At 42.9% G+C, this 57,671-nt stretch carries 40 protein-coding genes, 3 tRNA genes and 1 pseudogene (1 of these 44 running past the window's edge); 14 read left to right on the top strand and 30 right to left on the bottom strand.

What is annotated here, in order from left to right:
• Both murU and RCH20_RS05910 read right to left on the bottom strand, forming a co-directional pair.
• Positions 1 to 413 carry the 5' portion of an N-acetylmuramate alpha-1-phosphate uridylyltransferase MurU gene (gene murU / locus RCH20_RS05915; protein ID WP_327192931.1) on the bottom strand. Its footprint begins 316 nt before the window's first position, so only the first 413 of its 729 coding nucleotides appear in the window; the start codon lies at positions 411 to 413; its stop codon lies beyond the left edge, outside the window.
• Positions 414 to 495: 82 nt separating this feature from the next.
• Positions 496 to 1,599, bottom strand: a complete 1,104-nt coding sequence (locus RCH20_RS05910) for an aminoglycoside phosphotransferase family protein (RefSeq protein WP_327192930.1) — start codon at positions 1,597 to 1,599, stop codon at positions 496 to 498.
• Between the two features lie 499 nt (positions 1,600 to 2,098).
• On the opposite strand from RCH20_RS05910, the gene RCH20_RS05905 reads away from it, so the two are divergent.
• Both RCH20_RS05905 and RCH20_RS05900 read left to right on the top strand, forming a co-directional pair.
• The gene (locus tag RCH20_RS05905) at positions 2,099 to 5,011 is read left to right on the top strand and encodes an LPS-assembly protein LptD (protein ID WP_442793102.1); all 2,913 of its coding nucleotides are present in this window, start codon (positions 2,099 to 2,101) and stop codon (positions 5,009 to 5,011) included.
• A 231-nt stretch (positions 5,012 to 5,242) separates the two neighbouring features.
• Complete coding sequence (locus RCH20_RS05900; protein WP_327192928.1) at positions 5,243 to 6,646, top strand: peptidylprolyl isomerase; 1,404 nt, start codon at positions 5,243 to 5,245, stop codon at positions 6,644 to 6,646.
• Between the two features lie 704 nt (positions 6,647 to 7,350).
• Here the strand turns inward: RCH20_RS05900 and RCH20_RS05895 are convergent.
• A complete protein-coding gene (locus RCH20_RS05895) occupies positions 7,351 to 8,469 on the bottom strand; it encodes an endonuclease/exonuclease/phosphatase family protein (protein WP_209958065.1) in 1,119 nt (372 codons plus the stop codon).
• A 103-nt stretch (positions 8,470 to 8,572) separates the two neighbouring features.
• Positions 8,573 to 8,794 (bottom strand): hypothetical protein, encoded by a 222-nt coding sequence (locus RCH20_RS05890; RefSeq protein WP_327192927.1) that lies wholly within the window; start codon positions 8,792 to 8,794, stop codon positions 8,573 to 8,575.
• A 63-nt stretch (positions 8,795 to 8,857) separates the two neighbouring features.
• Here RCH20_RS05890 and asd point away from each other — a divergent pair, with 63 nt between their 5' ends.
• Positions 8,858 to 9,982, top strand: coding sequence for an aspartate-semialdehyde dehydrogenase (gene asd / locus RCH20_RS05885; RefSeq protein ID WP_209959190.1), 1,125 nt, complete (start codon positions 8,858 to 8,860; stop codon positions 9,980 to 9,982).
• A 96-nt stretch (positions 9,983 to 10,078) separates the two neighbouring features.
• Here the strand turns inward: asd and RCH20_RS05880 are convergent, their stop codons facing one another.
• Positions 10,079 to 10,699, bottom strand: a complete 621-nt coding sequence (locus RCH20_RS05880; RefSeq protein WP_327192926.1) for an SOUL family heme-binding protein — start codon at positions 10,697 to 10,699, stop codon at positions 10,079 to 10,081.
• A gap of 552 nt (positions 10,700 to 11,251) precedes the next feature.
• On the opposite strand from RCH20_RS05880, the gene tgt reads away from it, so the two are divergent.
• Positions 11,252 to 12,403: a tRNA guanosine(34) transglycosylase Tgt gene (gene tgt, locus RCH20_RS05875; RefSeq protein WP_327192925.1), complete on the top strand. Its 1,152-nt coding sequence runs from the start codon at positions 11,252 to 11,254 to the stop codon at positions 12,401 to 12,403.
• A gap of 115 nt (positions 12,404 to 12,518) precedes the next feature.
• Here the strand turns inward: tgt and RCH20_RS05870 are convergent, their stop codons facing one another.
• From RCH20_RS05870 to rimO, 12 genes are all read right to left on the bottom strand, one after another.
• Positions 12,519 to 13,871, bottom strand: a complete 1,353-nt coding sequence (locus RCH20_RS05870; protein ID WP_209958072.1) for a sodium-dependent transporter — start codon at positions 13,869 to 13,871, stop codon at positions 12,519 to 12,521.
• 266 nt (positions 13,872 to 14,137) lie between these two features.
• The gene (gene lpxA, locus RCH20_RS05865) at positions 14,138 to 14,917 is read right to left on the bottom strand and encodes an acyl-ACP--UDP-N-acetylglucosamine O-acyltransferase (protein WP_209958075.1); all 780 of its coding nucleotides are present in this window, start codon (positions 14,915 to 14,917) and stop codon (positions 14,138 to 14,140) included.
• Between the two features lie 180 nt (positions 14,918 to 15,097).
• A complete protein-coding gene (gene fabZ / locus RCH20_RS05860) occupies positions 15,098 to 15,625 on the bottom strand; it encodes a 3-hydroxyacyl-ACP dehydratase FabZ (RefSeq protein ID WP_209958077.1) in 528 nt (175 codons plus the stop codon).
• A 160-nt stretch (positions 15,626 to 15,785) separates the two neighbouring features.
• Entirely contained in the window at positions 15,786 to 16,802 is a 1,017-nt protein-coding gene (lpxD, locus tag RCH20_RS05855) for a UDP-3-O-(3-hydroxymyristoyl)glucosamine N-acyltransferase (RefSeq protein WP_327192924.1), read from the bottom strand.
• Between the two features lie 124 nt (positions 16,803 to 16,926).
• Positions 16,927 to 19,341: an outer membrane protein assembly factor BamA gene (gene bamA, locus RCH20_RS05850; protein ID WP_327192923.1), complete on the bottom strand. Its 2,415-nt coding sequence runs from the start codon at positions 19,339 to 19,341 to the stop codon at positions 16,927 to 16,929.
• A gap of 263 nt (positions 19,342 to 19,604) precedes the next feature.
• Positions 19,605 to 20,981, bottom strand: a complete 1,377-nt coding sequence (gene rseP, locus RCH20_RS05845) for an RIP metalloprotease RseP (protein WP_327192922.1) — start codon at positions 20,979 to 20,981, stop codon at positions 19,605 to 19,607.
• Between the two features lie 119 nt (positions 20,982 to 21,100).
• The gene (gene dxr / locus RCH20_RS05840; protein ID WP_327192921.1) at positions 21,101 to 22,303 is read right to left on the bottom strand and encodes a 1-deoxy-D-xylulose-5-phosphate reductoisomerase; all 1,203 of its coding nucleotides are present in this window, start codon (positions 22,301 to 22,303) and stop codon (positions 21,101 to 21,103) included.
• A 250-nt stretch (positions 22,304 to 22,553) separates the two neighbouring features.
• Positions 22,554 to 23,363, bottom strand: a complete 810-nt coding sequence (locus RCH20_RS05835) for a phosphatidate cytidylyltransferase (RefSeq protein ID WP_209958086.1) — start codon at positions 23,361 to 23,363, stop codon at positions 22,554 to 22,556.
• 182 nt (positions 23,364 to 23,545) lie between these two features.
• Complete coding sequence (gene uppS, locus RCH20_RS05830; protein WP_327192920.1) at positions 23,546 to 24,301, bottom strand: polyprenyl diphosphate synthase; 756 nt, start codon at positions 24,299 to 24,301, stop codon at positions 23,546 to 23,548.
• A gap of 295 nt (positions 24,302 to 24,596) precedes the next feature.
• On the bottom strand, positions 24,597 to 25,151 hold the full coding sequence (frr, locus tag RCH20_RS05825) for a ribosome recycling factor (protein ID WP_209958090.1): 555 nt from the start codon (positions 25,149 to 25,151) through the stop codon (positions 24,597 to 24,599).
• Between the two features lie 124 nt (positions 25,152 to 25,275).
• Complete coding sequence (pyrH, locus tag RCH20_RS05820) at positions 25,276 to 26,001, bottom strand: UMP kinase (RefSeq protein ID WP_209958093.1); 726 nt, start codon at positions 25,999 to 26,001, stop codon at positions 25,276 to 25,278.
• Between the two features lie 168 nt (positions 26,002 to 26,169).
• Positions 26,170 to 27,807, bottom strand: a complete 1,638-nt coding sequence (gene rimO / locus RCH20_RS05815) for a 30S ribosomal protein S12 methylthiotransferase RimO (protein ID WP_327192919.1) — start codon at positions 27,805 to 27,807, stop codon at positions 26,170 to 26,172.
• Positions 27,808 to 27,946: 139 nt separating this feature from the next.
• On the opposite strand from rimO, the gene RCH20_RS05810 reads away from it, so the two are divergent.
• The 4 genes from RCH20_RS05810 to RCH20_RS05795 all read left to right on the top strand — a co-directional run bounded on the left by RCH20_RS05810 (position 27,947) and on the right by RCH20_RS05795 (position 32,466).
• Positions 27,947 to 29,350 (top strand): two-component system sensor histidine kinase NtrB, encoded by a 1,404-nt coding sequence (locus RCH20_RS05810; RefSeq protein WP_327192918.1) that lies wholly within the window; start codon positions 27,947 to 27,949, stop codon positions 29,348 to 29,350.
• 53 nt (positions 29,351 to 29,403) lie between these two features.
• Positions 29,404 to 31,245, top strand: coding sequence for a sigma 54-interacting transcriptional regulator (locus RCH20_RS05805; RefSeq protein WP_327192917.1), 1,842 nt, complete (start codon positions 29,404 to 29,406; stop codon positions 31,243 to 31,245).
• Between the two features lie 197 nt (positions 31,246 to 31,442).
• Positions 31,443 to 31,527 (top strand) — tRNA-Leu (locus RCH20_RS05800).
• Positions 31,528 to 31,938: 411 nt separating this feature from the next.
• On the top strand, positions 31,939 to 32,466 hold the full coding sequence (locus RCH20_RS05795) for a hypothetical protein (RefSeq protein ID WP_327192916.1): 528 nt from the start codon (positions 31,939 to 31,941) through the stop codon (positions 32,464 to 32,466).
• A gap of 10 nt (positions 32,467 to 32,476) precedes the next feature.
• On the opposite strand, the gene RCH20_RS05790 is transcribed toward RCH20_RS05795, so the two are convergent.
• Positions 32,477 to 33,556: a protein kinase domain-containing protein gene (locus RCH20_RS05790; protein ID WP_327192915.1), complete on the bottom strand. Its 1,080-nt coding sequence runs from the start codon at positions 33,554 to 33,556 to the stop codon at positions 32,477 to 32,479.
• Positions 33,557 to 33,673: 117 nt separating this feature from the next.
• Between RCH20_RS05790 and RCH20_RS05785 the strand changes: the two genes are divergently transcribed.
• Positions 33,674 to 34,645 carry an ATP-binding protein gene (locus tag RCH20_RS05785; RefSeq protein WP_327192913.1) on the top strand — a complete coding sequence of 324 codons (972 nt, stop codon included), beginning with the start codon at positions 33,674 to 33,676 and terminating at the stop codon, positions 34,643 to 34,645.
• 190 nt (positions 34,646 to 34,835) lie between these two features.
• Here RCH20_RS05785 and RCH20_RS05780 read toward each other — a convergent pair whose 3' ends face one another.
• The 4 genes from RCH20_RS05780 to gyrA form a co-directional block, all read right to left on the bottom strand.
• On the bottom strand, positions 34,836 to 35,084 hold the full coding sequence (locus tag RCH20_RS05780) for a hypothetical protein (RefSeq protein WP_327192912.1): 249 nt from the start codon (positions 35,082 to 35,084) through the stop codon (positions 34,836 to 34,838).
• A gap of 108 nt (positions 35,085 to 35,192) precedes the next feature.
• Complete coding sequence (locus RCH20_RS05775) at positions 35,193 to 35,861, bottom strand: glutathione S-transferase (RefSeq protein WP_209958109.1); 669 nt, start codon at positions 35,859 to 35,861, stop codon at positions 35,193 to 35,195.
• Between the two features lie 277 nt (positions 35,862 to 36,138).
• Positions 36,139 to 37,209 carry an EamA family transporter RarD gene (gene rarD, locus RCH20_RS05770; RefSeq protein ID WP_209958112.1) on the bottom strand — a complete coding sequence of 357 codons (1,071 nt, stop codon included), beginning with the start codon at positions 37,207 to 37,209 and terminating at the stop codon, positions 36,139 to 36,141.
• A 261-nt stretch (positions 37,210 to 37,470) separates the two neighbouring features.
• A complete protein-coding gene (gene gyrA, locus RCH20_RS05765; protein WP_327192911.1) occupies positions 37,471 to 40,293 on the bottom strand; it encodes a DNA gyrase subunit A in 2,823 nt (940 codons plus the stop codon).
• Between the two features lie 1,282 nt (positions 40,294 to 41,575).
• Here gyrA and RCH20_RS05760 point away from each other — a divergent pair.
• Positions 41,576 to 41,851: a hypothetical protein gene (locus RCH20_RS05760; protein ID WP_209958115.1), complete on the top strand. Its 276-nt coding sequence runs from the start codon at positions 41,576 to 41,578 to the stop codon at positions 41,849 to 41,851.
• 59 nt (positions 41,852 to 41,910) lie between these two features.
• On the top strand, positions 41,911 to 42,903 hold the full coding sequence (locus RCH20_RS05755) for a methyltransferase (RefSeq protein WP_327192910.1): 993 nt from the start codon (positions 41,911 to 41,913) through the stop codon (positions 42,901 to 42,903).
• Between the two features lie 45 nt (positions 42,904 to 42,948).
• On the opposite strand, the gene RCH20_RS05750 is transcribed toward RCH20_RS05755, so the two are convergent.
• The 7 genes from RCH20_RS05750 to RCH20_RS05720 form a co-directional block, all read right to left on the bottom strand.
• Positions 42,949 to 44,130 (bottom strand): ABC transporter ATP-binding protein, encoded by a 1,182-nt coding sequence (locus RCH20_RS05750; RefSeq protein WP_442793106.1) that lies wholly within the window; start codon positions 44,128 to 44,130, stop codon positions 42,949 to 42,951.
• 292 nt (positions 44,131 to 44,422) lie between these two features.
• Positions 44,423 to 46,111 carry an ABC transporter permease gene (locus tag RCH20_RS05745; RefSeq protein ID WP_209958122.1) on the bottom strand — a complete coding sequence of 563 codons (1,689 nt, stop codon included), beginning with the start codon at positions 46,109 to 46,111 and terminating at the stop codon, positions 44,423 to 44,425.
• A 71-nt stretch (positions 46,112 to 46,182) separates the two neighbouring features.
• Entirely contained in the window at positions 46,183 to 47,307 is a 1,125-nt protein-coding gene (locus RCH20_RS05740; protein ID WP_209958125.1) for an extracellular solute-binding protein, read from the bottom strand.
• Between the two features lie 217 nt (positions 47,308 to 47,524).
• Entirely contained in the window at positions 47,525 to 48,271 is a 747-nt protein-coding gene (locus RCH20_RS05735; RefSeq protein ID WP_327192908.1) for a 16S rRNA (uracil(1498)-N(3))-methyltransferase, read from the bottom strand.
• A gap of 288 nt (positions 48,272 to 48,559) precedes the next feature.
• Positions 48,560 to 50,215 carry a 3-deoxy-D-manno-octulosonic acid transferase gene (locus tag RCH20_RS05730; protein ID WP_442793105.1) on the bottom strand — a complete coding sequence of 552 codons (1,656 nt, stop codon included), beginning with the start codon at positions 50,213 to 50,215 and terminating at the stop codon, positions 48,560 to 48,562.
• Positions 50,216 to 50,502: 287 nt separating this feature from the next.
• Positions 50,503 to 52,131: a tetratricopeptide repeat protein gene (locus RCH20_RS05725; RefSeq protein ID WP_327192906.1), complete on the bottom strand. Its 1,629-nt coding sequence runs from the start codon at positions 52,129 to 52,131 to the stop codon at positions 50,503 to 50,505.
• 135 nt (positions 52,132 to 52,266) lie between these two features.
• Complete coding sequence (locus RCH20_RS05720; protein ID WP_327192905.1) at positions 52,267 to 53,904, bottom strand: cardiolipin synthase; 1,638 nt, start codon at positions 53,902 to 53,904, stop codon at positions 52,267 to 52,269.
• A gap of 524 nt (positions 53,905 to 54,428) precedes the next feature.
• Here RCH20_RS05720 and RCH20_RS05715 point away from each other — a divergent pair.
• Both RCH20_RS05715 and RCH20_RS05710 read left to right on the top strand, forming a co-directional pair.
• A tRNA-Val gene (locus RCH20_RS05715) sits at positions 54,429 to 54,504 on the top strand.
• Between the two features lie 53 nt (positions 54,505 to 54,557).
• A tRNA-Asp gene (locus RCH20_RS05710) sits at positions 54,558 to 54,634 on the top strand.
• Between the two features lie 422 nt (positions 54,635 to 55,056).
• On the opposite strand, the pseudogene RCH20_RS12485 reads toward RCH20_RS05710, so the two are convergent.
• A pseudogene (locus RCH20_RS12485) lies at positions 55,057 to 55,638 on the bottom strand (5-methylcytosine restriction system specificity protein McrC).
• 267 nt (positions 55,639 to 55,905) lie between these two features.
• Between RCH20_RS12485 and RCH20_RS05705 the strand changes: the two are divergent.
• Complete coding sequence (locus tag RCH20_RS05705; RefSeq protein ID WP_327192904.1) at positions 55,906 to 57,564, top strand: VPA1262 family N-terminal domain-containing protein; 1,659 nt, start codon at positions 55,906 to 55,908, stop codon at positions 57,562 to 57,564.
• Positions 57,565 to 57,671 lie beyond the last annotated feature (107 nt).

Genomic DNA, 57,671 nt, shown 5'->3' with positions numbered 1-57,671 from the left:
AATAAATGGGCGCGCTGATCTGCCCCTAAGGTATAATCCTGTAATTGTGCAAAGTCAAACGTTGTCCACACATCAGAATTAACTAGGATAAATGGTGCATCTTGTAGCTTGCCTGTTTGTAGCGCCTGAAAAATACCACCTGCAGTCTCTAACGGCTCATCATTTTCTGACGACCAATGCAGCGTCACGCCATATTGCGAACCATCACCTAAAGTGTCCATTAACTTGTTGGCAAGCCATGAGGCATTAATAGTGATATCAGTAATACCTACCGCTTGTAGCGCCTTAATGTGCCAGACAATCAGTGGCTGTCCGCCCACTTCGACTAGAGGTTTGGGGGTTTCAAGGGTTAGCGGACGCAGGCGCGTTCCCTTGCCAGCAGCCAAAATCATTGCTTGCGTTAGTGCGGACATACTCATTCCTTTCTAAAGAGGGGTTGTAGCTATTGATGTTTTATAACCACTTATTCAGTCAATATAACTTCAACAAAAATAGCTAAATATATTGCTGCGCAAACTTAAGCTGATAGGCTGGCAGAATCCTATCTTGTATCCATACATTAAATGGCAATGCCGCCTGCTGCATATTATCACTGCCATGAGCAGCGAGCCACTCCAGCTCAAACATCAAATCGCGCATAACTTTGGGAATATCAGCCAGATAACGACTCTTGCCATCACGCTCATATAAGCGGACAAAAATACCCAAAACTTTTAGATGCCGCTGTACGCCCATGACATTGACGTCATTTTCCAGCTGTGCTGCGCTACTCACTGTTTGCAGTTCAGACTGCTGCTGTAATTGCCAAAAATCATAGATCCAATGTGTTACCTGTCGCTCGGGCCATTCCACATAGGCATCACGCACCAGTGATACTAAATCATAACTGTACGCACCAATCACCGCATCTTGAAAGTCAATCACGCCTAAACGTGAGTGCGCTGCCTGATCTTGCATCAGATTGCGACTGTGGTAATCACGATGGACGATCACTTGTGGCTGCGTTAGAATTTCTGCTATTAACGCTTCTTTTAGGTTTTCCCACAGTATTTTATCAATATTTACGCCAATATACGGTATAAACCAATCGCTAAATAAGTCCATCTCGCGAGTTAACAGCGCCGTATCATAATCTGGTAATTGATGCTGGGTCTTGGCTGTCGCTACTGGTAACTTCTGTAATGCGAGTAGCGTGTGCATTGCCAATTGATAATAGTTATTCACTTGCGTCGGAGTCGCGTCGATCAGTAGATGAGCAAATTCTATCGTGCCGAAATCTTGTAGCACCAAAAACCCTTGTTCTAAATCTTGGGCGATAAAATCCGGCACATTGATTGCGGGTGACATTAATTTACCAACATTGATAAATTGCTGCAACGCTTCTTGTTCATCAGCAGAATCCATGACAATATAGCGCTCAATGCTGTCATTATTACTGTTTGACAACTGAATACGGTGATATTGACGGGCACTGGCATCACCGGGCAGGCTATCAAGTGTAAAATCTTGATTGACAAATATTTGCTGTAGCCATTTCTCTAACTGCTGCTTACGGGTGTTGGCAGTCAAGTGAGTTGTTGAAGGTGTTTTATCTGTCATATTATTATTTATCATATAAGAGTATCGCAGGTTAAATATCAGTGGTAAACAACTAAAGTAGTGATAATTCAGGCCAATACTTGCTAAAATGGTGAGCGATTTTATTCATACTGGCTGTTGTATTATATGGTTTAATGCTTGGCACTGAGCATGGATTTAAAAAAACGCCTTGCTACACCATAAAATTTGATGAATAGTGTAGCTGATTTGGTTTTTTTTGACTATGATAAGTCGTTGATAGTTGTGATATGAGCGAATATCTAAAGCCATATTATCGTATAGTGATCGCAGAATTGTCTATTAATAGACCAGTATATGATGGACTAAACCCGTTTACGGTGCTGCTCCAGTATTTTACGCTCCTTTGCGACACTGACAATCTTATTTGTCACTAACGATTACTGGATTAAATAGCATGACTGATCAAAAATTACTGGCTAAATAGTACTAACAAACTAAATACCGCGACCCCCTAGGCTCTGCAATCATAGGTGTGCCCTTGTTATATTCTCCGCTCTACCAAAGCATACGTCTAATTTTATTTGGTGCATTAGGATTGACTGTGAGTGCGGCTGTTGCAGCAAATGCTGACATACAGACGACCGAGCCGTTTCTAGATGATAGTACCAGCATCAGCAGTAACATGACTGAAATCACTGAGAATACTACCATACGGTTGCTAAACAGCGATGATGTTGGTAGTGAAAATAACGCTACTGATACTAACTCTACTAATAGCGGCACTATACAAGTACAGGCGCGCAATGAGGCGATAACTGAGGCAATCACTAAGCCGGCGCTGGATAGCAGTCGCCTGAATGTCAATGATGAAAGCATTCAAGACAGTCTCATGCGCTTGGCAGAATTTTATGAGCTTACCCCCGATTCTGACGCTTCTAAACCAAATACTGCCGATAACACTATAGATAGCAGTACTAATAACACGCCATCCGGATCAAACAATGCTCTACAGCCTACCATGGCCAGTCAGCCTGTGCGCCCGCTTGGAAAAGATCTGGATTTATTACCGCGTATGGCAGACAGCAGTCTGCGCTGTGAAGGTCAATGGGTATCTCCAAAGAGCAACCCTAATTATCAGCGCGCTGTCAATGAAGCCAATGCGAACAACGGACAAGCCCCTAATGATTTAAGCGCTACTCCCAATAGCCAAGCAGCACTGTTTGCCGAGTCCGATTATGGCTATTATGATAACGTCGACTATGCCGAATTATCAGGTAACGTCATCATTGACCAAGGCACCCAGCATATTGAAGCAGAGAAAATTCTCTTAGATTTAAGCACTGGCGTAGCTAGCGCAGAGGGTAAAGTACTGTTTACTGACCAAGCCACTGGCAAAGGCAAGACCCCAAATAATGATCAAGCGTCCATTACCGAAAAAGCCTCGCAAGGCGGTCTAATTGGGGTAGCGGATAGCCTGGCTTATAGTACTGAAACGGGTCAGTCGACTGCCTATAACGTGGCCTTTGCCAGTGTGCCATTGCAAGCGCATGGCTACGCCAAACGCCTTAATCGTCCTAATGACAGTCAAGTTGAGCTTGATCAGGTAATGTTTAGCACCTGTCCACCCACCGATCGCAAGTGGCAACTTGAGGCTTCAAGTATTGATTTAGACACTGATAGTGGCCGTGGTAAGGCTTATAATACTACCTTCCGTATCGCTGATATTCCCATACTGTATTTGCCTTATTTTAACTTCCCGATAGACAGTCGACGCAGTAGCGGATTTTTGTTACCTAGCGCTAGCATTGGTAGTGAAAGTGGTCTTGAGATCGATGTTCCTTATTATTTGAATATAGCGCCCAACTACGATGCTACAATCAACACGCATGTTTATACCAGTCGCAACCCAATGCTTTCAGGCGAGTTTCGCTATTTAACAGAACAATACGGTAAAGGCATTGTTAGTGGCTCATATTTACCCAACGACAAGGAGTTTGATGGCGAAGACCGCAGCAGCCTTTTTTATGATTACTCATGGGCATCAAAAAGCATTCCGCGCCTAAGCGCTGACGCCAAATACAGCTATGTATCAGACTCCGACTATCTCAATGACTTTGACACGCTAGGTCTGTCAGACAACACCTTAAATCTGCCACGGCGCGCCCGTCTCAACTACTATAATGATTATGTCGATGGGGAGCTAAAAGTTGAAACGTTCCAGACCCTTGATGCCTTTAATAGCATCGGTCAGCCGTTACAAGATAAGGATAAGCCCTACTCGCGTTTGCCACAATTAGAGTTGAACTACCGCCTACCCTGGTTGAAAAGCATAGACATTACCGGTACCAGTGATTCTGCTTATTTTAAAAAGTCTATCGATGATGGCTCAGAAGCTGAAAAAAGTGGCGCACGCCTTTATAACAAAATCAGCGCCGCTTACCCAGTGGAAAAAGCCTGGGGTTATGTAAAACCTCAGCTTAGCCTACAACACTTATATACCTCATTTGACCAAGACAGCTTGGCAGCTCTTTCGCTAAGTGAAGAAGACGGCAGTCGATCAGTATTTGTACCGCAAGCCAGCATCGATGCAGGACTGAATCTATACCAATCTGGTTCACCATTCGGAGCATTCGACGATACTATGGGTGGCTATCAGCTACTCAGCCCACGCCTCAAATATATTTACTCACCATTTGAAGATCAAAAGGGTATTCCTAACTTTAACTCCCGTATTGCCTCTATTAACTACGAGCAGCTATTCTCAGACAGTTGGTTTTTAGGGCATGACCGCTTGCAAGACTTGCACTCGCTTACCCCTGGTATTAACTATCGTTACATCGACGCAACGGGTGTGACACGTTTTGATGGTAGCATTGCGGAGCAGTTCTATCTTGGTGAGAGTCGCGTTACTCTAGAAGGCCAAACCCCAGTATTTAACACCTCATCCTCTGGGATGGTATGGGATGTCAGTACCCAACCTTATAACAATGTATGGGTCGATGTCAGTGGCGCGCTTACTAACAGCTACGATTTAAATTTCATCACTACTGAACTGCGTTACCAGCCAACAGACAACAGCTTATTTAACGTTGGATTTGTTAAACGTCAACGCGATGACAATACCAATCAACTTGCGTTATCGGCATTTACCGCATCAGCTGTTTTCCCTGTAAATAATAACTGGCGGGTACTCGCACAAGGTCAATATGATTATCAAAATAATAGAATGCTCGACTCCCTAGTCGGTATTGATTATGAAGATTGCTGCTTCGGTTTTGCGGTTTATGGCCGCCGTTACTTCAATGACTTAAATGTTAAAGACAAGCCTACTCAAGCCATTATGGCAGAGATTAGACTCAATGGTCTGGGCAGTGGTAGTAGCCGATTGACACGCTTACTCTCTGATAAAGTGCTTGGCTTTGAGCCAGTTCAAACTGCATGGAAAGACTAGTAAAGTATTTATAGATAGGATTATAAAGCCAGCTATTTGTTAGGTGTAAACCATCCAATAACATAAGCTGGCAAAGCAAGTTAGCTCGAACTATTACTCGTTTAGCTGTTTACGTGGCACTATTTGTTGTAATACCATTGCGGACACAACTATCTAGTATATGATCATTAAAATATAGTGGATATGGTTGACCAACTACCATCCAATGCAATGTCATTGATGAGGAACCTCATGAGATTTTTTTCTTTACGTCAAACCAGCCGTGCTGTACTGTTTTCTATGGGTATGGGCGCAGGCCTTGTACTTAGCTTCAGTACTCAAGCAGCGACAGTCAAACCTGCAAACGTGTCGGCCAATACGGCTACCGACCAAGTTAGCAGTACTCGTCTAACCCCTGCTAATAGTACAGATGGCATCATTGCACTAGTCAATGATAATGCCATTCTCAAAAGCGATTTGATCGATGCCGTTAATCAAACTCAAGCCCGTGCGCAGGCGGCTGGCGAGCCTATTGCTAATTCAGCGCAGCTACAGTCTGAAGTATTGAATGCGCTGATTTTACGTGAGCTACAGCTGTCATTGGTTAATCGTGTCGGACTCAAGCCTGACGAAGCTGCTATCAATCAGCGCCTGGCTCAAATTGCTCAGTCTGAAGGTCTTGATAGTATTGCCGCCTTACAACAGCGCCTAGATGCGAGCCAAGTCGGTAGGTATGCCAGCCTGCGCGCGCAGTTAATTGAAGATGCGGCCATTCAATCTTTGCAACAACGCCAGATTACCAATCGTGTGCGCATTAGCGAACAAGATATTGATGCGTTTTTGGCCTCTCCTGAAGCCAAACGCTTAAACCAAAGCGAGTACCAGACCATTCATGTGCGAGTGCCTTATATAGATGATTATAGCCGTCTATCACCCGCCCAACGCGATGAAGCACTCAAAGTCGCCCTAACACTACGTACTCGCTTGCAAGTACCGAATGTGGATGTCGCTGAGGCGGTAGCCGCTGCTCAGGGTAATTACCCGATTCCGTTGCAAGGTGGTGATATGGGTTTTAATAAAGCCGCCGCCCTACCTACCGAGTTATCAAGCGAAATTACCAAGCTAGAAGTGGGCGCTGTCAGTGCACCGTTAGTAACGCCTGAAGGCATCGATATTATTAAACTGGCTAATAAAAAGTCTAGCGATACCATGCTTATACCGCAGTGGAACACTCGCCATATTTTGATCAAGGTTGATGAGTTGCAAACTGACGCCTTGGCGGAGCAAAAGATCAATGACTTGTATGATCAGCTACGTAAGGGAGCAGATTTTGCCGGTCTAGCAGCCACTTATTCAGACGATCCGGGCTCTGCTGGACGCGGTGGTGATCTTGACTGGGTCAGCGAAGATGATATGATCGGTCCCTTTGAAGCAGTAATGAAAGCCACCACAGTCGGTGACTATTCTGCGCCATTTAAAACTCAGTTTGGTTGGCACATCCTTAAACTAGAAGGCGAGCGTCAGTTTGATGTGAGCGATCAGTATCGCCGTAATATGGCGCGCCAAGCGCTATATCAACGCTTGGCACCACAGGCCAAAGAAGATTGGTTACAAGAGCTGCGTACTAGCGCTTATATTCAAGTGCTGGCGTCGTAAGTTACATAGCTATCGCTGCGTTAACCTAGTTTGATAGCAATGAGTTGATAAGGGCATATGTGAACGCGTATGCCCTTTTTATGGGGTAAAAAATGAGTCAGAATTGCAGCTGATTTATTTGAGTGCCTTAACTGAGTCTGACAATATTGCTATAGTTAAAATACCTTAAAAACGCGACAGTACTGCTGGTATAAGCTTTTTGCAGCCTCTGTCTGCCTAGGCACAGCAAGCAAGAAAAACGTATGCCAGCAGTAGGTTATGTATCGATATTACTTTTCATTGACTATATTCTCTAGAGCCACACAAAAATTATTAATGATCAAGCTATGTACCAAAATGTGTACCAAAATATGTACCAAATATTATGACTCATGACCTCAGACCTTTAAAATCAGCAATTTACACACAAAGAAAAGCCCCGAACCTAGGGCAATGGGCTCGGGGCTTTAGCGTTTCATATTGTTATTATTATCTTGTCTTCCATGGCGACTTATCCTAAGTCATAAACAGTAACCTATAAGACAGTGGGCTGACCTGTGCTTGTATTGCTACTGCCTCAACACTGCATCCTTGCCTATCCTTGTGTTGATGAGGGTATTGTATGGCAATCGCTGTGGCGCTACTAGACGCTAAAGACTCTATTTTATGTACGCATTTGCTTACAGACACTACCTTATCACCTATATTGACCACTTTTACTAAAACTACTGATTTTCCGCACGATCTTTTGAGACTTTAGATCCTTCTTTTTTACCTTCTTTAATTTTATTTTCGGTCTCTTCGATATCTTCAGCTTGTGCCGTCGGGGCGTTTTCTTGCTGTTTGCTGGTTTGTTCTGGCTCATATTGTAAGGTAGTCAATACCGGAAAATGATCAGAACCAACAGAGGGTAAGCGTTCAATAGCAACTACCGTAAAGCAAGCACTATGAAAGATATGGTCTAACGCCCAGCGTAGCAACGGGTAATTGACATGAAAAGTATTGACAAAATACCGACCAATACGTGGATCTAACAAGCCTGAAATACGTTGAAAGCGACGGGTGGTCTTTGACCAAGCCACATCGTTAAGATCTCCGGCTAATATCGCAGTCTGACTTTGCTCTTTAATGTGACGTCCAACCATCAGCAGTTCAGCATCACGCGTGGTAGATTTATCCGCTTCTGTTGGACTTGGGGGCATCGGGTGTAGACAATATAGCCAAATGATACGGCCACTTTGCAGCCGTAACTGAGTATGGATAGAGGGGATATCATCAATAATTAAGTACTTGACTTCCGGATCTATCAACTCAAGTTTAGAGTACAGATGCATACCATATAGATTGTCTAGCGGTACTTTGACCGTATAGGGGTAATCGGGCTCAATTTGGGTAAGCGCATCCTGCCATTTCTGGTCACTCTCGAGGGTAATTAATATGTCAGGTTGTTTTTGTTCGACCAGATCAACCAAGTCTTGCATTTTATTATTAGGGGTAAGGACATTAGAGACCATAATTTTGAGGTGATTTGCCTCCCCTTTTGGTTTTTTTTTGGCGTGCTGTACTTCCTTTTTCCATAGCTTGGTGTAAGGCAATACCATTCTGAGCTGAAAGGCCAATGCCATGCTTAAGATAATAAATAACGCCCACTGCCCAAGCTGCCACTGCGACCAAAATAGCAGCATTGCGAACCACGCAATAATACCAAGCACCAAGAGTTGGATACGCGGAAAATCAACGCTACGTACCCACCAGTTATCCAATGGTAGCCAGCCCCAAATTGTTATAAAGGCAATCAGCCCTGCCAGCAGCTGTACGCCATAATATAGTAGGGAAGAATCCATAAAATCTATAAACCTATTGTCAAGTTAATTACCGAATCTATAGCCAATCGTAAGCATTACAATCAAAACTATAATAACTCTATTTTAGCAGCTGATGCTTACTTTAGCATTTCACGCGCCAATCACCTACTGCTAGCCCTTGATTAGTATGAGCTGTCATCAAAACATTACAATAACCACCTAGGTAGTCCAATCCTTCAACAACCATTTTAACCAGATCAAAACCCTTGTGGTTTGATAACCTAAAGTTATGGTAAACATAGTTAATATTGATTAAAAACGGGCTAAAATTATTCAAAACGCCTTGCTTTTTATGGTTATTCACGGCATTGTCATTGGTTGGTAAAGCAATAAACAACTGTAAATAGGATAACGTTTCATGAGTAATTTGACAGTAGGCTTGGTAGGCTGGCGCGGGATGGTAGGATCGGTACTGATACAACGTATGCGTGAAGAAAATGACTTTGACAAAATGACACCGGTGTTTTTTTCGACCAGCAATACAGGTGGCGATGCCCCAAGTTTTGATGGCATTAACGCAAGCCAACTAAAAGATGCTCATGATATTAAGGCACTAGCCGCTTGTGATGTGGTTATCACTTGTCAAGGTGGCGATTATACCCAAAAAGTACATCAACCATTAAGAGCCAGTGGCTGGCATGGCTATTGGATTGATGCGGCGAGCACGCTACGGATGGAAGAGGATAGTATTATCATTCTTGATCCTGTCAATCGTAAGGTTATCGATAGCGCGCTTGCTAATGGCAAAAAAGACTTTATCGGTGGTAACTGTACGGTATCACTTATGCTGATGGCAATTGGTGAGCTGTTTAACAGAGGCTGGGTAGAATGGGTCAGTGCCATGACTTATCAAGCGGCAAGCGGCTCAGGTGCGAATAATATGCGCGAGCTAATTAATGGTATGGGCATACTACACGATGCTGTAAAAGATGAACTGGCTGATCCTGCCAGCGCGATACTAGAAATTGATAAAAAAATTGCGCAAACTCAACGTTCAGCTGATTTTCCTAAGCAATATTTTGGTGTGCCATTAGCAGGTAGCTTAATTCCATATATCGACTCACAACTAGAAAACAAACAATCACGCGAAGAATGGAAAGGTGGTGTTGAAACCAATAAAATTCTTGGTAATAACCAAGAAAATAACATCGCCATTGATGGGATGTGCGTACGTGTTGGTGCCATGCGCTGTCATGCCCAAGGCTTAACTATTAAGCTGAAGCAAGATATCCCATTAGAAGAAATCGAAGCGGCGCTAAAAAACAGCAGTAACCAGTGGTTAGATGTGGTCGAAGATGACAAAGAAGCGACTATGAACCGTTTAACGCCAGTAGCCGTTACCGGCACGTTAACCGTTGCTATTGGCCGGCTACGCAAGCTTAATATGGGCGGTGAATACTTAGGTGCATTTACGGTTGGTGATCAGCTGTTATGGGGCGCCGCTGAACCCTTACGCCGGATGCTAAACATCATTCGCGAGCAAAACAGCTAGGCCATTTTATTCTTGAGAACATTTCTGTTTTAAAGACCAATAAAAAAGACAGCATTTGCTGTCTTTTTTATTGATCATATAAGTGAGTAAGAACAATCACTTTTTCTGATAGGCAATCATAATCTCATTACGACGCATGAATGGTAGAGTCCACGGTGGATTGTAACGTGCCAGCTCGGGTGTGCCTGTAATCGTTAAGTCTTGCTTTTGTACCCATGACTGCAATTTTTTGGTTTTGTCTGCGACTTTTTTAGCACCTGCTAATCCTGAGAACTTAATTACTGCATAAGTTTTTACCGGCAACTCAGTAATCGTAATATCTGGGTTATTTGGCTTGGGCAGCGTTTGCATGGTGTAGTTACTAGGCATGATAAATTGTACTCGCCACTGGTCATTACCCTGCTGTGCTTTTTGCGTCATTACTGGTGCCGTCATAGCAATTTTTTGCGAGTTACCCTTGTCATCGCCACTTTTATCGGTAGTCTTCTGTTGCGGTTGCATCATCACCGGAGCAGTCATGCTAATTTTACTGCTGTTGCCATTTTCAGCCGTATTGTTACCAAAAATGTAGCCCGCTAGCGTTTTAAACCCTTGACGACTGGCAGCATCTTGATCGCCTGTGACCCAAGTTTGTGCGACGATTTGTGCATCGTAACGGCGCAGTTCAAAGTCTTCGCTTTGGGTCAAAATTGTATAACTGGGTTCTTCAGTGGCCATAGCAACTCCTGGTATCCATAATAAACTACTGATTAACATGGGCAGCACAATCTTCATAATTTGTCTCCGCAGACGAATAACGATGTTATTGTCAGGTTGATCTAAATTCGGGTTGATCTTAATAACGTTTTGTCTAATGCAGTCCTTTAATAAGGCTGTCCATTAAAATAATGACTTATTAATCTACTTCACACTTTATCAGGCATTAGGCACTACTGTCTGTGCTTTTTCAGTATAAATTAAAGCATAGTGTTTGCTATAGCTAGTTCAAAATAAAATAGCTACATTTGTATCAACGTGCTACTGGTATAAATTTTTCTTGCTCGCTGTTCGCACGCGTGACAGAGGCTGCGAAAAAGCCATAACAGCAGCCCTGTGTCGTTTTTAAATTGGATTGACTATATGAGTACGGTTGATCCGCTGCCTTTGAATTTAAATGCAATACGAGATACACACTCAACATAGTCAGCAGACTTTAAACATCCGCACCCAAAAAATACCTAGCAATGCTATAATTAGCGCCATTTTCATAGCTTAGATAGTGACTATCATATGCAATTTACTCTACATAGAACAGCCAGCGGTGAAACGCGAGCACGCCGCGGCACGGTTCACCTTAATCATGGTGAGGTACAAACCCCTGCCTTTATGCCCGTTGGTACTTACGGCACGGTCAAAGGCATGCTACCCCGAGATATCGAAGCTATCGGTGCTGACATTATTTTGGGTAATACCTTTCATTTATGGTTGCGTCCGGGTACCGATATTATTGATAAGTTTGGCGGTCTGCACAAATTCATGCATTGGGATAAACCAATCTTGACGGATTCAGGCGGATTTCAGGTATTTAGTTTAGGTGCCATGCGTAAAATTACTGAAGAGGGCGTACATTTCAAATCACCCATTGATGGCGCTAAGGTGTTCTTGTCACCTGAAAAATCCATGCAAATTCAGTACAGCCTGAATTCTGATATCGTGATGCAGTTTGATGAGTGTACGCCCTACCCAGCCACTCATGATGAGGCAAAGACATCTTTAGAGCTATCACTACGTTGGGGGCAGCGTTGCCTGGATGAACATCAAAATCTTGGCAGTACCAATGCCTTATTTGGCATTATCCAAGGCGGTATGTATGAAGACCTGCGTCGACAGTCACTTGAAGGTTTACTCAATATTGGCTTTGATGGCTATGCGATAGGTGGCCTATCAGTTGGTGAGCCTAAAGATGAGATGATGGAAGTCTTAGACTATATCCCAGATGCCATGCCTGCAGATAAGCCACGCTACCTGATGGGGGTCGGTAAGCCTGAAGATATTGTTGAAGCTGTTCGCCGCGGGGTAGACATGTTCGACTGTGTTATGCCGACTCGTAACGCTCGTAATGGTCATTACTTTGTCACTGGTAATGCGGATAACGTGGGTATAGTACGTATTCGTAATAGCCAATATCGTAATGATGAAGGTTCGTTAGATCCTGAATGCGATTGCTATACCTGTCAAAATTTTAGCCGTGCTTACTTGTATCATCTTAATAAATGTAAAGAGATGCTGGCTGCACAGTTAGGAACCATTCATAATTTGCGCTACTACCAGCGTTTAATGATAGGTATCAGAGATGCTATTGAGCAAGATTGCTTCGATCAGTTCGTCACTGAGTTTTATACTAAACGTGGACAAGAAGTTCCCGAGTTAACGTTGCGCTAATCGCTTTTTATTGCTAATTTTACTAAATATAGATATGAAAAAAGGGCTTAAGATATATCTTAAGCCCTTTTTTATTCCACATATCTATTGAAGTTAATCAATGAGGTTAGCAGTTTTAACCAATTAAGGTCGCGACAAAAACCACGATCACAGCGATTGGCGCTACAAACTTAGCGACAACCTGCCATACCTTCCAAGCACCATTAGACAAGCCAAGCTCTTGCTGGATACTATTTTGATCCATTTTCCAAGCAAAGAAGATGATTCCTGCAAGACCAGTCAATGGCAACAAGAATTTGCTGGTAAGTTTATCTAGAGCGTCAAATATACCGTTGCCCATGATCGTAAAGTCAGCCCATAGGTTGAACGACAATAGTGCGGCAATACCTAATAACCAAATTACCGTACTAGCAGCAATAGTCGACATGGTACGACCCATCGATGTGCGCTCTTCTAAAAACTCTACTGTAGGCTCAAGTAATGATATCGATGAAGTTACTGCAGCAAAAGTAATTAACAAGAAGAATAAAGTACCAATAATAACGCCGCCTGCCATGCTACCAAAGGCAATCGGCAAGCTGACAAAGATAAGCCCAGGACCTGAAGCAGGATCGAGACCATTGCTAAAGATAATCGGGAAAATAGCTAGGCCAGCAGCTAAAGCAATGACTGTATCTAAAATCACAACTGTTCGTGCTGTTTTGAGTAAGTTTACTTCACGGCCTAAATATGAACCGTAAGCAACCATGATACCCATACCAATAGAGAGCGTGAAGAAGGCATGACCTAACGCCGCCAACATAACATCACCTGTTAATTTGCTCAGATCAGGAGCAAACAAATAATTAACTGCCTCACCAAAACCACCATTTACTACGTTATAACCAACGATAATAAATAGAATAATACCTAATAATGGCATTAAAATCTTAGCAGTAGTCTCAATTCCGCGAGTCACACCAATGCCCACAATTAATGCGGTAACGATCATAAATATAGTATGCCAGATAGTCAACGTACCAGCTGATGCTAGCATAGCATCAAAGGTAGCGGCGACGGCATCGCTATCTTGTCCTGCAAAGCTACCGGTGCCTACTTTAGTAATATAGTTGAGCGCCCAACCACCGATGACACTGTAGAAGGATAGGATTAAAAAACCACCTAGAATACCAGTGGCACCAATAATACCCCAACTGCGCGATTTGCCTTCTTTTACCGCCACATCCGTAAAGCTATTGATAGGATTTTTCTGTCCACGGCGACCGATCAACCACTCGGCAACCAGTACGGGAAAACCAACCAATGCGATACAAAATAGGTAGGCGATAACAAAGGCTGAACCACCACTCTCCCCAACCATGTAGGGGAATTTCCAAATATTTCCTAAGCCAACTGCTGATCCCACTGCCGCGAGTACAAAGCCAAAGCTCGAGCTCCACTGCGCATGATCTTGTTTGTTAATAGCCATTTTGCCGTCCTTGTACTTTTTTTAATATTGTCTGTAGTCAGAGATTGTTATCTTAAATAGTACTTAACCGCTGAAGCTATTTAACACTGTACAATGTGACATGCTTAGCAACATTAAGAAAGAATTGTTTACAATTTTATAGATAATCAGTTTCTGCTAAGCGCTTTAAAAAGTCAAGTGTTCATAAACACAAAAAGCCATAACAAATAGTTATGGCTTAATGAGAAACGTATGTTTTTATATGTTAAGAGTAAAGAGGGTAAGTTTTAGCGGACAACACCACGTTTACTCTGCTGTAAAGAGTCAATTAATAGCTGAATTTTAGGTTCTTTCGGTAACAGTTCTTCTTGTAGTACCGTAAGTGCTTGTACCGTCGTTAAGCCAGATCTAAAAATAATACGATAAGCTTGGCGTAAAGTATCAATAGTTTGTTGCGACCATTCTTTACGACGCATCCCTTCTATATTAAGGCCATGCACGTGCGCTGGGTTACCCGATACCATAGTAAAAGCCGCGACATCTTTTAAGATTAAACTGGCTCCTCCTACCAAGCTATAATCATCAATCTTACAGAACTGATGGATGCCCGAGTTGCCACCAATAATCGTGTGATCACCGATAGTAACATGCCCTGCAATACCGACATTGTTGGCCAATACATTGTGATCACCAATTAGGCAATCGTGAGCAATGTGAGTGTTTACCATCAGCAGATTATGACTACCAATCTTAGTCAAGCCCCTGTCCTGTGATGTCCCACGATGCAGACTACAAGCCTCGCGAATATTATTGTAATCGCCTATTTCCAGCCAAGTTCGCTCGCCGGCATATTTTAAATCCTGTGAGTCTTCGCCGATACTGGCGAACTGATAAAATTGATTGTGCTTACCAATACGAGTGAGCTTTGTCACTACTACATGCCGATGCAAAATCGTATGCGCACCGATCGTCACCTCATCACCGACAATACAGTAGGGTCCAATGATTGCAGTTTCATCGATCTTAGCGGATGGTGAGATGAGTGCTGTGTGATGGATCTGACTCATAATTCGGGCCTTTGTATCATGTAATGCGAGTAAATGGTAAAACAAAATACCTGTGATTAAAAATACCTACGATTAAGCGGTCTGACGACTACTGCTGACAGTAATATTAACCTTTTATGTAAAATTGTGATGAGTTCTGAACTTTAGCACAATTTATGATAATAAAGGCAATGCTATGCATTATCGATGATCAGACTTTGGTTGTTCTTGACGAGCAATCATTACTTGCGCGCTGGCGGCAAGCTCATCTTCGACGTGTACCGTACAATCAAACTTATAAATACCACGCTTTTGCATCACAGTTTTTGCGCGGATTATCAGTTGATCGCCAGGAATGACCCGTCGTCTGAAGCGAACTTTATCCACACCTGCAAATAAATATAAATAGCCGTCTTCTGCGGTCAGTCCAGCACTAATGAAACCCAGCACCCCTGAGACTTGAGCCATAGACTCTACCATTAGCACCCCAGGCATAATAGGCTCACCAGGGAAATGCCCATTGAAAAACTCTTCATTGATAGTAACGTTCTTAATACCAGTGATGCATTCGCCAGGCTTGCAAGCTGTAATCTTGTCTACCAGCATGAATGGATAGCGATGCGGTAGATAATGTTTAAGCGTATGGTAGGTTAACGGTAACGTCAAACCTTGTTCAGATAAGGTTTTGATGTCTGCATCATTTAAAGTATCGAGATCGGTGCTGCTCATAACGGAGCTTCCTTGCTATTTTTATAGACTATTGATTTATAGGCTATTAGTTTATAGGCTACTATCGCTTGCTTTTGATAATAATATGCTACATTGCTAATAGCATAACTTTATGTTGTGCGTTTTTTATTCAGGGGCAATAAGGCTATTCCTGACAGAACTAGTTATGGCCCAATTGGCGGAAACGTACTGCTGCTCGGCGCCAATTGGCTGTTGGCATCGCGGTTGTTCCTGAAGAGTATGAACCAGCAACTTTTATCGACTTAGTCACCATGGTCATACCGGACAAAGTCACATCGTCTGTGATCTTAATATGACCCGTGATTCCAACAGCACCACCAATAATACAACGCTTGCCAATAGTTGTACTGCCAGCGATACCAGTGTTAGCCGCGATAGCCGTACCATCACCGATATGGACGTTATGTCCTACCTGTACTAAGTTGTCGATAATAACATGATTGCCTATCACGGTATCCTCAATCGCACCGCGATCAACACAGGTATTACTACCGATTCGTACATGGTCACCAATGATCACCCGACCAAGCTGAGCAATACGCTCCCAACCACTAACACTAGGATTTCGCGTTGGCGCAAAGCCAAAGCCTTCAGCTCCTATACTCACTCCAGCATGCAACCGAACATGATTACCGATAATGCAATCATGTCCTACCACTGCTTGTGATTTAAAGACACAGTCAGCACCGATATTGGTATGCGCCTCAATCACCACATGCGAAGCCAAAAAGCTACGGTCACCAATGTGTACCTGTTCACCAATCACACAAAAAGGCCCGATACTAACCTGTTCGCCAATGACTGCACTATCGGCAATCACTGCTGTAGGATGAATACCGCTGACGGACGAATGACGGGCAAACATCTGACTACCACTAGCATAAGCCAGATAGGGCATTGCAACTACTAATGCCAAAGACCCCTCTGGTACTTGCTCATAATATTGCTCAGTAACCAACACCGCTCCTGCCCGACTACTAGCAAGACTGGCTATATAGTGAGGGTCAGCCAAAAAAGTTAGCTGCGTATGCTCGGCATCAGTCAAGCTACCGACGCTGTTTAGGCTCAAGCACAACTGGGCAGCGCTGAGCCCAGTTTTATTCAATACTGGCTGACGCTGCTCAATTTGGGATATAAGTTGCTCAATCGTTATCATAGTTAACGCTAATATGATTAATACAAGTAAGACCAGCACTAAGCTCAGACATCAGCTTAGCGACCTATTAAAATAAAAAAATTGAAATAATACAGTCGAACTAACAACAAGTCCAGATTATAATTTAGAACGTGCTACCAATTTGGAACTGAACTTTCTCAGTCTCATCGCCTTCTTTATCACCAATAGGCACAGCATAGCTGAGCGAAATCGGTCCAATAGGTGTAAACCAAGTGAGACCGACACCAGCACTAAAGCGTAGTTTATTATCTTGAGTGAGCAACGGTACACCAGTATCGTCACCACTTACTGGATCAATAAAAGTGCGATCTTCTCTGTCAGTGGTATCAAATACTTGTCCGCCTTCAGCGAACAGCACTGGACGCACTTGATCAGCCCAGTCGCCTTTAAATGGCATGGGTAAAATCAATTCCGTACCAAAACTAACTAGGGCATTACCACCAACCTCTTCGTCACGGAGACGGTCGGTACCCGTAATGGCATCATTATAGCTTTTCGATCTAGGACCAAGGGTCGAGGCTTCATAGCCCCGTACAGAACCATAACCACCCGCGTAGAAATTCTCATAGAAGGGCAAGTCGTTACCATAACCAATTTTGGTGTAGCCGCGTGCTACCAAATCTTTAAACAATGGCTGATACACGTTACCACGGTAAATTAGTTTTTGATAACTCGCATCACCAAACGCCAGAGTCGCATCTACGTTGTGACTCATACCTTTGGTCGGAAATACCGGACGATCTAAGGTACTATAGTCCCAACCTAATAGCAGGTTATAAGTCATATAATCGTTTTTAAAACCGGTACGTCCTTCAAACTCATCAGTAAATTTTTCGAACGAACCGCCGTCATCAACAATCTGCTGCACGTTAGAGACACCCAATCGACTACCACCGCGTATTGACGTGTTATCAATATTTATACCCGCACTGACTCGCGTGGTCTCATCGACCGGATAGCCATAGTTTAACGTGCCGCCATAAGAGTCGGTAACGAAGTTACTAACGTTTCTATCATCGAACTTGGTTTCACGATAATAGGCGCTAACGCCTTGTGACACACCATTTTCAGTGAAGTAGGGATCGGTATAGCCAAGGCTATAGGAGTCGCGGGTTTCTGAACGTGACAAGGCCGCTTGGACTCGATTACCGGTACCCATAAAGTTATTTTGGGTCAGTTCTAACTGGAAGGTGACACCGCCACTTTGGGAGAAACCAGCAGCAATCGTTGAACTACCAGAAGGCTGTTCTTCAACGGTATAGTTGACATCGATTTGATCAGGCTGGTTGGGTACAGGCTTGACGTCAACGCTAACAGTTTTGAAAAAGCCGGTACGGAGTAGACGCGTGCGTGACAGCTGGATTTTTTCGTTAGAAGAAAGCGCACCTTCTAATTGACGCATTTCACGGCGTAGCACTTCATCTTGCGTCCCTAAATTACCACTAAAATTGATACGGCGAACATAAATAGGACGCGCAGGGTCTATAAAGTAGTCTATATCGACCACTTTAGTCTCATCATTAATGCGTGGCACAGGACGAATCTGAGCTAGATAGTAGCCTTCATTGCCATAACGGCTTTTGAGCGCCGCGGACGTCGCATCAAGCTTGGTTTGTGAGTACTTGTCATTGGGTGCAAAGGTAACGAGCTCTTGTAGCTCATCAGTATCAAATGTTGGCTGACCTAAGAAATTAACATCGCCAAATTGATACTGCTCGCCTTCATTTAGGCTAATTTCGATAAATACACTGCGCTTATCTTCACTGATATTAAGCACGGCGTTATCAACGTCAAAACGCACATAGCCATCGTTTTGGTACAGCGCTTTTAAGTTCTCTAGACTCGCGGCCAGTTTTTCTTTGGCATAACGATCAGACTTAGATAGCAGGCGGGTCCATGAGGATTCTTTTACCGCAAACACGTCCTTAATCTCAGAGTCGCTAAAGTGCTGGTTGCCAATGATATTAATATCAACGACTTTAGCAGGCTTACCTTCGACAAAACGCACGTCTAATTTGACCCGGTTACCATCAAGCACAGTCTGGTCGACTTCAATATCGCTATTGTAGTAACCTTGGCTGATATATTGCTGTTGTAGCTCATTAGCCACGCCTAGTAAGGTCGACTGCTTGAGCACTTCACCTACCGATAGACCGGCATTTTTGAGACCTTCTGTCAGCCCCTCTTTAGGGATAAGTTTATTGCCTTCAAAATTTACTTCGCTAATAATTGGGCGCTCAGTAACTTCAAAGCGCAGTTGGCTGCCTGCCACTCGACTTTGGATATTAGCAAAATTATCAGTGGCATACAGCGCTTTAATACTTGCTGCCAGACTGCTATCAGTAACCGTGTCACCGACCGAAATAGGCAAGACCGGATAGAGACTATCGGGAGTTAGACGTTGCAGACCAGTAAAAGCAATATCGGTTACCACAAATTCTGCGGCCTGTGCCGAAACACTCATCATTGCTACAACTAACGGCAACCCAGCCGCGCTCATAAATAAAGGCGTACGCATAAACACTATCCGTCAATAAAAAACTTGCTTAAGTTAAGTTAAAAAGCACTGTTTGTCTAGCCCAATTAATGCGGAGTCTGTAACTCAATCATGGGTGACTCAGAACACTCTATATAAAACCCATCATAAAATAAACTAAAAATTACTACTGGTACACCACTGGCGCCATAGGAACGGCACAATATAAGACTAACAATCAAAACCCTATCCCCACGTAGCCATTAGTGTATCGCGCCTTTCCCTATGAGTCATGTCGCACTCAATTAAAATAGCCTACTAATATCATTACCAATCGCTAACACCATGAAACCTACCAGCAAGAGTAAACCAATATTCAACCCAGCGATTTGTACCCCTTCAGAAAGTGGCTTACCACGAATGAGCTCAATCACGTAATATACAATATGACCACCATCCAACACCGGAATAGGCAGCAGATTCAGCACCGCAAGGCTCAGGCTGATTAAGCCGGCGGTAGATAGCACCATCTCCCAACTAATATCAAAACTTTGTTTAGCGACTTTTGCAATGGTAATGGGACCAGATAGATTATCAAGACCAATCGTACCTGAAAGCATTTTCCCCATTGAGCTTAAAGTCATCACAGCAAGCTGTTCAGTCTTCTCAAACGATTTAACCAGTGATTCACCAGGGCCATAAACTACCGTCGTTTTATAGGCATCAGGGATGATGATTTCGGATTGTGCAACCATAGCACCAATTTGTCCATAATCGTTACCCAAATTGTCTTTTTTACCTTGCGGCATTATTTGTAATTGTACTGACTTATCATTACGCAGTACGGTGAAGTTCAGTAAGGTCTCAGGGTTGTCGCGAATGAGTCGAGTGGCACTAATCCAATCGGTTACTGCAATACCATTAATAGCAGAGATTTGATCGCCAACTTGTAGACCTTGAAGACTGGCGGCACCATCAGCCGTCAGTTCACCAATCACTGGTGCAATCTGCGGCTGCCATGGTAACATTCCAAAGCTACTTAAAGCATCCTTACCTTGCGCATCACCTTGCATAAAGCGATTGACTGGTGCTTGGTAAGTCTTTAGATTCTCAGCAGAACCTGTAAGCGATTGCAGAGTAATGCTGACGTTGTCGGTCTCACCCATACGTCCTGCTAGACGGTAATTAATCCCTTCCCATGTCTGTACTTCGTGACCATCAATAGCGACAATCTTATCACCAGCCGGAAGTTGGGCTATTGCCGCTGGCGTATCGGGCAATATACTGCCAATCTTGGTCGCTAGCTGCTCAGACGGGGTCATAAACAATACCCAGAATAGCGCAATAGCGATAATAAAGTTCATGATAGGACCAGCAGCAACAATAGCGATTTTCTTCAGTGGATGCTGGCGATTAAAAGCCAAATGCTGTTCGTGCTCTGCTACTTCACCTTCGCGTTCATCCAGCATCTTGACGTAACCGCCGAGCGGTAGCATCGAAATACGATAGTCAATACCGCTACGCTTACTGGTCCAGCCAGTAAGCTTGGGGCCAAAACCGATCGAGTATGTCAGTACCTTTACGCCGCACAGGCGTGCCACGATATAATGACCCCACTCATGCAAAGCAATCAGAGGACCTAGGACAAAAATTGCCGCCAATAGCGTTAATAAAAACGTCATCACTACCCCTCATTACTGTTTTAATCAACATTTTTGATATTTGATATTTGATAGACGTATTTTACAGGAGATTATGCTATAAAAGCTTGTTTTATCTAGACCTACTGAGGCAATATTTTTTAGACAATATTTGCAATGATAGCATTGGTATAACGCCGTGCTGACGCATCAAGCGCTAATATGTCTTCAATGTCTGCATCAGCACCTAACAGAGGTGCCTGTGATTGACTCAGCGCTTGCTCATTAATATCTGCAATGTCAGTCAGGCGTACTTGACCGGCTAAAAATGCCGCGACTGCCATTTCATTAGCAGCATTGAGCACAATAGTTGCCTGCGCCCCCGCTTGCATCGCTTGACGTGCCAATTTCAGACAGGCAAATTTTTGTAGATCTGGCTTAATAAAGGTTAAATTACTCAGCGCATATAGGTCTAACGGCTGCGAGCCACTATTAATACGTGCAGGATAGCTTAACGCATGCGCGATTGGGGTCTTCATATCTGGACTGCCAAGCTGAGCTAAAAAACTGCCATCGCTATATTCTACCATTGAGTGAATAATACTTTGTGGGTGAATAACCACATTTATCTTATCTTCTGGCAAATCAAATAAGTGACAAGCTTCTATCAGCTCTAAACCTTTATTCATCATGGTCGCAGAATCAACAGATATCTTTTGTCCCATTGACCAGTTAGGGTGCTTGATCGCTTCGGCTACCCCCGCTTGCTGCATTTGCTCAAAAGATTGATTCAAAAATGGGCCACCAGAAGCGGTTAACCACAACTTACGCACACCGTGACTAGGGTTGTGAATCTGGGTGTTATCCTGTTGAATAGCAGATGGCAAACACTGAAAAATAGCATTGTGCTCAGAGTCGATCGGCAGCAAGGTCGCATGATGGGTCTTTACAGCTTTAATCAGCACTTGTCCTGCCATAACCAACGCTTCTTTATTGGCCAGCAAGATACGCTTACCAGCCCGCGCTGCTGCTAATGTGGATGACAAGCCAGCCGCACCGACAATAGCTGCGACTAGGGTATCCGTCTGCGAGTCAGTAGCAATATCTATCAGACCCGCCGCACCGCCCACCACATCAATACGCAAACCTGCATCACTAAGTCGCTTAGCAAAATCGTCAACTGCTATCATGGGGACGCAAACACGCTGAGGCTCAAACTGCTGACAGAGTGCAAATAGCTTATCTAAACGCTGATAACCGGATAAGGCGTAAACCTCATGGTCTTGAAGCTGCGTTGCCAGAATTGCCAAGGTACTATCGCCAATAGAGCCTGTTGCGCCTAATACGGCAATGCGTTGCGTCATAACTATTCGTGCCCATGGTTTTATGAAAGATTTTTATGAAAGATTTTTATAAAAGATGTTTATGAAAGAATTTTATGAAAGAGCTTTATAAAAAAGATCGTTAGAAATTGAAGAAAATAAAAAGCCAAATGATTATAGCTGTTGCTCTGCTCTAGTAGAGCAGAGTTAGCTTACCCACGGATTAATTTATCCTATGGCTTACGTTATAGGCAAAGACTATGACGATTCATTCTAAACCACCAATAAACTTCTAAACCACCAATAAACCTAGCTGTTGTAGACCCCAAAAACCAAGTGCAAATATCGGAGTGGCAGACAATAATGAATCAATACGATCAAGGATGCCACCGTGTCCGGGTAAAATAGTTCCCGAGTCTTTGACCCCTGCACGGCGCTTTAACATCGACTCAAATAAATCACCAAGTACTGATGCTAAAATAGTGAACGCGGATAAAGCGACAAAAGCGATCATAGCCGTGCCGGTCAGTTGTAGCTTAAAGACACTGATAACCACAACCACTATCAAGCCAGTTACTAGTCCACCTGCCAGCCCTTCCATACTTTTATTAGGCGAGACGTTCGGTGCCATTTTGCGACGACCGAGCTTGCGTCCAACGAAGTAGGCGCCGCTATCAGCACACCAGACCAGTAAGAATACATAAAGTAGCCACCACGCCGACTGTTGCCATAAATAAAACATCGCAGTAATAGAAGCAGTAAGAATAACCACCCCCATCAATGCCAGCTGTTTACCATACCAATTAGTATGGGTTGGGAACTTGCCCACCCAAGACAAGGCCATCAGCCATATTATTAATGACGCTGCCCACCAAAACACCCAAGTCATTTCAAACAGTAGTGATATTAGGGTTACTACCAGTACTAATAAGACAAAAACTATAGGCTGCCGCCATTTTGGCATCAATTTCGTCCATTCATGCGCAGCAATGATGACACCAACTATTAATAATGGCGCAAATAAGACGGGTGTCTGGCTCGCAAATAATGCAATACCAACGATAATAATTAAGATGACTGCCGTTTTAATCCGTTGCCACATATTTATCGAGCCTTATAATAATGAGAGACATCTGGTCAAAGATATATTATAACAGTTAATCAACAATAGCTCATCGATAGCCTTTTTTCACTATTTAAGGTGAACGAACCTTTCATTAACAAGCGTGGCTAGATGTTTAGCATACGCTGTTCAAGACTGGTTTAGATTAACGGTTATTTTAATCACTGTGAAGTTTGCGTCTCTATCTGCTCACTCGTCTTGCCAAAACGGCGCTGACGTTGAGCAAACTCTACTACCATTGCTTCAAGTTCAGGTGCTGCAAAGTTTGGCCAGAGTGTCTGGGTAAAAAACAGCTCAGCATATGCTGATTGCCACAATAAAAAATTGGAAATGCGGTACTCTCCACCAGTACGTATTAACATATCCACCGCTGGCTCATCTGCCAGTTGTACGTGCTGGCTGAGCATAGTTTTATTGATATCCTCGGCACGTAACTGACCGTCTTGCACCTGCTGCGCCAGTTGTTGTGCTGCATTAGCGATGTCCCACTGTCCACCATAACTAATGGCAATCACTAATGTCATAGCATCAAAATGGGCGGTTTTGACCTCTGCATCTGCCAGTAAGTGTTGCAAGTCAGCTGTAAGCTGGCTGCGATCACCAATGAAGCGCATCCGAATACGGTATTTATGCATGCGCGGCATTTGTTCGTTAACCGTCAGGGCTAACAAATGCATGAGTAAGGCTACTTCAGTTACTGGACGTTGCCAATTTTCACTCGAAAACGCAAATACAGTTAATACCTCAACCCCAGTCTCAAGACAATACTCAACGATAGGATCTAAAGCATCTTTGCCAGCAACATGTCCTTCACCTTTATTTAAATCATTGGCTTTACCATAACGGTTATTACCGTCCATAATGATCGCAATATGACGAGGAATAAAGACAGGAAGTAAAGGGGCGAAAATTGACATGGACTATACTGCTTATTATTAATATAAAAATAATCATATCGCGCTCTATGCCAATTAAAAAGTACAGCGCATAGAATTCACAAACTTATCATAAACAAGCTGAGATACTGGATATAACTTGCAAGCATTAGGGCTGATTGTATTCAAGCAGTTAATACAGCACCAGTTGATATATAATAATAGCCAGTAGTATTACACTACTAGCTATTATTAAAAAACCTTTTAGCCAATAGTCTAGCTGCTTAAACTATAAGCAAGAAGCTATAGACCTTGAACTTTAAACAAGAAACTTTGCTTATACTGCCATCAAGTCCGTTTCTTTCTTACTCAGACGACTGTCTATAGTTTCGATAAACTTATCAGTAATTTTTTGAATATCATCACTGGCGCGATGTTCTTCATCTTCTGATATTTCTTTCTCTTTAGCCAAGTCTTTAATATCACCCAGCATATCGCGGCGAATATTACGAATAGATACCCGGCTATTTTCGGCCTCACCGCGCGCAAGTTTTTGCATATCACGGCGGGTCTCTTCAGTCAAAGCAGGCAGCGGTACTCGAATGACGTCAGCAGTCATTGGATTCAGGCCTAAACCAGCTTCACGAATGGCCTTGTCTATCGCTTGTACCATAGTGCGATCGAACGGCTGTACCAATAGCGTACGCGAATCTTCAACGTTGACGCTAGCAACTTGGTTCAAAGGTGTGTCTGAACCATAATAGCTCACCATTACGCCTGACAACATGCCTGCGTGCGCACGACCAGTACGGACTTTACTAAAAGTACTCTCAAGCGCTTCTAGGGTCTTTTGCATACGCGCTTCGCCATCTTGCTTAATCTCTTTAATCATTACGTGTCCTTATTTATCGCTGCCGATAATATTAGCTATTGTTAGAGCTTGTTAGATGTTATTAAATATTAGTAGGGGTTACTTTCTGATTACAAACTGGGTTATTACAGGCTATAAAATGACCTCAATGATAAACGCGCGTGCCTTCATTTTCGCCCATAATGACATTTAACAAGGCATTGGGCTTAGTCATATCAAACACTTGTAACGGCACATTGTGTTCACGGCATAGTGCAATCGCAGTCAAATCCATCACGCCAAGCTTTTGCTCTAAGACTTCATCAAAGGTCAAACCGTCATATTTGACCGCATCAGCATGCAGGCTAGGATCTTTGTCATAGACGCCATCAACCTTGGTGGCTTTAAGAATCAGACCGGCCTCAATCTCAATGCCGCGCAAACAGGCTGCAGTATCCGTCGTAAAGAATGGATTGCCAGTACCGGCAACGAAAATACAAACTTCGCCGTTTTTGAGATAGCGAATCGCATTACGGCTGCTATAGCTTTCGGTTACCTCACCAATCGGTAAAGCTGACATCAAGCGGGTTTTAATATTGCGGCGCTCAAGGGCATCACGCATCGCTAAACCATTCATTACGGTTGCTAGCATACCCATTTGGTCACCAGTAACTCGGCCGACCAAGCCTTCTTTTTGTAGCTGCGCACCGCGATATAAGTTACCACCGCCCACGACGATGCCAACTTGCACCCCCAGACCACGTAAATGCGCAATGGATAAGCTCATTTTATCAAGCACTTCGCTATCAATACCCATGTCTTTGCCGCCAGCTAAAGCTTCGCCAGAGAGTTTTAGCAGAATACGAGAGTAACGGGGGTTTTTGTCAGACATGAGGTCACCTTATTATCATTGAATTATAATTATCGTTAATATAAAAATGGAAATCGTTAGCACACAAATAAAATTAGCCTTTGAACCAACACAGGCCAAATTGCGCCAATTGTAGCAAAAACGGCTCATGGTTGGGCAATTTTAACCTTCAATTGCGTGTGCACTTTTTTAACCATTATAACTGGCGAACAAATCATATTCACTAGCATCGTCAACAGTAACTGTTAAGAACTGGCCAACTTTTACAGCAGTAGTAATATCATCAACATAAACATGACCGTCAATTTCTGGCGCATCGGCATAACTACGGCAGATCGCAACGTTCTCTTCAAAGTCAATCTCATCGACTAATACGGTTAAGGTTCTGCCAATTTTCTCTTGCAATTTCTGCGCAGAGATAGTTTGTTGCAAGGTCATAAAGCGCTCATAACGTTGTTGCTTAATAGCTTCAGGTACGGGATTGGGCAAATCGTTGGCTACTGCACCTTCTACTTCTGAATAAGTGAAAGCGCCCACGCGATCGAGACGTGCCTCGACTAACCAATCAAGCAAACACTGAAAGTCTGCTTCAGTTTCCCCTGGGAAGCCGACCACGAAGGTTGAGCGAATGACGATATCAGGACAAATAGCACGCCATGCATGAATACGTGCCAGAGTATTTTCACTATGCGCTGGACGTTTCATGGCCTTTAGGATGCTATGACTGGCATGTTGGAAGGGAATATCCAGATAAGGTAACAGCTTCTTTTCACTCATTAACTGAACCACTTTATCCACGTGCGGATAAGGATAGACATAGTGCAGACGCACCCAAATGCCTAAATCATTCAGCGCTTGGCATAAGTCATAAAATTTAGACTTTAGCGGCATACCGTTCCAAAAGCTGGTTTTGTACTTTAAATCCAAACCATACGCAGAAGTGTCTTGGGAGATGATTAACAGCTCTTTGACCCCAGCGTTTTTGAGCGCCATCGCCTCATTCATCACGCTATCAATCGGGCGCGATACCAAATCGCCACGTAAGCTTGGAATAATGCAAAAAGTGCAACGATGATTACAGCCTTCTGAAATCTTTAAATAGGCATAGTGACTGGGCGTTAGCTTAATCCCCGCCTCGTTAATCAAATCTATTTTAGGATTATAATCTTTATCGGTGCTGCGGTCAGGCTTCGGCACGTGTAGCGCTACCGCTCTAATCACTTCATCATAAGCATGCGCGCCAGTCACTGCCAATACCGCAGGGTGCATCTTGCGGATTTTGTCCGCTTCTTTGCCAAGGCAACCAGTGACAATCACTTTTCCGTTTTTGCTAATGGCTTCACCGATAGCATCCAATGACTCTTGTACCGCTGATTCGATAAAGCCGCAGGTATTAACTACCACTAAATCTGCGCCTTCATAATCACTAGCAACCTGATAACCATCACGGCTCAGCTCAGTGATAATACGTTCACTATCGACCAACGCTTTAGGACAGCCTAACGATACAAACCCAATCTTTGGCGCAGTCGTTGCTGGACTAGAGGCGGTCGCGCTGATGTTTGCCTGTATGGTTGCATCGCCACTTTGAGCGATACTGCGGTTTTGATTGTGATTGGCTTTATGATGATATGGCTGAGCGCTGTCTACCACGCGCTCATTTTGTGTTTGAGATTGCGCAGGATTAAATACGCTGGCGCTGTTCTTGATACCGTGCGTATTAGAAGCATGCGACTCTGTATTTAGAGCATCAACTGGATGAGTAGATAAAGTAGTGGGCTTAATCGTCACCGTAGAATCATTAGATGGGATAGAAATCTTGGGCATAGCTGACCTTGCTTGAGATAAATTGGCTGAGCGCATTGTACGTTTTTTTTATGATAATCACCAGTTTTGCCGCGCTATAGTGTTGATTTGTGGTTAAATATTATACCTAACATGATCAGTAACCAGGTTTTCTATGTTTATGGCTTACCCAATATCATCATCTCGCCCTGCTCCCGACTCAGCCTTTATGTTGCAGCAGTTATTTACCGCTATTTTATGGGTAGATGAAGGGCTCTTTATTACCTGGCTTAACCCTCAAGCTGAGCAACTATTAGCCATCAGTAGTGGACGGTTGCTGAATAAATCTATCTTGAGCGTGCTTGCACCTGATGAATTAAAAGAAAACAGTAATTATAATCTACATAATGATGGTTTAAATACTGATATAACATCTGATACTGATGAAACATGCCCTTTAACTGAGCGCTTTATTCAAGCTCAGCAGTATCAGCAGCCCTTTATTGACCATGATCATACTATAACGTTACCGATGAACGGCGGTGCTTCGATAACAGTGGATTATAGTGTGACGCCAGTAATTTATGAGCAGCAGACTTATTTTATTATTGAAATGTGGGGTAAAGATCGTCAGAGTCGTATTTCAGAAGAGCAGCGCCAGCAGCAACAATATAATGTTGCGCGCCATATGCTTCGCTCGGTCGCCCATGAAATAAAAAACCCACTTGCTGGTATTCGTGGGGCGGCCCAGCTATTACAAAGACAATTTACCAAGTTCAGCGATATGACTGCACCCGACCATGTACCTAATGATAAAAACCAGGACACAACACCCGCTATCACGGATCCAAACATCCGAACGACAGCGAAAAAACTACGTGCTTACACTGATATCATCATTTCAGAGACTGACCGATTAACCCAGCTCATTGGTCAACTCTTAGGTTCTAACCAACTACCAAACTGGCAAGCGCTCAACATTCACGAGCCTATTGAACATGTCTTGACCTTGGTACTCAGTCATTATTCACAAATACAAAGTTCTTTAATAACAGATTCTCCGATAAAAAACCCTTTAATAACAGTACAACGAGATTATGATCTGTCGTTGCCAGAGCTGCGCGCTGATAAAGACCAACTGATTCAAGTATTTTTAAACCTGATCAATAACGCTTGTGAAGCCATGATAGAACATCAGCAAACCATTACCACTAACCCCGCCAAAGCAATTAATACTCAGACACATGCTAACTATCCGCAGCACGGTGACCAACAGGGCAACGACTATCAACCGAAGCTACATATTCAAACGCGGGTCGTTTTTCAACATACCATCGGTAGCCGGCAACATAAGCAAGTCGTACAGATAACCATCACTGATAATGGCTGCGGTATCGACCCTGCACTTATTGGACAGATATTCTTTCCTATGGTGACCAGCCGTGCGTCAGGAACAGGTTTGGGTCTGGCTATCGTGCAAGATATTATCAACCAGCATCATGGTATGATTGACGTCAGCTCAGTCCGCGGCCAAACACGTTTTACGGTGTATTTACCGTTCAACTCGCCAGCCTATAACGCTTAAGTGCGAATGCTGAATGACCACCCTGGCTTAATGACTTTTTAAGGCTTATATATATGACTGAAAACTGTAATAAAAATGAAAATGATAGTCAATTATCTAAGATAGATGTCGCTAATGGATCTCATAAAAACCTTGCAACATTATGGCTAATCGATGACGATGCAGCACTGCGTCTGGTATTAACCGATACCTTTATCGATGCTGGTCTTGAGGTCATTAGCTTCACCCAAGCGCAAGCGGCGTGGACGCGTCTTAACGATATCTTGCAGCAGCACAAACCTATTCCACCGCTACCGGATGTGATCTTGACCGATATTCGTATGCCGCTAATGGATGGTTTATCGTTTAGTGACTGGGTCCATCTACATTTTCCTGCTTTGCCTATCGTTATCATGACTGCTCACTCGGACCTGACTTCAGCGATTAGCAGCTATCAAGCGGGCGCCTTTGAATACTTACCCAAACCCTTTGACTTAGATGATGCCGTTGCGACCATTTATAAAGCTATTAATTATCAACCTGCTACTAATACGACCGCTGAATCAAATGAAACGGCTACTAAGGCAACCCCTGATCCTAAAACAAAAGCGAAGCCACAAAAAGAAAGCACAGTTAACGCTAGCGTCAAGTCTATCAGCATTCCCAACGATAAAGCTAATGCAAACGCAAACGCAAACGCTAGCAATGACCCTAGCGGTATCATTGGTCAATCACAAGCCATGCAAACTGTCTTTCGCGCGATCGGGCGCTTGGCGCACTCACCGATTACCGTGCTAATTACCGGAGAATCAGGTACAGGTAAAGAGCTGGTTGCCAGTGCGTTGCATCAACATTCACCTCGACAGCAGCAGCCTTTCATTGCGCTTAATATGGCCGCCATTCCTCATGACTTAATTGAATCCGAACTGTTCGGTCATGAAAAGGGAGCCTTCACTGGGGCCAGCGCCCAAAGACAAGGTCGCTTTGAGCAAGCAGATGGCGGTACGCTATTTTTAGATGAAATTGGCGACATGCCCTTTAGTACTCAAACACGCTTGCTACGGGTATTGGCCAACTCGGAGTTTTATCGTGTTGGCGGTCAGCAACCGGTCAATGTCAATGTCCGTATCATCGCAGCGACCCATCAAAACTTAGAGCATCTCGTACAGCAAGGCAAGTTCCGGGAAGATTTATTTTATCGTCTCAACGTCATTCGTCTGCCACTACCGCCACTACGCGCACGGCGTGAAGATATACCCGCACTCACTACCCATTTCATGCAAAGTGCCGGCAAGCAAATGAATACCACACCGAAATGCATTCGACCTGATGCACTGCGCATCATGCAGAACTTTGACTGGCGCGGTAACGTTCGCCAACTCGAAAACGTCTGTCTATGGTTGACGGTCATGGCGACCGGAGACACAGTACTGGTTGATGATTTGCCACCAGAATTACTGGCTGATATCGATACTGCTTTGCACACAAATTTGCACACGAGTACACAGCAGCATCAACCTCTCACTCAACAAGCTGGTGAGCAGAATAATAGTCATATCAACTCCCAAGCCGGTTCGCAAGCCAGTTCGCAAACGGTAATAGCAGAGGGCGCTATACAGTCACAGCATAGTGTTCCACTATCAGATCAGCCGACCAACCCAAGCTGGCAGCAAGCATTGGCGGAGTGGGCAGAGCAGTCTCTACAAGCAGGTGCAATAGACATTTTACAAACGGCAACGCCTGAGTTTGAACGCGTATTGCTAACCGCTGCTCTCAATCATAGTGGCGGTAAAAAGATAGCTGCTGCCGACCTTCTGGGCTGGGGACGCAACACCTTAACTCGTAAGCTGCAACAGCTGAATCTATCTACAGCAATGGTTCAGATAAAGGAGCAATCAAATCTTAAAAAAGACTAATATAAAAACACAGTAATATCAGCTATTTATTAAAATAAGTACAAAAAAAATTGCGCATAATAGAAATAATTGCGGAAGGGGGTTGCCAAACCCATCAAAATCTATATAATAGCCAACCACTGAGACGCATTACCGAATCAGTTAACTGTCTAAACGGTGTTTGAATTTAAGCGCTAGTGATGATAGAGTAACGAAATGGGGCTGTGGCGGAATTGGTAGACGCACTAGATTTAGGTTCTAGCGCCGTAAGGTGTGAGAGTTCGAGTCTCTCCAGCCCCACCATTTTCGATAATGATAAGATTGTCTCAAGCATATACTAGACCTGCCTTCGGGCAGGTTTTTTTATATCTAAAATTTGACTGTCTTCCCACACTGAGATAGCTTGTGGGATTTACTAATAATTACTTATTACTGTCTAAACCTAACCTACATTGCCCTTCAGCCACTTTTTACTCATATCCCAGCTGTTTTCGCGTGGGATGGAATATAGAAATATCTTTTGACTAAAAATTTAGTTCGTTTTAATCTATCTTCTCAATGAATTGTAGACCCTGTCTCATCACCCTATAAAGATCATAAACATTAGCTTGTTTATGTTTAACGACACTTTTTCAGATGTTCCAGAACCTAGTTCATACTCGAACGCTATTCAAACGGGTTAAACAAGTTGACTGTTAAATTATTGAGGAAACAATGAATAAAGGATTATGGATGTCAGTAGGTCTGTTGGTACTGTTAGCAGGAGGGCTTATAGGGCTTCGAAGCTTTTTTAAACCTGCTACCTCAACAGATACTAACGCCGCGATTGTTAGTAGCGATTCAGATACTAAGCTTACGATAAGTTTGGAAAGTTTTGAGGGCTTTCATCACGATGCGGAGATACTACTAGAAAAGTTAACCGTTTTAAAAACAGGTCTGGAAAGTGCAGTTGCTACTAAAGATATTGGCTTATTAGACAGTACGGTAAACAATACCTATAGAATTATGGATAATGTGAGTGTTAGTCGCATACCAACTATTGCGCCTTTTGAGGTTTGTGACGAGGCGCTAGCTACCTTGGGTCGTTACGCTGTTGCCTCTAAAACTTATTATTCTGCTGCGGACTCAATGAATATTGGCCAAATAGATGAGATGAGAAATACATTTAATACGCAGTTTGGCCAGTGTCAAAGCATCGTTAATGACAAACCTGTTGCGGCACTCTATCAAGATTACCAATGATATGCGTTATCTAAAATCCTTCCAAATCCCTCCACACTGCCTCCATACTTTTATAGCGCTTCTCAACCCGCTTCGCAAATGCCTTATTAATAACTTGCTGATAATGACTATATTCTGCCGGCAATACTGGAATTGGTTTCTGGCAATGCTGAATCGCCCACTCTTTTAATGGATCATTGCTTTGCGCTGCTAACTTAAACGGACGCGCGCCCACTAAGATCTCATACACCATTATCCCAAATGCGTAAATATCACTTTGCTGGCTAGCAGCATGTGCTTGCCAACGTTCAGGAGCGAGATAAGCAGGCGTGCCAGCAGTATTTGTGGCGCACTTTTGGTCCACACAGTCATTAAAATCTTGCCCCAATCTCTCAGCCAAGGCAAAATCAGTCAGTAAGCAGCGTGGCGTTATACTGCTATAATCAGCATTATTTACTAAAAAATCATCTAGCAAGATGTTACTTGGCTTGATATCGTTATGTAGCCAGCCACTACTATGTAAATCAGCTATAAGATGCGCGACTCGAACAATGAGTTGGTGTTTTTGAGTGTCTGTTAATGGCTGATGTAAATAATGCGCCAGACTGCCCATTGAATAATAAGGCATAACTAGCATAGTGAATTGCTGGTTTTGCTCTGATATCTTCGTTCGCAAAGTGTCATAAGCCAATATTGGCGGCGCTATAGCTAATATAGGCGTAGTATTATTTTGCGCTTTAGTTGATTGTGACTGTTTTAAATCATGTAAAACAGCGACATCATGACTAAGGTTAAACCTACTATCATTAGATACATTATGATTAGGTGCATTATCATTAAACGCATTATGATTAGCTGCATCAGGATTAGTATCAGGGCTTAGCTCCCACTTTATCATCACGCTACCAAACTGTGGATGTTGGGCGCCCGTTAAGCCATAGTAGCTAGTAGTGTTACTATTGCGCTGTTGACTGATACGCTGGTGAGAAATCACCTTATACTCCAATGTAGATAACATCGCAGTCAATACCGGCAATAACTGGCTAGCTTGTGCACGCAACGCTTGAGTTATGGCTGATGTTTTAGGCCAATTGCTAGCATTATTTGTCATGGTACAGTCAAACCCTTATACTTATAAAGCCACTACCGCACTATTACAAGTGGTTTGTTAAAAATAGTTTATACATATTAAACCTCACATTCATTTTTTATTAACGATAGAGTAATTATGTCCCCCTCACCTAAACCATCATCTCCTTACGCTCTGCCTGAACCATTGCTAGATTTACTCAGTCAGTATTTACAGCAGCAAGTAACGCCAACTATAGAGATTGATCCGACGCAACTGGCCTATCGCTGGGTTGGTGGTCGTAATGGTCACCTAGAGCCGTTAGCGGTCAATTTGTTTTTAAGCTTAGACGACTTGCTCGGTATTGCTACTCAAAAGTCAAAACTGGTACAGAATACGCGGCAGTTTTTAAAGGGTTACCCTGCCAATCACGTATTAATGACCGGTACCCGCGGCGCAGGTAAATCCTCGCTGATTCGCGCCCTACTTCAAACTTATCATAGTGAAGGGTTGCGTATTATTGAAATTGCTCGCGATGACTTATTGGTATTAGATAAAATTCGCGCAGCCATTAATAAGTTGCCTGCTGATTGTAATTGTCGCTATGTGGTGTACTGCGATGACTTGGCATTTAGCGGTCAAGATGAGAGCTATCGTACGCTAAAAAGCGTGCTTGATGGCTCGTTAGATTCTGAGCAGGACAAGCTATTGGTATATGCGACTAGTAACCGTCGACATCTATTACCGCAGTTGATGAAAGATAACGTTAATATTTATAATGGGCAGACCGACGAAGTTAATCCTTACGAAACCATTGATGAAACTGTATCGCTATCAGATCGCTTCGGCTTATGGTTGTCTTTTTATCCAATGAATCAGCAGACCTATTTGCAAATCGTTCAGCATTATTTAGCCATCCAAAAAGAGCACATTAATAGTACTAATGATGCCACTGATATAGCACTGAAGCTTGATGCTAGTATGAATGATGCAGAGTTGGCGGCAGATATTAGGGCCGATGCGCTACGATGGGCATCAGAGCGTGGTGGGCGTTCAGGACGTGTGGCATATCAATTCAGCCGTTTTTGGACAGGACAAGCACAACTGAAAGCTGAAGATAATAAGCGCTAATTTATAAGATGAGAAGAACTATGCTGCCAACTGTGCTGTTTAGACCGTGATGAATACAGATTAAGACGCTCAACAGCCAATGCAGTAACGTTGTGCTGTTTATTGGGCACACCAGCTGATGTGCCTAAGAAGGTCAGCTGTAGCATGAATTATTATTCATCGCGCATCTACTGTTTATAAAGCAGACGATTTACGATAATTTGCACAAGATAGTTTTGCCACCTTCGACGATTTGCCCACCGCTCGCAAAACATTGGTTGGCCATAGTCGACTCATGTGACTTCCAGCCACCATAAAAACTGGCCAAACATAACAAAGCGACCAATAGTTTTTGTGACCATGCTTTAATCGATACTTGCTGTGAATCTATCGGTCGTTCTGTACGGCTTTCGACATTGGTACGAGCCGTTTTAGTATCCAATTTATTGGGGTCTGTCATTACATTACCTTGCTTGTTTATGCGCGGTTTATGCGCGGGCATTTATGCGCAAGCGTTTAACTTGTAAATCAGCTTGGACACAGGGTTTTTGTACAGGCAGTTTTATAGTTAAAACTGGATACGACCGCCCTTCTCTTCAGTGCGTTTAAAAGCAGGACGTTCCTGGCAACGTTTGAGCCAGTTTAATAAATTAGCGTACTGACCATTATCTAGTCCTGCACGAGATTGGGCAGCAACCGCCACAAAATACATCTGAATATCAGCCGCACTAAACGCCTCGCCTGCGAACCAATGATTGTCTTGCAGCTGTCGTTCCATCATGATTAATATATTGTTAATACTGCTTTCGATCAGGCTACTTTCAACTTGTTTTTGGATGTTCTTACTAACAGGTTTGACTAGCATCGGTGACTTTTCGACCACTTTGTTGAACACCAAACGCATGACTAATGGTGGCATGGCGGACGCTTCGGCAAAATGTAGCCAGAAAGTGTAGGCCTCCCACGCCGCTTCATTATCATCAGCTGGCTTAAACATTTTTTCTTTGTCGTAATGTTTGAGTAGATATTCAATGATAAATCCCGACTCAAGCAGCACACGATCGTCTACTTCTAGTATGGGCGCATGACCTAACGGATGAATTTTCTTTAGACTGTCGGGCGCCAAATAAGCTTTGTTGCGTTTATAACTGGTTAGCTTATAGTCAACATTCAATTCTTCTAATAACCACAGAATGCGGAATGAACGCGAATTTTCTAAATGATGAAGATGTAACATAAACCATCCTTATAATAAGTTATTGTTTTATAAATCGAAGCAATATAACGTTACTATTGATACGTGTTATTACTGATAATAGCGTACTTAACTCGCCTTTAACACAGCAGGCGCGTGCTACGGTTACGAAAAACAATGTCTACAGGGTCAATTTCAATCTGTTGAATACTTAATTAAACTTTCTCCAAGTTTCGCTCAACCCTTACTTAGGTATCACTTGTCTCAAACACTATTGTTATATCGCTTAGCACTAGTCATTGTATAATTTAAGAACTATTTACTTCGAATGTAGTTGGTTGATTTTACGAGCCATTTTATCGATTTTTTGTTGATAACGTCTAATTTTTCGAAAGCGATGCGCAACCAGTACGCCTTTGATACGACGATTTTTTATGCGGCGGCGCGGTGGAAAGCTATTAATTTGTGGCTCGTTGTAACCCTGCAAACGGTTGTCACGGCGGCGCGCTAAGTAGCCAAGCGTGCTGTCCATAATCATGATAAATAGCGCGACAAAAATCATCGCGTACATGAATAACGAACCAGCCTCTTCGATACTTTGATTCAAAAACGTTAAAGAAAAAACAAGTAAAAAGATAGGTTCAAGATAAGATAAGGTACCAAATAGCGAGACTGGCAGCTTACGACTGGCAATCATGGTCAATGACATCGCCGCCGTACTGATAATACCCAATAACGGTAACAGATACCATAACTTACTGGTCGATACCGCCAAATCAAAACCGCCACTGGTATAAAGCGCCACTAAAACTAAGGGTAATAGTAACGTTAAATCCGATAGTAAACCGGTAATAGGTGGAACTGCTAACTTGCGCCGCAATAGATAATAAGGCGGATAACCCAAGCACACAAACAGGGTTGCCCACGATAGTGACCCAAATTGCCACACTTCATAAGCGATACCAACCGCTGCACATAGAGTGGCCAGCCACTGCAATTTACTGACATACTCATGATAAAAGAAGCGACCAACCAGTATCATTACTAATGGGTATAAGAAATAACCCAAGGTCACATCGAGGCCTAAACCATTCACTGGTCCCCACATAAACAGCCAAATTTGCCCCCCTAAAATCGGGGTGGGTAATATAAATAGCAGCCATTCTTTGGAAGTTTTTAAGGTCTTTAGATAATCAAAAACATGCTGCCACTGCTTTATTAGACTCACCAATAACACCAGACTAAACAACATCATTACCACACGCCATGACGCCACTTGCGTACCCGATAATGGGTGCAAAAAGAGCCCAAACAAGAACAGTAATGAGAATAAAAAGTTGGCAGTCGACGCCGCAGCGGTTCCTTGCACAGTCTGGTTGGTAGTTAGCATTACAACAGCCTTGAAAAAATAGTTTTTAAAAAACAGCCTTTATAAGTAGGGTAAATCAATAATGGTTTATCAGAAAAAAACAAAAGCCTCAGACGCGAACGTCGGAGGCTTCCTTTCTTTATGTCATTAGCCAATTGAACCAGGCTAAGACAACCGGTATTACTTTATGATACTAATATTACATGTCAATATTATGTCAAATGCAGACCGAATAAGCAATAATTCTACTGATTCAGTCTGCCAAACAACTCATTTCAATACTTATTCAGCGTCGTTGTCCAAATCAGTATCGTCGTCTAAACTAATATCACCATCCGAAGCCTCTTCATCTAAAACCTCTTCATCTAAAGCCTCTTTATCTGAAGTATAGTCATTGGCGATATCAACAGAATCGGTAATATCAGTTGTGACCGTACGATCAGTCGCAGCATCTACGTCCATTTGCTCCTGACCTTCTACCGCAAAGACCCCATCTTCTCTGAGCGCATCGACTAACTCATTGTCGTCTTCTTCATGCTCAACACACGCCATAGCGACCAGTTTCTCGTCTTTTGATAGGCGAATTAAGGTGACACCCTGAGTATTACGACCAGAAGTGGCGACATGCTCAACTGGCGTACGCACCAGAGTACCTTTATCAGATATTAGGATAATATCGTCTTCAGGATCAACCTTAGTCGCGCGTACCAAAGCGCCATTACGCGCACTGGTTTTGATAGCGATGACACCGCCGCCGCCACGCCCTTGCTTATTAAACTCTTCGATGGAGGTACGTTTACCAAAGCCATTTTCACAAGCAATCAAGATTTCTTGGACATCATCTTCGATGACCACTAACGACTTAATAAACTCATCATTAGTTAGACGCATACCGCGAACACCCTTAGCAGTACGTCCCATAGAGCGGGCATCATTTTCATCGAAGCGAATGGCCTTACCACTTGAAGCAAATAACATGACGTCTTGCGAGCCATCAGTAATACGGGCACTGACTAGCTTGTCGCCATCTTCTAGACCAACTGCTATCAGACCGTTAGACCGAATACTGGCAAACTGCTCAAGCTCTACCCGCTTGACGGTACCATTGGCAGTAGCAAAGAACACGAAATGACCGGTCACTTCATCAGTGGTTTGCGGTATCGGTAAAATAGTGGTTACCGTCTCATCATTATTAAGTCCAATAAGATTCACTAATGGACGACCACGTGCACCGCGACTGGCAATCGGTACTTCAAAACCGCGCAAACTAAATACGCGGCCAGTGTCAGTGAAACACAGTACCGTCGCGTGGGTTGAGGTAACGACTAGATGATCAATGACATCATCTTCTTTCATCGCAGTGGCGGACTTGCCTTTACCACCACGTTTTTGTGCCACATAATCGTGAATTGGTTGGGTCTTGGCATAGCCAGTGCGAGAAACCGTCATCACCACCGTTTGCTCAGGAATAAGATCTTCACGGCTAAAATCAGTACGCGAATCAATAATGTCAGTACGGCGCTCATCACCGAAATTTTCACGAATTTCAATCATCTCATTAGAGATAATGGTCATAAGCTTATCAAAATCGCCTAGGATAGATTCTAAATTAGCAATTTCGCGTAATAAGTCTTGATACTCTTCCGTCAGCTTATCTTGCTCAAGACCGGTCAAACGGTGCAATTGCATCTCTAAAATTGCATTGACCTGATCTAATGACAAGCGATAGCTTTCTACACCTTCAGCACTATCACTAATTAAACCAAACGGTGCTTTTGGATCTTCACCTTCGATGAAATCAGGACGTACTGATTGGCTACCTGCAGCAGTGAGCATCGCTTGGACGCTGCCTGATCCCCAAGTGTTATTAAGTAAGTTCTCACGTGCCATACCACGGCTAGCAGACACTTTGATTTCTGCAATAATCTCGTCGATATTGGCCAGCGCGACCGTCAAACCTTCGAGCAGGTGACCACGGACCCGAGCTTTATTCAGCTCATAGATAGTACGGCGAGTCACGACTTCTTGACGATGGCGTACAAAAGCAGCAATTAGTTGACGCAAGGTCAATAGCTTCGGCTGGCCGTTGTCTAGCGCCACCATGTTGATACTGAAGCTTGATTCGAGTGGCGTTTGCAAAAATAAGTTATTAACGATAACTTCAGCCGTTTCACCACGACGCAGATCAATAGCAATACGCATACCGTCTTTATCAGACTCGTCGCGAATCTCGCTAATACCTTCGATTTTCTTATCACGAACCAATTCAGCAATACGCTCAATCAACTTGGCCTTATTGGCCTGGTAAGGCACTTCAGTGAATACGATACGTTCACGATCGCGGTTGACACCAGTATCAGCCATCGCCTCGATAATGTAGCGCCCACGTATATGCAGACGACCTTTACCGGTGCGATAGGCATCTAAAATACCCGCACGACCGTAGATGATTCCGCCTGTAGGAAAGTCAGGACCTGAGATATGGGTCATCAGCTCTTCAGCAGAAATTTGCGGATTGTTGGCATAAGCCAAACAGGCATTAATCACTTCGGTGAGGTTATGTGGTGCCATATTGGTCGCCATACCGACTGCGATACCAGTTGCGCCGTTGACTAATAGGTTTGGGACCCGTGCCGGCATAACGCTAGGCATACGCTCAGAACCATCGTAGTTGTCTTCCCAGTCGACAGTATCTTTATCCAGATCCGCAAGCATTTGATGGGTCAGCTTAGTCATGCGTACTTCGGTATAACGCATGGCAGCAGGTGGATCATCATCAATCGAGCCAAAGTTACCTTGACCATCAATCATGGGGTAGCGCAAGCTAAAGTCCTGCGCCATACGCACAATCGCATCATATACAGCACTATCGCCATGGGGGTGATATTTACCAATGACATCACCGACCACACGTGCCGATTTCTTATAGGCTTTGTTGTAGTCATTAGATAGCACGTGCATCGCATACATCACGCGACGGTGTACTGGCTTGAACCCATCACGCACATCCGGCAGCGCACGCGAGACAATCACGCTCATCGCATAATCCAAATAGGATTGTTTTAATTCATCGACGATGCCAATAGGACTGACCGATTCGCTCATATACACTCCCTCACTCACATCCATTCTCTAGCATTTGCATCATTGATAGTTTACTGATAGTCATATTCAGCTATACGTAAAATGAGCCGCAGAGATGTGCCGCTGTTATTTAGATATATAACGTAAATATAAACTATAGATAAAGAACTACAAACCGTACAAAAATCTAGGAAAATGGCGATAGTTTTAATGGTAAATAAAAGAAGCTATTTTAGCACAAATTTGCCTATTTAGGGGCATTTGAGTGCTATTAACCCATGGAGGAACAGGTCATTTATAGCGAGTAATTCGTATTATTTATTAGGCTCTATAAATGGGGCATTTATAACGCTACTCCTCAAATAATATTAATGGCAGACTTTTTTAGATTGACTGGTCTTACCATTTTTGCAGACAAACTTGCCATCTTTTGAGCAGTGTGCTACCCCGCCTATTTTTCCAGAGCAAGGCGTATTTTGGGCCTGTGCTTGAGTTATCGGTGCTATAGTAAAAGCAAGCGCTATAGTCAATGAAAGGCAATATCGATACATAGCCTACTGCTGGCATAAGTTTTTATTTCGTTATTTATTTAGCTATAGATTATTGAATTTGGCTGTCTTAAGATGTTTTAGCTACATTGATAAAGTGTTGGTCAAAATATTCACGGGTTGCTTGCGTACAAGCGGTGCTGACAAGACCGCCATAGTAGACCGCCATGGTAGACAGCCAATACTGCAGCTCCTTCGACTTGTGCTAACAGTATCGGATCAGTTATATTCGCCGCTCTAGCATCTGCGTTAGCCTTACTTTTAACGGCGGCTAATGTAGCAGCAAACCTGTCTTGAACGTTATCAATTACTGGCGCTATCCTTAGCAGCAATCAAAAGGGAGTTTCTACATTTTAAGCAGTTGATAAGAGGCAGATTTGTGTCTGGTACCTTACTGCTCATACATCTAAGATGTTACTAATAGCTACTACGAAATGTACAAATATCTAGCATTGCACAATGTAAGCCGCTGATAGAGTAAGCCGCCGATAGAAGCCGATGTTTAGAGGCTGATTTTTAGAGAGTGATGTTTTAAAACTAACTTTGATACCCTGTAGTAAACAATGTAGTAAACAATGCTTCGTTCATTACCTTTAATAGTGACAATAGAATAGTTTCAAGAGCCACTTACTTCATGAAACTTTCAGTTATTGTAGACAAAATATTTCTACCCGCTACACTAGGTACAGTTTAATATAGGTGTTGACTATATCGCACGCAAAATACGGCCACTCAATATATAGGCGTTTATTTTTATGGACATTGTTTTGGCTATCGTTTGGATCTTGGCGATGGTGTTGTATAGCTTTTCTAGCGATTACGCCACCGGTTTTCCCAATCATAATAACAAGGCCTTACCGTTTGTGCGCTGGGGTTCGCTGCTAGTTGCTATGGGACTATCCGCCTATTTGGCGCAAGTCTATAAAGCCAACTTACAAGGCTCTGGTATTTGGGTATTTGTTGCGGTGGTGTTTGTAATCATTACCTTATCCAAACTGATATTTAAATGGGTTATTAATAGACGGCGCTAGTGCAGTGTCGTTTAAACAACCTCCCCGTGAACATCATAGTAAAGATATCGTAAACTCTTATGCAAAATGATAATAAAGACAGCAATAACCCAATAGCTAATGCCTTAGCTACCGATAACAGTCACACTGCAGAATTAACAACATCTAATGAAACTAATGAAATCAGAAGCGATCGCAGCTTTGATACCATCGCCGATCATTTTGAAAAGAAGGTGTATGGTGGCTTAAAAGGTGAGATTCGGCTAGCAGTGCTACGTCGTGATATCTTCGAATATGCTGATAAGCTGACTAAAATGCTTGGGAGGCCACTACGTATTTTAGATGTGGGTGCAGGTCTTGCACAAATAGCCATCGATCTTGCCCTGCAAGGTCATAGCGTGGTGGTCAATGATATCTCAGAAAACATGCTTAATAAGGCCAAAGCCAGTTTTGAAAAACAACAGGCTATTGCCAATAACAATGTTTTTGATGAGAAGGTTTTTGATGAGAAGGTTTTTGGTACTGTGACCTGGGTGGTCTGCCCTTATCAACAGCTTGAGGCGACGCTAAGTATTGATAATGGTCACCTTGATAGTGATATTAGTGATAAAGCGAGCATTGGTGAATCAGACAAGTTTGATTTAATTCTATGTCATGCTTTGCTGGAATGGCTGGCAGAACCAGCAGCGATCATGGACTTCTTTGATGCTCAGCTGACCGATAATGGCGCACTGTCGTTATGCTTTTATAATCCAGCGAGCTTTGATTATCGCAATCTTATTATGGGTAATTTTAATCTACTCGACAACCCGTCTTACAAAGCAGACAACGAGAAAAGCTTGACCCCAAACTATCCGGTAGCCAAGCAGCAAGTAGAATCATGGCTACAAGCGCATCATTATCAAACCATGCTTACCAGCGGACTGCGCGTATTTCATGACTATACGCCACTAAAACGTGGGGGCAATACCGATCCTGAAGCAGTGATACGGATGGAGTTACGCTACTCACAGCAAGAGCCCTATAAATGGTTGGGGCGCTATTTACATATATTAGCGACTCGTAAGACCTAATTCTAATAGATGTCACCAAATATCATAAGGCCTTTTAACATCGGTTTATGACATATGATAATCTGACCAGGTTGTAGCGTTGATATTTTTTTCATCGAAGACCACCACATGTTTAAGCATCGGTAAAATACCAATACGTGTGCCAACCGGATGGTTATGATGGCTGGAAACCAAAGACAATACTGTCTGGCCATCATCTAACTGCAAGCGATACAGATAGTTTGCGCCGCGAAATACTCGACCAACTACCAGTGCAGTTTGTGCGCTGTCATCGTCATGAATAATATCATCAGGACGCACCAATACTTTTATTAACGTGCCATTGGGATAATCATACTCGCAATATCGTGGCTGCCCTCTGTCATCATATACTTCCATACGCCGGTAAATATCGCCGAGCGCAGTCTCGACATGACCTTCTTTAATGACCCCATCTATCATGGCACCTTCACCAACGAACTCGGCGACAAATGGGCTGACGGGCTCATGATATAGCTCGGTTGGAGTCGCCCACTGCACCAGTTTACCTTGGTGCATGACCCCAACCTTATCCGCTAAGGCGAAGGCCTCGTTTTGGTCATGAGTGACTAAAATTGCGGTAGTGTTGGTACGCTTAAGAATATCGCGAACGCTCATAGCCAATGATTCACGCAGCACCACATCTAAATTAGAAAATGGCTCGTCAAGTAATAGTAACTTAGGCTTCGGTGCTAATGCGCGTGCTAATGCCACCCGCTGCTGCTGGCCACCCGAAAGCTCAGTGGGCCGTTTGTCAGCATGCTCTGTCAGCTCAACCAGACTCAACATCTCAGCAACCCGCGCTTTTTTGTCAGCTGCCGACCATTTATTAAGCCCAAAAGCGATGTTTTTGGCAACGCTTAAATGGCCAAATAGAGCATAGTCTTGGAACACCATGCCCATTCCACGCTTGGCCGGCGCGACCGCAAATGAGGTACGAGCAGCTTGCTCAGTCAAACGCTGATTGTTTAGGCCAATCATCCCAAGACGGGTAGGTTCTAAACCAGCAATAGCGCGTAACGCGGTGGTCTTGCCACAACCGCTATACCCTAAAAAGCAACCAATTTCCCCTTGCTGCAAGGTTAAAGACAGCCCATCAACGACCGTAATATCGTCATAACCAACGACTAAATTCTGCACGCTAAAATAGGGCTTATCAGCGATGTTTGCTTTATGACTATCTTCTCTAGACTCTTGATTGTTGTCCATGTGATTATTTTTAGTTTGCAGCTTTATAGACCGGGTGGTTTTCTCAAAAATATTAAGTCGCGCCTTGGTCTTGGTTGACTTTGGGGTTAATTGGTCTGTCGAATCGTTAGTCAAGTCAGTATACATAGACGGTACCATTAGGCGATAAATAAGAAGCGATGAATGAGAGAAACGGTAAAAATAGCGCAGTGTGACAAAGCATTAAAATAACAATTGGTTAGACAAAGCACTTAAAGTAATCATACTCAGATAATAGTCTATGCTATTTTTTATCAGTTTATAAGAGAGCAAGTTAACCTGTTTTGTCACTCTGGCGCAACAATATCCAGACTGGAAGCAGCCCAACCAACACAATCAATAAGCTCGGCAGTGCAGCGCGCGCCCACATTCCTTCACTGGTCATCTCAAATACCCGTACTGCTAACGTATCCCAACCCTGCCGACGGGTCATCAAGGTAATGGGCATTTCTTTCATAACCTCAACAAAGCCCATCAATAGTGCAGTCAACACTCCAGGACTAAGCACAGGCAATACCACTTGTCGCCAACGTTGTAACGGACTATCACTGAGTAATTTAGCAGCGGCTTCCTGATTGACAGTTAGACGCTGTAGTTGCCGGTCTACCGGTTGAAAGCTGACGGTCATAAATCGTGTCGATAAAGCCAGCAGCATGACAATGACACTACCTGACAGTACCTGATGCGAGGTAATACCGAAGGCAATCAGCTGATTATCAACCCAAGCAATAGGTATAAAAACCCCGACAGCCAATACGGTCCCCGGTACCACATAACCTAAATTAGCTAAAGTAGTCAGTAGCTTAGTGGTTTTATCCGGATACTGACGCTTGACCCACGCGATAATAATCGCTAAAAAGGCAATAAAAAGCGTGGTCATACTAGCAATGATTAGGCTGTTTGCGACAAAATCAATATAGCGTGCATCAAAATCTTGCCGAAAGTTCATCGCTGTCCAATAAAGCAGCTGCAAGAATGGTATTAAAAAAGCAATTAAAAACATCGTAGTACACAATAGCATCATGGCAATTTTGGCTGGAGTACTGGCATCAAAACGGCGGTTACTGCCTTGAGTGACCGCGTTACCGCGCCGTGCTTGCCAATATTGCTCAAACAGTACTACGATAAATATCACCCCAATTAACAGAGCCGCCAACTGAGCCGCAGTGGTCAAGCTAAAAAAGCCAAACCACGCCTTATAAATAGCTGTGGTAAAGGTATCGACGTTAAATACAGACACAGCACCAAAGTCAGCAAGGGTCTCCATGCTGGCTAGCAATAACCCGCCAATCACCCAAGGCAATGCTTGCGGCAAGGCCAAACGAAAGAATATACGACTGCGGCTCAATCCTAGCATTTGGCCGGCTTCAATCGCACGCCGACCTTGCGATAAAAACGCTTGGCGAGCGAGCAAATACACATAAGGATAAAAGGCCAACGACAAGACCAAACCTGCGCCCCAAACGTTGCGTACTGATGGTATGGCGGTACTAATGCCCAAATCACGCAGAGCAGTCTGCAAAGGGCCACTAAAGTCGACAATACCTACCGTGACGAAAGCCAGTACATAAGCCGGCATCGCAAGCGGTAACATCAGCGCCCAAGAAAAAAACCGCTGACCAGGAAAACGATACATGCTCGTCACCCATGCCAACGCCGTACCGATAGTACCAGAAATGGTGGTGACCATTAACAATAAAATAGCCGTATTCTTGAGTACTTGCGGCAGGACATACTCACGCATGTGGGTCCAGATATCCGCTACAGGCTGGGTCCACGACAATAGCACTACTAAAATAGGTATCAGCATAAACAACGAAATCAGTCCTAAGACTGATTTTGAGGTGATACGTTTGCGAACAGCATGATCTTGGCTGACAGCCTGATGGTTATTATCACTGCCAACATTATTATCATTGGCAGTGTCGTCTTGACGATCGGACGCTTTGGGCATTGTCATCATAGAATTAGTGTTATCATAGAATTATTACCATTTCAGACGCATAAAGACCATACAAACTGACTTATCATCCGTTATTTATAACCGGCTTTATCCATCATTTTAATCGCTTGGGTCTGTAACGAGCCAAACTTTTGTACATTAATAGCGTCTTGTTTAAACTCACCCCATGATCTAAGCAGCTCTGACTCATCGATACCTTCTTTTACCGGATATTCTTTATCGGCGCTGGCATAAACACCTTGGGCTTTGTCAGATGACAACCATTCCATCAACTTGAGAGCACCATCTGGATTGTCTGAATTTGCTATCACACCAGCACCAGAGATGTTTACATGCGTACCAGTCGTGTCTTGGTTTGCCCAGAATATTTTCACAGGGAAGTTAGGCTTCTCATCAAGGATACGGCCATAATAATAACTGTTGGCTAGGCCCACTTCACACTGGCCAGCAGCGATAGCTTCTAACATGCTGGTGTCATCACTGAATACATCGGTGGCTAAGTTATCAACCCAGCCGCGGATGACTTGCTCGGTTTTTTCCTCGCCTAAGTTTTCAATCATGCTAGCTACCAAGGACTGATTATAAACGGCTTTCGAGGTACGTAAGCACAGCTTACCTTTCCATTTTGGATCGGCAAGATCTGCGTAAGTAGACAACTGAGTGGCGTCAACTTTGCTTGGATCATAAAAAATAGTACGAGCACGTAACGACAAACCTGTCCACTGACCTTTTGGATCACGGTATTTAGCTGGAACGTTAGTCTCTAAAACAGTAGAAGATACAGGTTGTAGCAAGCCTTGTTGTGCTGCTTGCCATAAGTTACCGGCATCAACAGTCAATAGCATATCCGCTGGGGTGTTTTTACCTTCAGCTTGTAAACGTGCCATTAGTGGACCGGTCTTATCAGTCACTAGCTCAATTTTTACCCCAGTCTCTTCAGTATATTTATCCAGTAACGGCTGGATCAACTGCTCATTACGTGATGAATAGATAGTAACTACCTGTCCATCATCAGTAGCAGCGCTATCAGTAGCAACACCTTGCTCAGCAACCGGTGCTGTGGTTTCAGCATCGGTATCCTGTTCAGGGGTAGACGCTTTATTACACCCTACCAACCCTAGCATCATGCTAAATACAGCAACCGATAAAGTAAGCTTGGTAGAAGGTAAACGTGCGCTGACCGCATTCAAGGACATGGGTTTCTCCATAGTAATAACACAAATAAGTAAGGGAAAACGATATTATAAACGACACGCCATCAAGACTTATAACCGGATAATATCTAGAAGCAACATACTAATCGAAATGAGACTAATTATCAATACATTTGTATGGACGCCTAATCTGAATATTTTTGTTGACTCAAAAACACTCATAAAACTCGTATTTAATAGTAATATTTTGATCTGAATCTCATAACAACCACTGACCAAGAAGTGCATTTACAGCCGCCTCGGTCCGCAGTACTCGCCGACCGATATTAACCGCTTGGCAACCTTGCCCAGCAAGTAACTCGATCTCGTAATCAATCCAGCCGCCTTCTGCCCCAATACAGACCACGCTTGGTAATGAGCTTTGAGGTTGACACGCAGAATGGTACGCAGAGTGTTGCTGTAGATATTGTCCTAACGACAGCTCACTATAAGGGTGTGCCACAATAGCGCGGTTGGTGATTAGACTTGCCAGCTGGTCTTCAACAAAAGGTTTAAAGCGTTTTTGTAGAGTGATACGCGGGGCAATAGTATCAACGCCTTGTTGCAAGCCTTCTAATACGAACTCATCAAGACGCGCTAATAGTGGACTCTGCCAATAGCTTTTTTGAGTCCGATAACTATTGATCAGTACAATATCACGCACACCAATTGCGGTCATATCCATAATGAGACGCCGTAATACTTTGGGGCGTGGTAATGCCAACACCACAGTGACCTCAAGCTTGGGCGGCTCGGCAAGAGGCAGTTGTACATTGCCAAGCTGAATCTGCTCAGGTGTCATTTCATTAATGACAGCAGTACCAAGATTGCCACCAAGTTGTCCAATTTTTAGGGTGTCGCCCACTTGCGCACCTAATATTTTATTAATATGTTCAATTTGCTCGGGGGCATCAATCAATGCGCTTGCTAGCGAAAAATTAGCGGCTGGCAATAAAATACAGTTCATACAGCAAGTCGCTTAGTGTTAGTAATTAATGTTAGTCATTAGGAAGAATGATGAGCGTTAAGTGCCCATGTTAGATACCCATGTTAGATACCCATGTCAGGTACTAATGTTAAGTACCCATTTTAGATACCGATAAAGTAATGATTGTTAGGGATAAGAAAAAGCGAGTATTGTCGTAGACCCCTTGCAAAAGTGCCATTTCATTTTTATTGACTCCCACTAACGAAATTTCAAGGGTTAGCGACGACTTATGCAAAAGATCTAGTGGTTAAACGGTATGAATAAAACCTAAGCCTTATTACTATTAAATTGCTTCACAACCTCTTCAATCATAGTCAGCTGACGAGTCAGTACTGATTGCTGCTGTAGGGTTAACTGCTCACCTGCCTGCCCTGCCAATGTCGCCAGCTGCGGATTACTAAGCCAAAGCTGCAGTTGCTCATAAATTAGTGTGGTATCAGCAATTAATGCTGGTTTAGGAGAAAACTGCGGAGTTTTTTCTTCGGACTTATGTTGCTTGACTGTCTGTCCATCGGTTATCTGTTCATCAATAACAAGAGGCTGATAAAAATGGTTATCTGGCTGATATAACGCACCCACACCCGCCAGCTTATCTACCACGCTTTGACAAGACTGGGTATAGGGGCCCATCAATACCGGCGTGCCCACACTCGACGGCTCAACAGGGTTATGCCCCCCGACAGCAACCAATGAGCCACCGACCAGTGCCACATCAGCTAGCGTATACCACTGCATGAGCTCACCCATACTATCTGCCAGATAAACTTGCGTCTGTGTGCTAATAGCCTCATTAATACTACGGCGCGCCATACCTAACCCTGACTTTTTGATCAGGTCTGCTACCTCGTCGAAGCGTTCAGGATGTCTGGGTACGATAATTAATAAGGTGTCAGCAAGTGCGGGTATTGATAATATCTGCTGCTGTAATGATAGCGCGGCCTCTTCTTCACCGCTATGGGTACTTGCAGCAACCCAAATGGGACGATTTGATTTTCCCAACTCAGTACTAATACCATTTTTGATATTACTCTCAACAGCACCTTTTTGCTTATCTGCTGGCTTCTCCGTTTGCTTCTCTGCAATGGCATTATCGTCATTTATATGATTAATTTTTGCTTCACGTTTAGGGGTGTTAATGACCCATTTAAGGGAGCCGGCGACACGAATTTGTGTACGATAGGCGCCTAGCTGACAAAAGCGCTGAGCAGAGTCATCATCTTGCGCGATGATTAAAGTCAGGTTATGCATCATGCTACGACTTACCGCACTAATTTTTTGATAGCGGGTAAAAGACGATGCTGACAGCCGGCCATTAACTAGTATGCTGGGAATATGATGCCCAGCAAGCTTGGCCAAAATATTTGCCCATAACTCGGTTTCCACAAATAAAGCAGCCACTGGCTGCACATGTGCCAAAAAGGTCTCAATCACTGCTGGACTGTCCACCGGTACATAACTGTGACTCAGTCGCCCTTGAGCAATATCATCTGCAAAACGGCTCGCGCCACGAGCAAAACCAGTCTGCGTCGTGTTGGTCAGCCAAATCTGATAGCCCTGGGCTAATAAAGCGTCCAGCAAGGGCGCAACAGTATTGGTCTCACCCAACGATACCGCATGACACCAAATTACTGTCTGATTTAAACCAACTTTATTAACATTAGCACTGCTAACATCAGTACTGCTAGTATCAGCACTGCTAATATCAGTATTATTGATATCAGTAGCATTGATATAGTCAAAACCAGCTGTCGGTCGCGGTGGATAATCTTTACCAAAGCGCTGCACCACTTCCTGCTGATAATTGTCACGGTTATGCGAGCGATGCCAAACCTGCATACGATACAAAGGCTTTATTAAGCTAATGATAAAGCGATAATACCAAGGTGGCGTGCTAGGCGTGCGCATAGTCAGTGGTGCAGACATGCTTTTCGTAGTCTGGCCAATTGGCTGATCTGCAGCCGTAAGCAACTCAGATTCAGACACTGGTTTATGCGGTGGCACAGGAAAAGATGGCATGAGAACGCCCATATTAATAATTGATGAGATAGTGATGAAGTAATATTGATAGAACCATAATAAGACCATAATAAAACAATAGAGGATATCTAGTTAAAAGCTATCCTGTCAAGAAATACGCCCATTTCACCTGCCGGTAACGCTTATCCATAATCTTTTAAGCGATGCTATTTAAACTATTAAAACACAGCTCTTTAGACGAAAATGATTAACAACAATGCGACCACTACAATCACTCCAATCAATAATTGATAACGCTTAATACTGTGCTGTTCTTGCTGGCGTGTCGTTATCAACGCTTGCGCTTGTTGCCATTGACCGACCAAACTAGCTGCTTCTACATGACCATTCTCTGCCGCTTGTTCTAGCCAATACTTTCCATTATTTATATCCTGCGGCACACCTATCCCTTGATAATAGATTTTACTTAATAGACGCTGAGCCCGAATATCTTTTTCATTAGCCGCCTGCTTAATCCAATCAACCCCAGCCGCTTCGCCAGTAGTCGTGTCTTTACTAATCGCTGCATCTACTGAGTAGTCAGCTAGCAGACCTTCATCTAATAGTTCATACATAGCCAGCCGTATCATGGCAGTGGTGTTACCAAGGGTCGCGGCGTTTTGCAGCAATTTAAGAGCGTGCTGCTTTGCCGCTTGATGAGACTCTAAAAAAACGACTTGGGCACGCGGTTTGTTCTGTTTAGCAATATGACGCTCAAACTGATCAAGTACTTTACAGGCTCTTTGATACTCAGCATCACCCGCGGTCTGTACCACCTCAATCTCGTCCAGCTCTATGAGCAATTGGATAAAAATTTCAGGCGTTGGCGATGCAGTTGAAGGTACTTTTGCTTTGGGTAATGGGGAAGATGAATCAGCATACGTCAAAGGAGTAGTCATCGAAATTATAGATCTACTATCATCTAGGCTAACTATTGGTTTTAGAGTATCGCTAGCAAGATTGTTTAACCTTGTATCAATTATAGTGGTTGTGGTTTCAAAACCAATGTTAGGAGCCGTTTTATCAGTCGCTTTATGAGAAACAGCAAGAGCCTCTTTGGCGCCTATTTCAGAAAAAACGTTATTATCTATCAGCTGGTTAGCCGTCACAGGTTGAGTTGAGTTTAGACTGATAGTTACGCTTGAATTTAAAGTGCTGTTTGGTTGCGGCCTTGCAGCCGTATGCTCAGTAATGATGTTTGGTAGCCGTGCGCTAACTGCTTGGTATAAGCCGTTAGCGACTTGTCCGCCTTGTACAGCCCTGAACTGTCGATCAATATGACCAAATAGACGTAATCCTATTGGTTCTAGAGCAAAAAATACAGGTGCAGGTGCGTGCTCGTTGTGGTTGACGCGATTACTACCTTCGTTCCCGCTACTCTTTGTATCATGAGCAGCGGTAGGTGCAGATACGTCATTATACAACACGGCCATATGTTGATAAAAGTCATCGACTGTCAATGGCAACTCAGGATAGTGGGTACGCAGCTCAAACTGACCATACCAATGCGGCGGATTTTGCCATTGCCGTGCTAATACTCGTCCCGCATAAAATGCCAAAAACACCAGCAAATTACGATAACGCTCATCCGCTAATATTATGGTCTCGTTCCAAGTGTCGGACTTAACCAGGTCACGGCGTATTTGTGATAGTAGCGTATCTATACGCTGTAAGCTTATTAACGACCCATCTAATTGACAGTTGTGCAACTCTACTTCATAAGCAATACCACCAGCAATAGGGCGACTCGCTAAGAAGTCTTGCCAGTAACCTTCTGCGATATAATCAAGAGGTGTTAAGGGAGAAACAGACATAGCAGGCATGAGGCAGGCGTATCCTTTCATAAAATCAGGCTGCGGTGGCCATAATAAGTCAATAACGACAATAATAAAATCTTAATGGCTCACCTTAACCTAAAATCTAAGCGCCTACAATATAAGTACCTACAATATAAGCAGTTATAATAAGGGACTAAACAGGCGTACTACATTATCGAATAAACGCTCGTAATCACGGCGCTGCTGCCATTCATCTAGCTCTAAAAAACGACAGCTTTGTAAGTAGGTTTCCTGACAGTCAGCGACTTGTGCGACCATTTCTGGCGTATAAATCGCCATACTGACTTCCATATTTAGATAAAAACTGCGCATATCAATATTGACTGTGCCAAATAGACAATAATCATCATCGATGACCACCGTTTTGGCATGTAATAATCCACCTTTAAACAAGGCGATAGTCACCCCCGCTTCTAGCAGCTCTTGATAATAGGCCTGCGAAGCATGCTGTACTAAAAACGAATCGACCTTTTCGGGAATAATTATGGTTACTTCAACCCCGCGCTTAGCCGCCGTCACCAATGCCCCTGATAGCGCTTCATCAGGGACGAAATATGGTGTGGTGATCCGTATACGTTTATTAGCGCGATGTATAATAGTCACTAAAGTATTATAAATGACATGCGCGGTCACTTGTGGCGCTGAGGGAATCAACTGTGCTATCACCCCTTCTACCACCGGCATCTGCGGAATCACAATTGACATTGCCCCTGCGCTAGGTTGTTCGATATGGTCTGCGGCGTTCTCTAGTACCTTTACGCGACTGTTCATATCATTAATAGTGGGATGTCGCACATACAATTTACGGGTATAGCTGTTTACACGTTGATGCAACGCATCTAAGTTGTCACTACTTTCAGCACCAATATCGGTAATCACGACCTTGGCCATCGCAGTAGCGATATTGATCGGCTGCTGGCTAAAACTACGTATAGCCACATCGATCCATTGACCAATATCTTTATCTTGCTTGAAAAATTTAGGATCTACTAAGTTAAAACTACCGATATAACCAATATATTCATCAATGACTACGATTTTACGGTGATTGCGCAAATCAGAACGCTTAAACAAGGTCTTAAACAATCCCACTGGTAATGACTGGTGCACAAAAACGCCAGCACGTTCTAAATCCCTATGCTCAGCACTATTAAAAAAGCTAAAACTACCCACGCTGTCTATAAGAATATGACATTCTATCCCGCGCTTGGCGGCAGCTATCAACGCTTGTAGCACGTCTAATATCCGTCCCTTAGGATAGATGATATAAAACTCCATCAAAACACTACGTTGTGCGGCGTCAATATCGTCGATCAAACGTTTAAAAATAGCACTAGGGTGCGTCAGTAGCTGCATTTGATGATCTGAAAAAACGCCAAACCCCGTCCAGCGAGTGCCAATTTGACTAACACCCCGATAATGCTCAGGGAGTAACTCCTTACCTTGATCAAAAATCAAACGCTCACGCTCTGCCATTTCGTTCATAAGCAGCCGCGCCTGATCCATGCGTTGACGATAGCGGCGCCCAACCATTGGTTCACCAACCAAGATATAAGCAATCAGTCCAAACAAAGGCAGCGTATACAAAATCGCTATCCATGCAATCGCTACCCCGATGTTGCGCTGCACCGAGACAATACGCAAGGTCAACACCACCATAAGAATAATATGTAAAATCAGACCATACCCTGCAAAGTCGGCCCATGACCAGGGTGCAAGTGGTTGTTCAGCAGCTAAAGCGATTATGTGCGCCTCCATCAACTAATGTAGTCAAAACTAATTTAGTCAAAACTAATTTAATATAACCATTCAATGTAACCATAATCACTAAAACGCTATAAGTATAGTGGTTTTTGACCACTACATAACAGGTAACTATACAGTTATACTATATTATGTGCACCTGGTTCTCTCTAAGTCTCATGCGCTAATAATAAGCACCGTATAAAATATATCAAATAATATTTGACAGGCAGATGTAAATGTATATAATACACACCCACAGCAAGGGGCTTTAAACAGTTCTAGGTTGTTAGATGTTTTATGATTCTAGAGTGTGACACCTTTAGATAGCAAAGCTTCTAAGAAATTCTATTTAAAGAATTTCACTTGCGGATGAATACCTACGTTATGTAGGTTCTGGGTTCTTAGGATTTTCAGATACGAAAATTCTCTTGCACTCGGACGAAGCGGTGCTTCGTTAATTTACGCTTTAAGAAATTCTATTTAAAGAATTTCACTTGCGAAGCTAAAATTGCAATGCAATTTTTTAACGCTTCTCAGGGTGATTAGCTCAGTTGGTAGAGCGTCTGCCTTACACGCAGAATGTCGGCGGTTCGAACCCGTCATCACCCACCACTCTTTAGCGAGTGGGTCCTGATTATAAGGATAAGACGCTAAAGACGACCTAAGCAGCGGTAGTTCAGTTGGTTAGAATACCGGCCTGTCACGCCGGGGGTCGCGGGTTCGAGTCCCGTCCGCTGCGCCATATTTAAAACTTAGTTAACTTTTTAAGTTTAAGCAAAGTTTCAACCTCAAGCATTAGATTGTTTGGGGTTTTTTTGTGTCTAAAACTCTTCTTAAAGCCTTTATCCGTAAGGGTTGGTTATCCTGTCTGTATCAACCGCTAGGAAGCAGTCTACTCTTCAATAATGTATTCTCTATAAGTCTGCGTGCATGCCCTCTGCCTTTTGGAGGTCGGTGACCAAGTACTCGGTGACCAAACGGTGACCATTTTGTGACCAAGGTTGTTAAAAGTCGGTTATGGTAACTAGTCCCTATAATTTATGCTTATAGCTAAGCTTAAGAGCCTAAGTTGTCAGTATCAATCTCAGTTTGAAACACAGATGGGAATCTTTCTATGCATTCATTCATAATTATTCTGTCAGTTTCAATACAAAATGGTATAGCCTACAACCTTAACTTTTCTGATAAATAAAAATATTCCAAAGTTGTTCTGAACTGATGATGTTTAGGATAAATAAGTATCATGTCCCCACAATCATTCAAATACTTATGACCATAAGCAAATAACTGATAAATATCAGACTGACTGATATTGTAGTTATTATCACTGTCACTGCAGTTTATTAACTTCCATTTGGTATCAAGTACATGGTATTTTTTTCTATTCTTAGTGATTAATAGATCAGGCTTTGACTGAAAGAGCGATTTTAAACCTGCTTGGTCATTCACTATGTACTTACTAGAAGCTTATGTAGTTAGTTGCCAGGGTGCCTTAATATCTTGTCGTAAGTATTTTGCTACATACTTCTCGAACAAAATCTCCATTGGGAATAACAAGGCAATACCCCGGTGCTTTCCCTTTTGAAAGTTTGGATTGAGCTTTTCAAATATTAATTGGCACCATGGCTTTATCGCTCGGTAGGATTGCAATATTTTGATATATAACCATTTAGGCATTGAGTTTAGAAGCTCTCTAAGACTCGTTATAGGGTCTAAGATATGTGATAGCTCATTACCAGTCGCCAGTTCTCAGAGCTCCTACAAGGCTGCTGTACGTAATCTAATTCCGTTTGATTAGTTAATTCTTAAATTGATTTGAATGATAGAATCATGACGGATATAAAAAGTTTGTGAATATATATAATGTTTAGACAATACCTTCTTAGTAAGAATACATAGTCTGAAATAATTATGATTTAGAGATTATACTCATTCGATAATTTAGAAAAACAGTATGCTGTTCCCAACACACTCTATATACTTTATCATTTTTTAGACACTTTGGATTTATAGATGAATGAATTATTTGAGCTCTATGAAAAAGCTGAAATTAGAATAGTTACAGCTACAGTCAAAAGTGATACCCCTAAACACAAGAGTAGATTAGTCTTTGCAACTATTAGATTGCTTCCGAAAGACGTCCATCAATCATACTCAACTCAAGTTATTTGTGGTCCAGATCATACATTTTATCGAAAGGTAGTTATGCCCGCTAAAGAAGCTATTCAATGGTATCGAACGTCAAACGGTACTATGATTCATACTCCTCACGCTGAAAGTCAGTTTAATAAGCCTGATGAGGTATTTGAATATGATATACAGATAGCAGACTTTACAGATGAGACTACTTGGGGAGAGTTTGGTATACCTTTGAATGAAAAAAATATGTTGGATCTGCATGGAGATAATCCAGCACCTTTTCTAGGTTATAACTCGGCTCGCATTCATCGTAGATTTGGTGCCCAAAATGAACTTCTTTACCTAGCTGATGAGCCAAAAGTAATAGAGTTTATTAAACAGGGTGTCTTTATAGATTTGAATCAATATCGTGAGTATATTGGTGGAATGGTACTTATTCTGCCAAATCCAATAGTAAAATCTATAGAAAATAGACTTCTTCAAACTAAATTAGATGGACAGGAACAAGAACTACGTCTTCTAAAATTAAATACTTACCCTTCACAGAGCTGTGAAAAGTTGAAACTAGTAAATTTTGAAATATATTTAGGTATTTTGAAAAATTTTAGAACAATCAATATTCCAGCAAATGGAGTTGTTGCTATTCCTCATGAAAACGCTTATCAATCCCATGGTTACTTCCTAGTACATGAAGAGTATGGTTGTTTAGAATTTATGCCTGCTACCTCCTATCTAAGGCAGGTAAGTTTCAATTCTGAACTAATTGACTCTAGACTAAGTGTAAAAACTTATGAGAATAACAAGCATACATCAGCTCCTTATGAATATGAGTCTTCATTGGCTCATGTCCAAAAGGAAACAGTCATTGGTACGATAAAGTCTGATGAAATATATAATCGAGTTGTTGAGGCTAGATATCAAAGAGACCTAGATAAAAAGAGATTATCTTCAGGACAATTTTGGTTCGAGTCCGATCAAAGACTCTTTGCGCTTGAAAAAATTGGTCAAATAATTAGTGAAGCTAGAGTAAGTGTTGAGTTTTTCGATCCTTACTTTGATGCTCTACAAATAACTCAGTTTTCACTTAGAGTTAGAGTTAAGGGAGTAAAGGTTGTTATTGTTACATCTAAGCTTGCATTTCCTAAAATAGAAGATGCTAAAGAAATGCAAAAACAGATTAATAATGTGAATGATAGAAAAATAGGTTTGGATATCTCATGTATAGTATTGAATCAAAACAAGCCAGTGTTACATGATAGATTCCTAACAATAGATGGGACTATTTGGTTTATTGGACATTCTTTTAATCAAATTGGAGTAAAGAATAGCTTTATGACTAAAGTATCAGATTCTTCTTCAATATTTCCCCAACTTGAACGCATTAAAAACCACTCAGAATCTATTGATATTAAAAGATATGTAGATTCAATCAAAGTTGAAAATAATGAAATCATTCTTAAAAACAACCAAACAAATGATAAAAATTTTTTCATAAAAGTATTTAATAGTTTTATCGAGACTGTTAGAAAATGATATCCACCAGACGGCCTTGTTGCGCAACTTAAGTTTAACCTAACACTTTCTATGGAATCAGCGATTAGACCGCAACCGTCACCGGCATACCAAGCATTGTCCATCGA

It is taken from the genome of Psychrobacter sp. PL15, from assembly GCF_035984995.1.
Lineage (GTDB): Bacteria > Pseudomonadota > Gammaproteobacteria > Pseudomonadales > Moraxellaceae > Psychrobacter.
This window is presented reverse-complemented; position numbering and strand designations above follow the sequence as displayed.

Bases quoted from the DNA above. Each gene is read 5' to 3' on its own strand.
- RCH20_RS05910 (WP_327192930.1), bottom strand. From the start codon at position 1,599: ATGACAGATAAAACACCTTCAACAACTCACTTGACTGCCAACACCCGT.
- RCH20_RS05900 (WP_327192928.1), top strand. From the start codon at position 5,243: ATGAGATTTTTTTCTTTACGTCAAACCAGCCGTGCTGTACTGTTTTCT.
- RCH20_RS05895 (WP_209958065.1), bottom strand. From the start codon at position 8,469: ATGGATTCTTCCCTACTATATTATGGCGTACAGCTGCTGGCAGGGCTG.
- RCH20_RS05880 (WP_327192926.1), bottom strand. From the start codon at position 10,699: ATGGCCACTGAAGAACCCAGTTATACAATTTTGACCCAAAGCGAAGAC.
- tgt (WP_327192925.1), top strand. From the start codon at position 11,252: ATGCAATTTACTCTACATAGAACAGCCAGCGGTGAAACGCGAGCACGC.
- RCH20_RS05870 (WP_209958072.1), bottom strand. From the start codon at position 13,871: ATGGCTATTAACAAACAAGATCATGCGCAGTGGAGCTCGAGCTTTGGC.
- lpxA (WP_209958075.1), bottom strand. From the start codon at position 14,917: ATGAGTCAGATCCATCACACAGCACTCATCTCACCATCCGCTAAGATC.
- fabZ (WP_209958077.1), bottom strand. From the start codon at position 15,625: ATGAGCAGCACCGATCTCGATACTTTAAATGATGCAGACATCAAAACC.
- lpxD (WP_327192924.1), bottom strand. From the start codon at position 16,802: ATGATAACGATTGAGCAACTTATATCCCAAATTGAGCAGCGTCAGCCA.
- bamA (WP_327192923.1), bottom strand. From the start codon at position 19,341: ATGCGTACGCCTTTATTTATGAGCGCGGCTGGGTTGCCGTTAGTTGTA.
- rseP (WP_327192922.1), bottom strand. From the start codon at position 20,981: ATGACGTTTTTATTAACGCTATTGGCGGCAATTTTTGTCCTAGGTCCT.
- dxr (WP_327192921.1), bottom strand. From the start codon at position 22,303: ATGACGCAACGCATTGCCGTATTAGGCGCAACAGGCTCTATTGGCGAT.
- RCH20_RS05835 (WP_209958086.1), bottom strand. From the start codon at position 23,363: ATGTGGCAACGGATTAAAACGGCAGTCATCTTAATTATTATCGTTGGT.
- uppS (WP_327192920.1), bottom strand. From the start codon at position 24,301: ATGTCAATTTTCGCCCCTTTACTTCCTGTCTTTATTCCTCGTCATATT.
- frr (WP_209958090.1), bottom strand. From the start codon at position 25,151: ATGATTAAAGAGATTAAGCAAGATGGCGAAGCGCGTATGCAAAAGACC.
- pyrH (WP_209958093.1), bottom strand. From the start codon at position 26,001: ATGTCTGACAAAAACCCCCGTTACTCTCGTATTCTGCTAAAACTCTCT.
- rimO (WP_327192919.1), bottom strand. From the start codon at position 27,807: ATGCCCAAGATTTCTATCCCATCTAATGATTCTACGGTGACGATTAAG.
- RCH20_RS05810 (WP_327192918.1), top strand. From the start codon at position 27,947: ATGGCTTACCCAATATCATCATCTCGCCCTGCTCCCGACTCAGCCTTT.
- RCH20_RS05805 (WP_327192917.1), top strand. From the start codon at position 29,404: ATGACTGAAAACTGTAATAAAAATGAAAATGATAGTCAATTATCTAAG.
- RCH20_RS05795 (WP_327192916.1), top strand. From the start codon at position 31,939: ATGAATAAAGGATTATGGATGTCAGTAGGTCTGTTGGTACTGTTAGCA.
- RCH20_RS05790 (WP_327192915.1), bottom strand. From the start codon at position 33,556: ATGACAAATAATGCTAGCAATTGGCCTAAAACATCAGCCATAACTCAA.
- RCH20_RS05785 (WP_327192913.1), top strand. From the start codon at position 33,674: ATGTCCCCCTCACCTAAACCATCATCTCCTTACGCTCTGCCTGAACCA.
- RCH20_RS05780 (WP_327192912.1), bottom strand. From the start codon at position 35,084: ATGACAGACCCCAATAAATTGGATACTAAAACGGCTCGTACCAATGTC.
- RCH20_RS05775 (WP_209958109.1), bottom strand. From the start codon at position 35,861: ATGTTACATCTTCATCATTTAGAAAATTCGCGTTCATTCCGCATTCTG.
- rarD (WP_209958112.1), bottom strand. From the start codon at position 37,209: ATGCTAACTACCAACCAGACTGTGCAAGGAACCGCTGCGGCGTCGACT.
- gyrA (WP_327192911.1), bottom strand. From the start codon at position 40,293: ATGAGCGAATCGGTCAGTCCTATTGGCATCGTCGATGAATTAAAACAA.
- RCH20_RS05760 (WP_209958115.1), top strand. From the start codon at position 41,576: ATGGACATTGTTTTGGCTATCGTTTGGATCTTGGCGATGGTGTTGTAT.
- RCH20_RS05755 (WP_327192910.1), top strand. From the start codon at position 41,911: ATGCAAAATGATAATAAAGACAGCAATAACCCAATAGCTAATGCCTTA.
- RCH20_RS05750 (WP_442793106.1), bottom strand. From the start codon at position 44,130: ATGGACAACAATCAAGAGTCTAGAGAAGATAGTCATAAAGCAAACATC.
- RCH20_RS05745 (WP_209958122.1), bottom strand. From the start codon at position 46,111: ATGATGACAATGCCCAAAGCGTCCGATCGTCAAGACGACACTGCCAAT.
- RCH20_RS05740 (WP_209958125.1), bottom strand. From the start codon at position 47,307: ATGTCCTTGAATGCGGTCAGCGCACGTTTACCTTCTACCAAGCTTACT.
- RCH20_RS05735 (WP_327192908.1), bottom strand. From the start codon at position 48,271: ATGAACTGTATTTTATTGCCAGCCGCTAATTTTTCGCTAGCAAGCGCA.
- RCH20_RS05730 (WP_442793105.1), bottom strand. From the start codon at position 50,215: ATGTCTGCACCACTGACTATGCGCACGCCTAGCACGCCACCTTGGTAT.
- RCH20_RS05725 (WP_327192906.1), bottom strand. From the start codon at position 52,131: ATGCCTGCTATGTCTGTTTCTCCCTTAACACCTCTTGATTATATCGCA.
- RCH20_RS05720 (WP_327192905.1), bottom strand. From the start codon at position 53,904: ATGGAGGCGCACATAATCGCTTTAGCTGCTGAACAACCACTTGCACCC.
- RCH20_RS05705 (WP_327192904.1), top strand. From the start codon at position 55,906: ATGAATGAATTATTTGAGCTCTATGAAAAAGCTGAAATTAGAATAGTT.